Annotated in this window: 49 protein-coding genes, 1 tRNA gene and 1 pseudogene; 29 read left to right on the top strand and 22 right to left on the bottom strand. The window is 69.2% G+C overall.

Annotated features, from left to right (window positions below):
* A pseudogene (locus ACE3QW_RS15895) lies at nucleotides 1-403 on the bottom strand (hypothetical protein); the annotation flags it as partial.
* Nucleotides 404-455: 52 nt separating this feature from the next.
* Complete coding sequence (locus ACE3QW_RS15890; RefSeq protein WP_024276637.1) at nucleotides 456-1,751, bottom strand: adenylosuccinate synthase; 1,296 nt, start codon at nucleotides 1,749-1,751, stop codon at nucleotides 456-458.
* A 244-nt stretch (nucleotides 1,752-1,995) separates the two neighbouring features.
* On the opposite strand from ACE3QW_RS15890, the gene rsmB reads away from it, so the two are divergent.
* Together rsmB and ACE3QW_RS15880 are read left to right on the top strand one after the other, a co-directional pair.
* Nucleotides 1,996-3,366, top strand: coding sequence for a 16S rRNA (cytosine(967)-C(5))-methyltransferase RsmB (gene rsmB, locus ACE3QW_RS15885; protein WP_374252439.1), 1,371 nt, complete (start codon nucleotides 1,996-1,998; stop codon nucleotides 3,364-3,366).
* 48 nt (nucleotides 3,367-3,414) lie between these two features.
* Entirely contained in the window at nucleotides 3,415-5,253 is a 1,839-nt protein-coding gene (locus tag ACE3QW_RS15880; protein ID WP_374252437.1) for a heparinase II/III family protein, read from the top strand.
* A gap of 3 nt (nucleotides 5,254-5,256) precedes the next feature.
* Here ACE3QW_RS15880 and htpX read toward each other — a convergent pair whose 3' ends face one another.
* Together htpX and ACE3QW_RS15870 are read right to left on the bottom strand one after the other, a co-directional pair.
* A complete protein-coding gene (gene htpX, locus ACE3QW_RS15875; protein WP_029556229.1) occupies nucleotides 5,257-6,168 on the bottom strand; it encodes a zinc metalloprotease HtpX in 912 nt (303 codons plus the stop codon).
* A gap of 119 nt (nucleotides 6,169-6,287) precedes the next feature.
* Entirely contained in the window at nucleotides 6,288-6,494 is a 207-nt protein-coding gene (locus ACE3QW_RS15870) for a hypothetical protein (RefSeq protein ID WP_024276641.1), read from the bottom strand.
* 545 nt (nucleotides 6,495-7,039) lie between these two features.
* On the opposite strand from ACE3QW_RS15870, the gene fae reads away from it, so the two are divergent.
* Entirely contained in the window at nucleotides 7,040-7,546 is a 507-nt protein-coding gene (gene fae / locus ACE3QW_RS15865; RefSeq protein ID WP_024276642.1) for a formaldehyde-activating enzyme, read from the top strand.
* A gap of 284 nt (nucleotides 7,547-7,830) precedes the next feature.
* Here fae and ACE3QW_RS15860 read toward each other — a convergent pair whose 3' ends face one another.
* Genes ACE3QW_RS15860 through ACE3QW_RS15850 form a run of 3 tightly spaced genes read right to left on the bottom strand, consistent with a single transcriptional unit; the run spans nucleotide 7,831 to nucleotide 9,953 of the window.
* Nucleotides 7,831-8,811 carry a cytochrome D1 domain-containing protein gene (locus ACE3QW_RS15860; protein WP_374252434.1) on the bottom strand — a complete coding sequence of 327 codons (981 nt, stop codon included), beginning with the start codon at nucleotides 8,809-8,811 and terminating at the stop codon, nucleotides 7,831-7,833.
* The gene (locus ACE3QW_RS15855; RefSeq protein ID WP_024276644.1) at nucleotides 8,811-9,347 is read right to left on the bottom strand and encodes an SRPBCC family protein; all 537 of its coding nucleotides are present in this window, start codon (nucleotides 9,345-9,347) and stop codon (nucleotides 8,811-8,813) included. The genes ACE3QW_RS15860 and ACE3QW_RS15855 overlap by 1 nt, the downstream gene beginning before the upstream one ends.
* Nucleotides 9,348-9,401: 54 nt before the next feature.
* Nucleotides 9,402-9,953, bottom strand: a complete 552-nt coding sequence (locus ACE3QW_RS15850; protein ID WP_374252432.1) for a DUF3280 domain-containing protein — start codon at nucleotides 9,951-9,953, stop codon at nucleotides 9,402-9,404.
* Between the two features lie 172 nt (nucleotides 9,954-10,125).
* Between ACE3QW_RS15850 and ACE3QW_RS15845 the strand changes: the two genes are divergently transcribed.
* The 5 genes from ACE3QW_RS15845 (at nucleotide 10,126) to ACE3QW_RS15825 (ending at nucleotide 14,773) form a co-directional block, all read left to right on the top strand.
* Nucleotides 10,126-11,415, top strand: coding sequence for an ABC transporter substrate-binding protein (locus ACE3QW_RS15845; RefSeq protein ID WP_374252431.1), 1,290 nt, complete (start codon nucleotides 10,126-10,128; stop codon nucleotides 11,413-11,415).
* 64 nt (nucleotides 11,416-11,479) lie between these two features.
* A complete protein-coding gene (locus tag ACE3QW_RS15840) occupies nucleotides 11,480-12,466 on the top strand; it encodes a YVTN family beta-propeller repeat protein (protein ID WP_374252429.1) in 987 nt (328 codons plus the stop codon).
* Nucleotides 12,463-13,254, top strand: a complete 792-nt coding sequence (locus ACE3QW_RS15835; protein ID WP_374252427.1) for an ABC transporter ATP-binding protein — start codon at nucleotides 12,463-12,465, stop codon at nucleotides 13,252-13,254. The genes ACE3QW_RS15840 and ACE3QW_RS15835 overlap by 4 nt, the downstream gene beginning before the upstream one ends.
* Nucleotides 13,251-14,132, top strand: a complete 882-nt coding sequence (locus ACE3QW_RS15830; RefSeq protein WP_374252425.1) for an ABC transporter permease — start codon at nucleotides 13,251-13,253, stop codon at nucleotides 14,130-14,132. Before ACE3QW_RS15835 ends, ACE3QW_RS15830 begins: the two co-directional genes overlap by 4 nt.
* On the top strand, nucleotides 14,129-14,773 hold the full coding sequence (locus ACE3QW_RS15825; RefSeq protein ID WP_374252423.1) for a hypothetical protein: 645 nt from the start codon (nucleotides 14,129-14,131) through the stop codon (nucleotides 14,771-14,773). The genes ACE3QW_RS15830 and ACE3QW_RS15825 overlap by 4 nt, the downstream gene beginning before the upstream one ends.
* Nucleotides 14,774-14,808: 35 nt before the next feature.
* On the opposite strand, the gene hpt is transcribed toward ACE3QW_RS15825, so the two are convergent.
* Nucleotides 14,809-15,345, bottom strand: coding sequence for a hypoxanthine phosphoribosyltransferase (hpt, locus tag ACE3QW_RS15820; protein ID WP_024276651.1), 537 nt, complete (start codon nucleotides 15,343-15,345; stop codon nucleotides 14,809-14,811).
* 213 nt (nucleotides 15,346-15,558) lie between these two features.
* On the opposite strand from hpt, the gene ftsE reads away from it, so the two are divergent.
* From ftsE to ACE3QW_RS15795, 5 genes are all read left to right on the top strand, one after another.
* Nucleotides 15,559-16,218, top strand: a complete 660-nt coding sequence (gene ftsE / locus ACE3QW_RS15815; protein WP_024276652.1) for a cell division ATP-binding protein FtsE — start codon at nucleotides 15,559-15,561, stop codon at nucleotides 16,216-16,218.
* A complete protein-coding gene (locus ACE3QW_RS15810) occupies nucleotides 16,205-17,182 on the top strand; it encodes a cell division protein FtsX (RefSeq protein WP_374252420.1) in 978 nt (325 codons plus the stop codon). The genes ftsE and ACE3QW_RS15810 overlap by 14 nt, the downstream gene beginning before the upstream one ends.
* A 109-nt stretch (nucleotides 17,183-17,291) precedes the next feature.
* Nucleotides 17,292-18,035 (top strand): YdcF family protein, encoded by a 744-nt coding sequence (locus ACE3QW_RS15805; RefSeq protein WP_374252418.1) that lies wholly within the window; start codon nucleotides 17,292-17,294, stop codon nucleotides 18,033-18,035.
* 43 nt (nucleotides 18,036-18,078) lie between these two features.
* Nucleotides 18,079-18,885: a lysophospholipid acyltransferase family protein gene (locus ACE3QW_RS15800; RefSeq protein WP_374252417.1), complete on the top strand. Its 807-nt coding sequence runs from the start codon at nucleotides 18,079-18,081 to the stop codon at nucleotides 18,883-18,885.
* A gap of 33 nt (nucleotides 18,886-18,918) precedes the next feature.
* Entirely contained in the window at nucleotides 18,919-19,350 is a 432-nt protein-coding gene (locus ACE3QW_RS15795; RefSeq protein ID WP_156026268.1) for a hypothetical protein, read from the top strand.
* A 10-nt stretch (nucleotides 19,351-19,360) separates the two neighbouring features.
* Here ACE3QW_RS15795 and ACE3QW_RS15790 read toward each other — a convergent pair whose 3' ends face one another.
* Nucleotides 19,361-20,029 carry a gamma-glutamylcyclotransferase gene (locus ACE3QW_RS15790; protein ID WP_374252415.1) on the bottom strand — a complete coding sequence of 223 codons (669 nt, stop codon included), beginning with the start codon at nucleotides 20,027-20,029 and terminating at the stop codon, nucleotides 19,361-19,363.
* A 108-nt stretch (nucleotides 20,030-20,137) separates the two neighbouring features.
* Here ACE3QW_RS15790 and ACE3QW_RS15785 point away from each other — a divergent pair, with 108 nt between their 5' ends.
* The gene (locus ACE3QW_RS15785) at nucleotides 20,138-21,247 is read left to right on the top strand and encodes a DUF2125 domain-containing protein (RefSeq protein ID WP_374252413.1); all 1,110 of its coding nucleotides are present in this window, start codon (nucleotides 20,138-20,140) and stop codon (nucleotides 21,245-21,247) included.
* A gap of 38 nt (nucleotides 21,248-21,285) precedes the next feature.
* Here the strand turns inward: ACE3QW_RS15785 and ACE3QW_RS15780 are convergent, their stop codons facing one another.
* The gene (locus ACE3QW_RS15780; protein ID WP_374252412.1) at nucleotides 21,286-22,419 is read right to left on the bottom strand and encodes an alpha-D-ribose 1-methylphosphonate 5-triphosphate diphosphatase; all 1,134 of its coding nucleotides are present in this window, start codon (nucleotides 22,417-22,419) and stop codon (nucleotides 21,286-21,288) included.
* 120 nt (nucleotides 22,420-22,539) lie between these two features.
* A complete protein-coding gene (locus tag ACE3QW_RS15775; protein ID WP_374252410.1) occupies nucleotides 22,540-24,186 on the bottom strand; it encodes a hypothetical protein in 1,647 nt (548 codons plus the stop codon).
* Between the two features lie 277 nt (nucleotides 24,187-24,463).
* Between ACE3QW_RS15775 and argB the strand changes: the two genes are divergently transcribed.
* Nucleotides 24,464-25,369 (top strand): acetylglutamate kinase, encoded by a 906-nt coding sequence (argB, locus tag ACE3QW_RS15770; RefSeq protein WP_029876530.1) that lies wholly within the window; start codon nucleotides 24,464-24,466, stop codon nucleotides 25,367-25,369.
* Nucleotides 25,370-25,389: 20 nt separating this feature from the next.
* Here the strand turns inward: argB and ACE3QW_RS15765 are convergent, their stop codons facing one another.
* From ACE3QW_RS15765 to rpsT, 5 genes are all read right to left on the bottom strand, one after another.
* Nucleotides 25,390-25,929, bottom strand: coding sequence for a GNAT family N-acetyltransferase (locus ACE3QW_RS15765; RefSeq protein WP_024276662.1), 540 nt, complete (start codon nucleotides 25,927-25,929; stop codon nucleotides 25,390-25,392).
* A 77-nt stretch (nucleotides 25,930-26,006) separates the two neighbouring features.
* Nucleotides 26,007-27,161 (bottom strand): DNA replication/repair protein RecF, encoded by a 1,155-nt coding sequence (recF, locus tag ACE3QW_RS15760; RefSeq protein ID WP_374252407.1) that lies wholly within the window; start codon nucleotides 27,159-27,161, stop codon nucleotides 26,007-26,009.
* Nucleotides 27,162-27,252: 91 nt separating this feature from the next.
* Complete coding sequence (dnaN, locus tag ACE3QW_RS15755) at nucleotides 27,253-28,371, bottom strand: DNA polymerase III subunit beta (RefSeq protein WP_374252405.1); 1,119 nt, start codon at nucleotides 28,369-28,371, stop codon at nucleotides 27,253-27,255.
* 331 nt (nucleotides 28,372-28,702) lie between these two features.
* On the bottom strand, nucleotides 28,703-30,154 hold the full coding sequence (gene dnaA, locus ACE3QW_RS15750) for a chromosomal replication initiator protein DnaA (RefSeq protein WP_051679397.1): 1,452 nt from the start codon (nucleotides 30,152-30,154) through the stop codon (nucleotides 28,703-28,705).
* A gap of 1,110 nt (nucleotides 30,155-31,264) precedes the next feature.
* Nucleotides 31,265-31,531: a 30S ribosomal protein S20 gene (gene rpsT, locus ACE3QW_RS15745; protein WP_024276666.1), complete on the bottom strand. Its 267-nt coding sequence runs from the start codon at nucleotides 31,529-31,531 to the stop codon at nucleotides 31,265-31,267.
* Nucleotides 31,532-31,836: 305 nt separating this feature from the next.
* Between rpsT and ACE3QW_RS15740 the strand changes: the two genes are divergently transcribed.
* From ACE3QW_RS15740 to ACE3QW_RS15710, 7 genes are all read left to right on the top strand, one after another.
* Nucleotides 31,837-32,823 (top strand): complex I NDUFA9 subunit family protein, encoded by a 987-nt coding sequence (locus ACE3QW_RS15740; protein WP_374252403.1) that lies wholly within the window; start codon nucleotides 31,837-31,839, stop codon nucleotides 32,821-32,823.
* 103 nt (nucleotides 32,824-32,926) lie between these two features.
* On the top strand, nucleotides 32,927-33,631 hold the full coding sequence (locus ACE3QW_RS15735; RefSeq protein ID WP_374252401.1) for a phosphoribosylanthranilate isomerase: 705 nt from the start codon (nucleotides 32,927-32,929) through the stop codon (nucleotides 33,629-33,631).
* The gene (gene trpB, locus ACE3QW_RS15730; protein WP_374252399.1) at nucleotides 33,628-34,845 is read left to right on the top strand and encodes a tryptophan synthase subunit beta; all 1,218 of its coding nucleotides are present in this window, start codon (nucleotides 33,628-33,630) and stop codon (nucleotides 34,843-34,845) included. Before ACE3QW_RS15735 ends, trpB begins: the two co-directional genes overlap by 4 nt.
* Nucleotides 34,846-34,847: 2 nt before the next feature.
* Nucleotides 34,848-35,189: a hypothetical protein gene (locus ACE3QW_RS15725; RefSeq protein WP_374252398.1), complete on the top strand. Its 342-nt coding sequence runs from the start codon at nucleotides 34,848-34,850 to the stop codon at nucleotides 35,187-35,189.
* A 29-nt stretch (nucleotides 35,190-35,218) separates the two neighbouring features.
* Entirely contained in the window at nucleotides 35,219-36,046 is an 828-nt protein-coding gene (gene trpA, locus ACE3QW_RS15720; protein ID WP_374252397.1) for a tryptophan synthase subunit alpha, read from the top strand.
* Between the two features lie 153 nt (nucleotides 36,047-36,199).
* Nucleotides 36,200-37,093 carry an acetyl-CoA carboxylase, carboxyltransferase subunit beta gene (gene accD / locus ACE3QW_RS15715; protein ID WP_024276672.1) on the top strand — a complete coding sequence of 298 codons (894 nt, stop codon included), beginning with the start codon at nucleotides 36,200-36,202 and terminating at the stop codon, nucleotides 37,091-37,093.
* Between the two features lie 51 nt (nucleotides 37,094-37,144).
* Entirely contained in the window at nucleotides 37,145-38,470 is a 1,326-nt protein-coding gene (locus ACE3QW_RS15710) for a folylpolyglutamate synthase/dihydrofolate synthase family protein (RefSeq protein WP_374252394.1), read from the top strand.
* Nucleotides 38,471-38,665: 195 nt separating this feature from the next.
* Here the strand turns inward: ACE3QW_RS15710 and edd are convergent, their stop codons facing one another.
* Entirely contained in the window at nucleotides 38,666-40,501 is a 1,836-nt protein-coding gene (edd, locus tag ACE3QW_RS15705) for a phosphogluconate dehydratase (protein WP_374252392.1), read from the bottom strand.
* Nucleotides 40,502-40,565: 64 nt separating this feature from the next.
* The gene (locus tag ACE3QW_RS15700; protein ID WP_029556203.1) at nucleotides 40,566-41,000 is read right to left on the bottom strand and encodes a pyridoxamine 5'-phosphate oxidase family protein; all 435 of its coding nucleotides are present in this window, start codon (nucleotides 40,998-41,000) and stop codon (nucleotides 40,566-40,568) included.
* Between the two features lie 188 nt (nucleotides 41,001-41,188).
* On the opposite strand from ACE3QW_RS15700, the gene ACE3QW_RS15695 reads away from it, so the two are divergent.
* Both ACE3QW_RS15695 and ACE3QW_RS15690 read left to right on the top strand, forming a co-directional pair.
* Entirely contained in the window at nucleotides 41,189-41,713 is a 525-nt protein-coding gene (locus tag ACE3QW_RS15695) for a heme-binding protein (RefSeq protein WP_374252390.1), read from the top strand.
* Between the two features lie 13 nt (nucleotides 41,714-41,726).
* Nucleotides 41,727-41,906 (top strand): hypothetical protein, encoded by a 180-nt coding sequence (locus tag ACE3QW_RS15690; RefSeq protein WP_374252388.1) that lies wholly within the window; start codon nucleotides 41,727-41,729, stop codon nucleotides 41,904-41,906.
* On the opposite strand, the gene ACE3QW_RS15685 is transcribed toward ACE3QW_RS15690, so the two are convergent.
* From ACE3QW_RS15685 to otsB, 3 genes are all read right to left on the bottom strand, one after another.
* A tRNA-Leu gene (locus ACE3QW_RS15685) sits at nucleotides 41,869-41,955 on the bottom strand. The genes ACE3QW_RS15690 and ACE3QW_RS15685 overlap by 38 nt on opposite strands.
* Nucleotides 41,956-42,034: 79 nt before the next feature.
* Nucleotides 42,035-43,510: an alpha,alpha-trehalose-phosphate synthase (UDP-forming) gene (gene otsA, locus ACE3QW_RS15680; RefSeq protein WP_029556201.1), complete on the bottom strand. Its 1,476-nt coding sequence runs from the start codon at nucleotides 43,508-43,510 to the stop codon at nucleotides 42,035-42,037.
* A gap of 5 nt (nucleotides 43,511-43,515) precedes the next feature.
* Nucleotides 43,516-44,364 (bottom strand): trehalose-phosphatase, encoded by an 849-nt coding sequence (gene otsB, locus ACE3QW_RS15675; RefSeq protein ID WP_374252386.1) that lies wholly within the window; start codon nucleotides 44,362-44,364, stop codon nucleotides 43,516-43,518.
* A gap of 230 nt (nucleotides 44,365-44,594) precedes the next feature.
* On the opposite strand from otsB, the gene ACE3QW_RS15670 reads away from it, so the two are divergent.
* Entirely contained in the window at nucleotides 44,595-44,870 is a 276-nt protein-coding gene (locus ACE3QW_RS15670; protein WP_374252384.1) for a hypothetical protein, read from the top strand.
* 117 nt (nucleotides 44,871-44,987) lie between these two features.
* The gene (locus ACE3QW_RS15665) at nucleotides 44,988-45,257 is read left to right on the top strand and encodes a YMGG-like glycine zipper-containing protein (protein ID WP_024276680.1); all 270 of its coding nucleotides are present in this window, start codon (nucleotides 44,988-44,990) and stop codon (nucleotides 45,255-45,257) included.
* Between the two features lie 198 nt (nucleotides 45,258-45,455).
* Here ACE3QW_RS15665 and ACE3QW_RS15660 read toward each other — a convergent pair whose 3' ends face one another.
* Nucleotides 45,456-45,632 carry a DUF1328 domain-containing protein gene (locus ACE3QW_RS15660; RefSeq protein WP_024276681.1) on the bottom strand — a complete coding sequence of 59 codons (177 nt, stop codon included), beginning with the start codon at nucleotides 45,630-45,632 and terminating at the stop codon, nucleotides 45,456-45,458.
* A 247-nt stretch (nucleotides 45,633-45,879) separates the two neighbouring features.
* Here ACE3QW_RS15660 and ACE3QW_RS15655 point away from each other — a divergent pair, with 247 nt between their 5' ends.
* From ACE3QW_RS15655 to ACE3QW_RS15645, 3 genes are all read left to right on the top strand, one after another.
* Nucleotides 45,880-46,233, top strand: coding sequence for a hypothetical protein (locus ACE3QW_RS15655; RefSeq protein WP_374252382.1), 354 nt, complete (start codon nucleotides 45,880-45,882; stop codon nucleotides 46,231-46,233).
* Between the two features lie 154 nt (nucleotides 46,234-46,387).
* On the top strand, nucleotides 46,388-46,609 hold the full coding sequence (locus tag ACE3QW_RS15650; RefSeq protein WP_374252380.1) for a hypothetical protein: 222 nt from the start codon (nucleotides 46,388-46,390) through the stop codon (nucleotides 46,607-46,609).
* A 240-nt stretch (nucleotides 46,610-46,849) separates the two neighbouring features.
* The coding region (locus ACE3QW_RS15645; RefSeq protein ID WP_374252378.1) for an extensin family protein at nucleotides 46,850-47,688 on the top strand (839 nt) is incomplete at its 3' end.

The raw sequence follows: 47,688 nt of genomic DNA, 5'->3' as shown, positions 1-47,688 counted from the left end.
GGGCGGGAGGCTCGGCGGCGGACGCGCGGCTTTCGGCTTCGCCCGCGGGGGGCTCGGGCTCCTCGTCCGGGGCCGCCGGGGCAGCCGAACTCTTCGGCGGCTTGAACCGGGCGGGGGGCGGCGGGGGCGCGGCCTCTTCCGCCTCGTCCTCGAACACCTCGTCCTCGGGCTGGGGCTCGGGCGTGTTGTCCTGCTGGGCGAACTCCGCCTCCACGCGGCGGATCGCCTCTTCGAGGCCCATCCGCTCGCGGGTGATCTCGCCTTCCGGCAGCGGCGGGTCCACCCCGCGCAGCTGACGCATCAGGGCGGTGCGGGCACGATCGTAGACGGCGCGCCGGCTCTCCCCGGTCTTCTGGGGCAGACTGGAGATCGCGCGGACCAGGAGGGGATAGTAGTCAGCCATCGGAGCGGTGAGGTTCCCCTTGTGCCGTCAGATCGGAGCCGTCAGATCGGCATTATGCCTGAAACGGGTTGTGAACAAGGATCGTGTCGTCGCGTTCCGGGCTGGTCGACAGCACCGCCACCGGGCAGCCGATCAGCTCTTCCACGCGCCGCACGTATTTCACGGCCTCCGCCGGCAGGTCGGCCCACGAGCGGGCGCCGGCGGTGGAATCCTGCCAGCCTTCCATGGTCTCGTAGATGGGCTCGGCCCGGGCCTGCGCGCCGCTTTCCGCCGGCAGATAGTCGATTTCCTTACCGTCAACCTTGTAGCCGACGCAGACTTTCAACTCGTTAAAGCCGTCCAGCACGTCGAGCTTGGTGAGGGCGATGCCGTGGATGCCGCAGGTGCGCACCGTCTGGCGCACCAGCACCGCATCGAACCAGCCGCAGCGGCGGGCGCGGCCGGTGACGACACCGAACTCGTGGCCCTTGGTGCCCAGCGTCTTGCCCACTTCGTCCAGAAGCTCGGTGGGGAAGGGACCTTCGCCCACGCGGGTGGTGTAGGCCTTGGTGATGCCCAGCACGTAATCCAGCGCGCCCGGCCCGATGCCGGTGCCGCTCGCCGCCGATCCCGCCACCGTGTTGGACGAGGTGACGTAAGGATACGTGCCGTGGTCGATGTCGAGCAGCGCGCCCTGCGCGCCCTCGAACAGGATCTTGCGGCCCTCGCGGCGCGCCTTGTCCAAGAGCTCCCACACCCGGTCCATGAAGGGCAGGACCTTGGGGGCGAGCGCCATCAGCTCGGCGACCAGCGCCGCGCCGTCCACTTCCGCCATGCCGAGGCCGCGGCGGATGAGATTGTGATGGGTGAGGAGGCGATCGACCTTGGCCGGCAGGGTTGCCGGGTCGGTCAGGTCCACGAGGCGGATGGCGCGACGGCCCACCTTGTCCTCATAGGCCGGGCCGATGCCGCGCTTGGTGGTGCCGATGCGGGCGCCTTCCGCCGTGGCGCTTTCACGCAGGGCGTCCAGCTCGCGGTGCAGCGGCAGGATCAGCGGCACGGTCTCGGCGATGCGGAGCCGGTCGGGACCGATCTCGATGCCCTGTGCGGCAAGGCGCGCCAGCTCGTCCACCAGCGCCTGCGGGTCGAGCACGACGCCGTTGCCGATCACCGACAGCTTGCCGGGACGCACCACGCCGGACGGCAGGAGGGACAGTTTATAGGTGACGCCGCCGACGACCAGCGTATGGCCGGCATTGTGGCCTCCCTGAAAGCGGACGACGACGTCCGCCTGCTCGGAGAGCCAATCGACGATCTTGCCCTTGCCTTCGTCGCCCCACTGAGAGCCGACCACGACCACATTGGCCACGCGGTGGTGCCTCCTGAACCCAGCGCGGGTGGTTCGGACCTCGACCGCGCGCACAAAGGAAAGCCCCGGCTCTGGTCCGGGGCGTTACCAAAGCGTCTTACGGGATCGGGGCTGGCGAGGCAAGGTTTGCGCGGCGGGCCGGCCGGCGGGCGACGTTCCGTCAGCGGTAGCGGCGGGAGGTGCCGGAGGGGCCGCCCTTTGGGGGCGTTGGCGACCGGCCCCGGTTCGTGCTCTACCTTCCCCGATGAAGACTCCCCGCAGCGCTCCCGCCTCCTCCCGCCGCCCCGGCGGCAGCCCAAAGCCCGTTGCCGCAACCCCCGGATTGTCCGCCCGCGCCGTCGCCGTCGACGCGCTGGAAGCCGTGCTGCGGCAGGGCGCCGCGCTGGAGGAGGCGCTGGATGGCCCGGCGCTGGAGCCGCGCGACCGGGCGCTCGCCTATCGCATCGTCGCCACCGCTTTGCGGCGGCTCGGGACGCTCCGTGCCGTGCTCGGCAAGCTGATGGAGCGCGGCTTTCCCAAGTCGGCGCCGCGGCTGGAATCGGTGCTGCTCGCCGGGGCGACGCAGATCCTGTTCATGGACGTGCCGAGTCATGCGGCGGTGGGTCTCAGCGTGGACCTCGCCCGCGCCGACCGCTCCACCGTGGGTTTCGCCGGCCTCGTCAACGCCGTGCTGCGCCGTCTGGCGCGGGAGGGCGAGGCGCTCATGGCCGGGGTCGATCCCGATTTCGCCGATACGCCCGACTGGCTGCGCCAGCGCTGGACCAAGGCCTATGGGGCCGAAACCGCGCGCGCCATGGCCGCCATGCACCGGGTGGAGCCGCCCCTCGACATCACCGTGAAGGCCGATCCCGCTGAATGGGCGCAGAAACTTTCGGGCGAGGTGCTGCCCACCGGTACGGTGCGCATTCTCCAGGCCGGTCCGGTGCGGGCGCTGCCCGGTTTCGCGGAAGGGGAATGGTGGGTGCAGGACGCCGCCGCCGCCCTTCCTGCCCGGCTGCTCGGGAAAGTGGACGGGCTGAAGGTGGCGGACCTGTGCGCCGCCCCCGGCGGCAAGACGGCGCAGCTCGTCGCCGCGGGGGCGCAGGTGACGGCGGTCGACCGTTCCGGCGCCCGCCTCACCCGCCTCAGGGACAATCTGGCGCGGCTCGGCCTCGCCGCGACCGTGGTGGAGGGCGACGCCGCGACCTTCGCCGGCGGTCCGTTCGACGCGGTGCTGCTCGATGCGCCCTGCTCCGCCACCGGCACCCTGCGCCGGCATCCGGACATCGCGGTGTCCAAGCGGCCGGCGGACATCCCGACCCTCGCCACCTTGCAGGCGCGGCTGCTCGACCACGCCATCGACCTCGTGAAGCCCGGCGGCCTCGTCGTCTATTCCACCTGCTCGCTGGAGCCAGAGGAGGGCGAGGCGCAGGTGGAGCGGCTTCTGGCCGCCCGCACCGACGTGGAACGGGCGCCGCTTGGTGCCGGAGAGGTGGAAGGCCTTGATTTGTTCATAACTCCTCAAGGGGATGTGCGCACTCTTCCAAGTCACTGGATGCGGGGGGAGGCGGAGCGGTCGGGACTCGACGGCTTCTTCGCCGCCCGGCTGCGGCGCAAGGGAAGCCCGGCAGGCTGACCCGCGCCTAGCCTCCCGCAAGGGCTAGAGGCTGGTGAAGACAGGCGCATGGGTATCTGGAATGGATCGGCGGGCCCGCTGCAGGCCGTGGCCAGAAATCTGGTCGGCACGCTGGCCGGGAAGGGCCACGCCCACACGCCGGGAGGCGCCGTGAGCCGAGGCGGGCTGCGAGAGCGCACGCAACTGGCGACCCTCCTGCTGGAGCTTTGGTCGCAGACGGTGCTCGCACGCATCGGCGGCCGCGCCGTGCCGCTCGGCTATGTGCCGGTGCCGGTGCCGGAGCGCCTTCTCATCGCCCCGCAGGATCTGAGGACCGGCGACGCCACCGTCGCCAGTGAAATCTATTCCGGCCGATTCGCTTTCGCCGGAAAGGTGATGGCGCTCGACGGCCGCACCGCGTTCGAACTTGTGCCGCCCTCGGTGGAATGGGCCGAGGCGCTGCACGGCTTCGGCTGGCTGCGGCACCTGAAGGCCGCCAACACCACCATCGCCCGGGCCAATGCCCGCGCCCTCGTCGGCGATTTCATCCGCGATCCCGGCAAGGCGAAGGCGGTGGCGGCGCGCCCCGACGTGGCGGCCCGGCGGATCATCTCCTGGCTCACCCAGGCGACCTTCCTGCTGCAGGACGCCGACCACGATTTCTACCGCCGCTTCATGCGCTCGCTGGCCAAGCAGGTGCGCCAGCTGCGCCGCATGGCGAGCGATGCGCCGGACGGATATCCCCGTCTCATCGCCATCGTGGCGCTGGTGTTTGCCGGGCTGTGCATGTCCGACCAGCCGCGTCTCCTCAAGGCCGCGCAGAAGCGCCTCGCCGAGGAGCTGGATCGGCAGATCCTGCCGGACGGCGGCCCGCTGACCCGCAATCCCGGCATGCTCATCGAGCTGCTGCTGGACCTTCTGCCCTTGCGCCAGGCCTTCACCGCCCGCAACCAGCAGGCCCCGGCCGCGCTGATGAATGCGGTGGACCGGATGATGCCCATGCTGCGCTTCTTCCGGCACGGCGACGGCGCCTTCGCGCATTTCCACGGCATGGGCCACACGGCGGCGGACCAGCTCGCCACCATCCTCGCCTTCGACGACGCGCGGGGCGCGCCGGTGGCGAATGCGCCCTATTCCGGCTACCAGCGGCTCGATGCCCGCTCGCTGATGCTGATCGCCGACACCGGCCCGCCGCCACCCACCGTGGCGAGCTGGGAAGCGCATGCGAGCTGCCTCGCTTTCGAATTTTCCTCGGCCCGCCAGCGCATCGTCATCAATTGCGGCGTGCCGGAGGTGCACCGGGAGATGTGGCGGCAGGTGGCCCGCTCCACCGCGGCGCATTCCACCGCCGTGATCGCCGACACCTCGTCCTGCCGCTTCCTGCAGGGCGGCTCCATGACGCGCATCTTCGGCGCGCCCATCGTCGCCGGGCCGAAGCATGTGGAGGTGCAGCGCGGCACGCGGAACAACGCGCTGCTGCTGCGCGCCAGCCATGACGGCTATGCCGAGGCCTTCAACCTGCTGCACCAGCGCTCGTGGCGGCTGGCGCTGGAGGGCAACCGGCTCGACGGCGAGGACATCTTCCGGCCGGTGGAGGAGGGGGGCGCGCTGCCGGCGGAGACCTTCGCCATCCGCTTCCACCTGCACCCCTCGGTGACGGTGGAACGGCTGGACGATCCGCACACCGCCTTGCTCAGCCTGCCCAACGGCGAGGCCTGGGCCTTCGCCGCGCCCCATCTGCCGCTGGTGGTGGAGGAGAGCGTGGACCTCGCCGCGACCGGCGGGCCGCGCCGCACCTCGCAACTGGTGCTCACGGGCGAGGTCGCGCGCACGCTGCGCGTCATCTGGACCTTCGTGCGCACCCGGGAAGCGCAGAGCGTGCCGCCGGTGCGGCCGGGCCGGGGCTGAACATCACCCCCACGGCCCACGGCGCGGCTGCGCCGGGGCCGAAGCAGGTGCTGTGAAACCTCCGCCGCCCATCCGCTGCGACAGATCGCGCAAGGCCGCGATGCGGTTCTCCACCGCCGGGTGGGTGGAGAAGAGATTGTCCATCCGCGCCCCGGACAGGGGATTGATGATGAACATGTGGGCAGTCGCGGGGTTCGCTTCTGCCTCATAGTTCGGCACCTGATGCGCCTCGCCGGAGATCTTCGCCAGCGCCGAGGCGAGCGCCATGGGCCGCCCCAGTATCTCCGCACCGCCCCGGTCGGCCTCGTATTCGCGTGAGCGGGAGATGGCCATCTGCACCAGCATGGCGGCCATCGGGGCCAGGACCACCATCAATATGGTGCCGATGAAGCCGAAGGGATTGTTGTTCTCCCGATTGCCCCCACCGAACAGCAGGCCGAAGTTCGCCAGCATGGAGATGGCGCCGGCGATGGTCGCGGTAATGGTCATGGTGAGGGTATCGTAGTGCTTGATGTGCGCCAGCTCGTGCGCCATCACGCCCGCCACCTCTTCCGGCGTTAGCGTCTGCAACAGGCCGGTGGTGGCGGCGACCGCGGCGTTCTGTGGATTGCGACCGGTGGCGAAGGCGTTGGGCTGGGGGTTGTCCATGATGAACACCCGCGGCATGGGCAGGTCCGCCCGCCGCGCCAGCTCCCGCACCATGCCCACGAACTCGGGCGCGGTACGATCATCCACCTCCCGCGCGCCGTACATGCGCAGGACCATCTTGTCCGCATTCCAGTAGCTGAACAGGTTCATGCCTGCCGCCACCACGAATGCGATCATCATCCCGCCGCGTCCGCCGAGGGCGAAGCCCACGGCCATGAACAAGGCGGTCATGCCGGCGAGCAGGATCGCCGTCTTCAGGTGATTCATCCATCCCTCCCGGTGCCGCGCACAGGACGCGGACCTTGGACTAGAGGATGGGAAGGCACCGCGCCCCGTTCAAGGGCGAGATTGCCGTTGCGGCAGTGTGGTGCTGTCCGCCGCGCGGTTCAGATGTCGCGCATGAGGCGGTCGGCGGCCACGCACTTCCAGCGGCCGATCTGCCACTGGGGATGACTCTCGCTCCACTGCGCGATGGCCTGCTGGGAGGACATCATGCAGGTCATGGGCGCGCTCGCTTCCATGGAGAAGCTGAGCTTCTCCTCCCGGCAGGTGGCCGGAGCGCTGATGAGGCAGGCGTATAGAACAATGAACATGACCAGGGTTCCTGAGACCGGCGCTGCGTGTGCCACTCCCCTGCTTCCGTCCCTCTGCGACAAACCTTCGCTAGCCATTCAAGCTGTACTGACCGGCAGGCTGCCTTCTCACGGGCAATCTGTGCAAAAATTAAGAAGCAAGCTGAGTGCCAACAGGAATGTTCGGCAAGATGTCTCGGGAAGATTGGTATTGAACAACCGCAATACTTCCCGCCACGTTCTGCCCATCGATCCAGGCATCCGGCCGCCGCTGCCGCCGCAGGGGCAGGTCGCGGCCCGGTCCTGCGAGCCTCTCGCAGGACCGTTCGCAAGGTCGCTACCAGGCGTTTTGCCGGCCAATTTTTCACGCTGCGCCGCGGCATGGATTCGCTGTCGCGGCGGCTTGCAGGCGAGCCTCGGCGCGGCTAGGCTCCGCGCGCTATCTGGTGAACCGGTTCGGCATTCCGCGCCGAGCGCTGACAACAAGGGTAGGCGGCATAGGACCGCCGTCCGGAACTGTCTTCGGGGGCGGTCATCCCTAGTCGATCTACGAGGGAGGACAGAAGGTGGCTAAGATCAGCAAGGTTCTGGTTGGTGAGGCGCTCGTCGGTGACGGCAACGAGGTCGCCCACATCGACCTCATCATCGGCCCGCGCGGCAGCGCGGCCGAGACGGCGTTCGTCACCAGCCTGACGAACAACAAGGATGGCTTCACGTCCCTCCTCGCGGTGCTCGCGCCGAACCTGCCCTGCAAGCCCAACACCGTGATGTTCAACAAGGTGACCATCAAGGACGCCCGGCAGGCCGTGCAGATGTTCGGCCCCGCGCAGTACGGCGTCGCCAAGGCGGTGCAGGACTCCGTGGCCGAAGGCGTGATCCCGGTCGAGGAAGCCGACGACCTCTTCATCTGCGTGGGTGTGTTCATCCACTGGGAAGCGGCCGACGACGCCAAGATCCAGCAGTTCAACTACGAGGCGACCAAGCTCTCGATCGCTCGCGCCGTGGCCGGTACCCCCACCGCCAAGGAAGCGACCGACAAGCGCAACGAGGCCAAGCACCCCTTCGCGGCCTAGAGCGGAAACCACCCTGGACAGAGCGGAAACCCTCCGCCAATGCCGAAGGGTCTGCTCCAGCGGTTGGCCGCCATCTTTCTGCGATAGAGGCCAAAAGAACGACGACCGGCGGGTTTCCCGCCGGTCGTTTTCGTTTCGGGGATTTTGCGGCGGGTTCCCCGCCGGTCGTTTTCGTTTCGGGGATTTTGCGGCGAGTTCCCCGCCGGTCGTTTTCGTTTTCAGGGATTTTGCGACGGGCCCCCCGCCGGTCGTTTTCGTTTGAGGGACAGAGCCGAGCGGTGCCGTCAGGGCGTCCGGCGCAGGAAGACGCCGAAGGCGCGGGGGCCGTCGCCCACCTCGAGGGTCGAGACCACCTTCAGCGTCTGCGTGTCGATCACGCTCATGGAATTGTCGAACCAGTTCACCACATAGACCGCGCGCCCGTCGTCCGAGGCGGCGATGCCTTCGGGATACTCGCCCACGGAAATGGTGGTGCGGGACGCGAGGGTCGTGGTGTCGAACACGCTCACCGTCCCCGCATACTGGTTGGTGACGAAGGCGAGCGTGCCGGCGAGCGCCACCGCATAGGGCCTGTTGCCCACCTTCACCGTGCCGACCACCTTGCGCGCGGCGACGTCGATGACGCTCACGTCGTTCGAGCCCACATTGGCGGTGTAGGCGGTGCGCCCATCCTCGGACAACGTGATTCCGAAGGGGCGCGTGCCGACCTTGACCACGGCGAGACGCTCCAGCGTCGCGGCATCGATGATGGAGACCTGATCGTCGTCGCGATCGGCGCTGAGCACGAGGGCGCCGTCGGGCGTCACCGCCACGCCGGAGGGGGAGGCGCCGGTGTGGGCGACGCGCTGTGCGTCGGGCGTGTCGGGATCGACCACCAGGAGCCGCGCCGCATACCAGTCCGCCACATAGACCGGCTTGCCGGAGGGCGCGACCGCCACGCCCAGCGGGCCGCCGTCCACATGGATGCGCTTCTCGACCGAGCGGGTCGCCGTGTCGATCACCGACAGGGCCTTGCCCTCGGGGCTGGTGACGAAGGCGCGGCGTCCGTCCCGGCTCACGGCGATGCCGGCCGGCTCGCCGGGCACAGGGATGCGCCCGACGAGTTTCGGCGGGGCGGCGGCGCCATCGAGCGCCACCACCGCCACCTCATTGCCGGGCTGGTTGGTGATGAAGGCCTCCGCCGCGACCGAAGGCCGGGGCGCGACGAGGAGCGCGGCCGCCGCGGCGAGGATCGCCGGAGCCGCCGCGCGCCGCACAAGGGCCATCAGGAGCCCTTTTCGACCTTGGCCTTCAGGGCATCGAGCCCGCCGCGATAGACCGCGGTCACGGCGGCGACGGCGGCCTCGTCGCTCAGTTCCGGCGGCGGGTCGTTGTTGGGATAGCCGCGATAAAAGGCGCCGCGCCACTCCACCTTGGTGTGGGTGGCATCGACGGGAATGACCGCGATGGTGGAGGAATAGTTCGTCACCGGCAGCACTTTCACGTCCACCGCATTGATGCGGTAGGAATAGGTCTTCTGCTCCGGCTCGTACTTCACCAGCACCTCGTCGAGGGTGCCGCCGCCCTTGAGGGTGAGCAGGCGCGTGGCATCCACGGCGTTGCCGCCCTTGCCTTCCTGCTTGTCGACGGCGGGATGCCAGCTCATGTCCTGGAAATTGGAGATCACGGCCCAGACCTTGTCGGCCGGCGCGTTGATCTCGACGCTCTCCGTCACCTTCTTGCGGGTGGGGCCGTGCGCGTCAGCGGCGAGCGGGATCATCGCGACCGCAAGCGCCGCCGCGGCGGCAATCATCTGCCTCATGGAAACGTTCCTCCAACAGTGTTTGGTCGATGGTGAACGGGCCGGACGGCCGCGTCATTGGGAAAGCTCGGGCAGACCCGGGGCGAAAATGCGGTTCTTCATCAAATAGCGCACGCCGCGCATCCAGGAATCGTCGGTGTTGCCACGGATATCGACCTGCCCCGCGCGCAAGACCTTCGCGCTGCCTTCGACGCCCTTCAGGTCGACTTCGCGCACCTGCAGCTCGATGGACAGGATGAGATTGGACACCTTGCGCACCACGCCCACCGCCTCGAACCGCGCTCCGGCATCGGCGGCGATCTCGTTCTCGCAGGCATTGCACTTGAAGAAGGGGGAGGCCTCCTCGATGCGCGCGGCGAAGGGCTTGAGATCGACGGGTGTCACCTGCCCGGTTTCCACGAGCAGGCGCACGAGTTCGGCATTGATGAGCTTGAGCCGCGCATCCTGTTCCGCACGGATGCTGTTGCGCTGGTCTGCCGTATCGTCAAATAACTCGAAGCCGAAGATGGCCATAGGGACGGGCGCGGCAAAGCTGCGGCCTGTCACGCTGAAAAATGTTGCGCCTGCGAAAAGAAGGGCAAAGACGAAACGAGCGCCGGACATCATCGGGAACCTTTGGCAGTCGGGAGCGTGTCACAGCCGGCCCGCCGCTGGCAAGGAGAGATCATCTTATTGTTTTCTTATGTCTATTCGGTTGCCGTTTTTGGCTGATGATGGCTACATCTTCCCCTCCCGACGACCCGGATCGACTGAGCCCCGATTGCCCATGAGCCTTCCCATGAGCCTTTCTTGGCGCCTCGACTGGCCGGGTCCTGGCTGGCCCCGCCTGCTTCTCGCCGCGGCCTGCGCCCTGCTGCTGGGCGCCGCGGGCGGTGTCGGGACGGCGCTGGCGCAGCAACCCGCAGGTGGTGCGCCCCAGTCTGCCGAAGCCGTCCAAACGACCGTCCAAACGCCCGCTCCCGTGGAGCTGCGGCTCGGCCTTCTCACCCGCGAGGTTCCTCCGCCGCCGCTCTATGATCTCCTGGCCGTGCCGGCGGATGATGCGGTGGCCGGTGCCGAACTCGCCATCAAGGACAACAACACGACCGGCCAGTTCACTGGCCAGAGCTATGCGCTGGAGCCGGTCACGCTGGCCGAGGACGAGGATGCGGGCGAGGCGGCGCGCAAGCTGGCGGACGGTGGCATCAAGCTTCTGGTCGTCAATTTGCCGGCGGCGGACCTTCTCAAGGTGGACGACGCGGTGAAGGGCAAGGGTGTCACCCTGTTCAACATCGGCGCCACCGACGATGCGCTGCGCGCCGAGCAGTGCCGGGCCGACATCTTCCACGTCGCGCCCAGCCGGGCGATGCTGGCGGACGCGCTGATGCAGTTCCTCGCCATGAAGCGCTGGACCAAGCTGTTCCTCATCGTCGGGCCGAATCCGGCGGATCAGCTCTATGCCGACGCGCTGCGCAAATCGGCGAAGAAGTTCGGGCTCAAGATCGTCGCCGACAAGCCGTGGACCTTCGGCCCGCTGGGGCGCGACCGCTCGGACAGCATCACCCGCTCCGACGCGCTGGTGTTCAGCCGGGGCGTGGATGCGGACGTGCTGGTGGTGGCGGACGAGGCCAACGATTTCGGCAATTACATCCCCTTCCGCACCTTCGAGCCCCGCCTCGTAGTGGGCACGCAGGGCCTGACCGCGGGCACCTGGCATCCGGCGCAGGATGCGTGGGGCTCGGCCCAATTGCAGAACCGCTTCCTGCGCGCGACGGGCCGCCCCATGCGCGCGACCGACTATCAGGCGTGGCTCGCCGTGCGCATGGTCGGCGAGGCCGCGACCCGCGCCAAGACGGCGGACCCGGTGGCGCTGGCGAAGTTCATGCGTTCGCCCGACTTCAGCCTCGCCGCCTTCAAGGGCGTGCCGGTGAGCGTGCGGCCGTGGGACCAGCAGGTGCGCCAACCCCTCCTCATCGCCCAGCCCCTCGGCATCGTCTCGGTGGCGCCGGAGGAGGGCTTTCTGCACCAGCGCACCCCGCTCGATACCCTCGGCGTGGACGAGCGCGAATCCAAATGCCGGCTGAACTGAAATGCCGGGACAAAGCGCGCGACGCGAATCGCGCCACACACGCCCGAATTCTGGAGGAAACCCGATGACCCCGACCGCCCTGCGCCGGCTCGTTGCCCTTCTCGCCGGAGCCGCCGCGCTGACGGCGGCGGATGCGGCTTCGGCCTATACGGTCTACGTCTCCAACGAGCGCGGCAATTCCATCACCGTCATCGATTCGACCACGCTGGAAGCCAAGCAGACGGTGAAAATCGGCCGCCGGCCGCGCGGCATCACCATGAGCCCGGACGGCAAGGTGCTGTTCCTGTGCGCCAGCGACGACCATGCGGTGCTGGCCATCGATCCCACCACCCTCAAGGTCATGCGCAAGCTGAAGTCCGGCCCCGACCCGGAACTGTTCGCGCTGCACCCCTCGGGTAATCCGCTCTACATCGCCAACGAGGACGACAACCAGGTCACGGTCCTCGACGTGGAGCAGAACAAGGTGGTGGCGCAGGTGCCGGTGGGCACCGAGCCGGAAGGCATGGCGGTGAGCCCGGACGGGGCGACGCTGGTGGCCACCTCCGAAACCACCAGTATGGCCCACTTCATCGACACCAAGACCAACAAGATTTTCGCCAACGTGCTGGTGGATGCGCGCCCGCGCTTCGCCGAATTCTCCAAGGACGGCAAGCGCCTGTGGGTCTCCGCCGAGGTCGGCGGCACGGTGTCCGTCATCGATCCCGAGACGCGCAAGATCATCCACAAGGTCACGTTCCAGATCCCCGGCGTGTCCAAGGAGGCGATCCAGCCCGTGGGCGTGCGCCTGACGAAGGACGGCAAGACCGCCTTCGTCGCGCTGGGCCCGGCGAACCGGGTGGCGGTGGTGAATGCCGAGACCTTCGAGGTGCAGAAATATCTCCTCGTCGGCCAGCGGGTCTGGCAGCTCGCCTTCACGCCGGACGAAAAGCTGCTCTTCACCACCAACGGCAATTCCAACGACGTGTCGGTGATCGACGTGCAGGACCTCAAGGTGGTGAAGTCCATCAAGGTCGGCGGCGCGCCGTGGGGCGTGGTGGTCTCGCCGCAATGAACGATGCTGCGCAGGTTCCGGCGCTCGCGATCGAGGCGGTGAGCCACGCCTTCGGCGCGCGCCGCGCGCTGGATGGCGTCTCGCTCACCGTGCCGGCTGGCTGCTTCGTCGCGCTGCTGGGGCCGAACGGCGCGGGCAAGACCACGTTGTTCTCGCTGGCGACGCGGCTCTATGCGACGCGCGAGGGGCGGGTGCGCATCTTCGGCCACGACCTCTCCCGCGCGCCCTCCGCCGCGCTGGCGGAGCTGGGCGTGGTGTTCCAGAGCCGCACGCTCGACCTCGATCTGTCGGTGCGGCAGAACCTGGCCTATCACGGCGCCCTGCACGGCATGGCGGGACGCGAGGTGAAGGCCCGCATCGCCGAATTGCTGGCGCTGGTGGGCCTCGCCGACCGCATCGACGACAAGGTGCGCACCCTCTCGGGCGGCCAGTCGCGGCGGGTGGAGATCGCCCGCGCGCTCATCCACCGCCCCCGCTTGCTGCTGCTGGACGAGGCGACGGTGGGGCTCGATCTGCCGTCGCGCTCCGCCATCGTCGAGATCGTGCGGCGCCTCGTGGCGGAAGAGGGGCTCGCGGTGCTGTGGGCCACCCACATCTTCGACGAGGTGCGGGCCGACGATCTCATCTACGTGCTCGACAAGGGCCGCATCATCGCCCACGGCACCGCGCGCGAGGTGACCGGCGCGCATCTGCGTCCGGCGGAAGAGCGTGCGCCCGATGGCCCCACGGCGGCTTTGGAGGCCGCGTTTCGGGCCATGACGGCGGCGCGGGCGGAGGACGCGGCATGAGCGAGGGGAATCTTCGCGAGGCCAGCGTCGGCAAGACCCCCGCCGCGCCCGTGCGACACCTCGGCCCCGCCGGCTATCTGGTGTGCATGTCCGGTATCGTCGGCCGCGAATTGCTGCGCTTCGTGCAGCAGAAGGAGCGCTTCCTCTCGGCGCTGGTGCGGCCGCTGGTGTGGCTCTTCATCTTCGCCGCCGGCTTCCGCTCGACCCTCGGGGTCTCGATCATCCCGCCCTACGAGACCTATGTGCTCTACGAGGTCTACGTGACGCCGGGCCTCGCGGTGATGATCCAGCTGTTCAACGGCATGCAGTCCTCCCTCTCCATGGTCTACGACCGGGAGGTGGGCTCCATGCGGGTGCTGCTGACGAGCCCGTTCCCGCGCTGGTACCTGCTGTTCTCCAAGCTGGTGGCGGGGGTCAGCGTGTCGCTGGCGCAGGTCTATGTCTTCCTCGCCATCGCCCGGCTGTGGGAGGTGGACATCCCGCCCATGGGCTATCTCACCGCGCTGCCCGCCTTCATCCTCACCGGGCTGATGCTGGGGGCCATCGGGCTCGTCATCTCCTCGCTGATCCGGCAGTTGGAGAATTTCGCCAGCGTGATGAACTTCGTGATCTTCCCGATGTTCTTCGCCTCCTCGGCGCTCTACCCGCTGTGGCGCATCCGCGATGCCAGCGAAACGCTGTACATCGTCTGCCTTCTCAACCCCTTCACCCATGCCGTGGAACTGGTGCGCAACGCGCTCTACGGCGCGTTCGAGCCACAGGCCTTCGCCGTCGTGCTCGGCACCACCATCGTCTTCTTCGCCCTCGCCGTCGTCGCCTACGATCCGGGCCGCGGCATCATGGGGCGGCGGGGCGGGCCAAAAGGAGAAGCCGCGTGATCCGTTCGCTTGCCGCCGCCTCGGCCCAGGTATCGCTCTTTTGGGTCGCCGCTGTCCTGAGCGCGGGGCCGCTGGCCGCCCAGCCGAAGGCCGATCCCGACTGGCCCTGCCCGCAGCGCAGGACGCCGGAGATCGACCTCGCGCAGGTGTGGAGCGGCCCGGACCCGGCCTCCGCAGGCAAATGGACCGACGACCAGGATGCCGCCTCCCTCGCGGTGAAGCTCGCTTCCCGTCGCACGCCGGCCAAGGAGTTCGGCCCGTTGCTCGATGGCTTCGTGAAGGAGGCCGGCGCCGAGGCGGACAAGGGCCTGCTCCGGGTGATGGCCGGGGTCTACGAGATCATCAACGACCAGCGCAGCAAGATCATCCACGGCATCGTGCGCTACGCCCACGGCCAGCAGCGCCTCGCCGACCGCATCCGCGAGGAGGCCGACGAGCTGAGCAAGGCGCAGACCTCCATCACCGCGCCCGAGACAGCCGAGAGCCGTAAGCTCGACGAGCAGCTCAACTGGGACACCCGCATCTTCGACGAGCGCGCCAAGTCCCTCATCTATGTCTGCGAGACGCCGGTGCTGCTGGAGCAGCGGGCCTTCGACATCGGCCAGCAGATCCAGTCCCGGCTGAAGGCCAAGGGCGGCTGAGACTTATGGGGTGCTGAAGGGGAGGGGGCTGAGGGCTACTCCAGCCCCTCCACATGCCCGATGAAGGGCAGCTGACGGAAGGCGTGGGCGACGTCCATGCCGTAGCCGACCACGAACACGTCCGGGCAGGTGAAGCCGACGAAATCGGCCTCGATCTGCACCGCCCTCTTGCCCGGCTTCTCCAGAAGCACGCACACCAGCACCCGCCGCGCGCCGCGCGCCATCAGCAGGTCCTTGGCGAAGGCGAGGGTGCGGCCGGATTCCAGGATGTCGTCGATGAGCAGCACGTCGCGGTCGCGCACGTCGCTCTCCACGTCCTTCAGGATCTCCACCTGGCCGGAGGAGATGGTCGCCTCGCGATAGGAGGAGAGGTGCATGAACTCCACCTCTGGCGCGAGGCCGGACGTGTGCATGGCGCGCAGGAGGTCGGCGGCGAAGATGAAGGAGCCCTTCAGCACCGCCACGGCGAGCAGCCGCTCGGGCGCATGCGCGGCGATCTCCACCGCCAGGGCGTGGTTGCGCGCGGCGATGCGGTTCTCGTCATAAAGGACGCTGACGTTCGGCAGGTTCATGGTCCCTCTTCGCCAGAGCGCGAGCGTGGCCGTCGGGGCCGCGGGCGCCCTCCCGAGATAGCCGCCGGACCCGGCGGGCGCAATGCGGGACAGCCCTTCCCCACCCCTCGGCACTCGCGCGGGGCAGGCCTTCCGCGCCCCCGTGGCGACGCCTTCCGCTTCGTTTATGGTGGGGCGGGGCGCCGTGGCGCGATTCGAGCGAAGGGTTGGGGCGTGGTCCGGTTCGAGAACGTCGGCCTCAGGTACGGCATGGGCCCGGAGGTGCTGAAGGATGTGTCCTTCGGCATCGAGCCCAATTCGTTCCAGTTCCTGACCGGCCCGTCGGGGGCCGGCAAGACGACGCTCATGCGCCTCCTCTTCCTCCAGCTGAAGCCGACGCGCGGGCTCATCACCTTGTTCGGGCGGGATGTCTCGTCCCTCGATCCCGACGAGGTGGCGGTGCTGCGCCGGCGCATCGGCATCGTCTTCCAGGATTTCCGCCTGCTCGACCACCTCACCACCTATGAGAATGTCTCCCTGCCGCTGCGCGTGCTCGGCAAGGAGGAGGCGAGCTATCGCGGCGAGGTGACGGAGCTTCTGAGCTGGGTCGGCCTCGGCGACCGGATGCATGTTCTGCCGCCGGTGCTCTCGGGCGGCGAGAAGCAGCGCGCGGCCATTGCCCGCGCCCTCATCGGGCGGCCGGAATTCCTGCTGGCGGACGAGCCCACGGGCAATGTGGACCCCACCCTCGCCCGCCGCCTGCTCCGCCTGTTCATCGAACTCAACAAGTCCGGCACGTCGGTGCTGCTGGCCACCCATGACATCGCGCTCATGGACCAGTACGACGCCCGCCGCCTCGTGATCGCCGACGGCCGCCTCTATGTCTACGACTGACGCCGCCACCCAGCCCCAGAACCCGCAGCCCAAGAAGCCGCCGGCCGAGGGCGAGGCGCCGCGCGCCAAGGCGCGGGCGCTGGCTTCCATCGTGCCGTCCTCCACCATCGCCGGGCGGGCGCTGGTGGCGGTGGTCGCCATCATGACCTTCCTTGCCGGCCTCACCATCGGCACGGCGGTGGCGGTGCGGGCGACCGCCAGCCAGTGGCGCTCCGACGTGACGCAGGAAGTCACCATCCAGATCCGTGCCGGCGAGAAGCAGGCCACCGACTCCCAGGTGCAAGCCGCCGCCGACATCGCCCGCAAGACGCCCGGCATCGCCGACGTGCATGTCCTGACGCCGGAGGAGACCTCCCGGCTGCTGGAGCCGTGGCTCGGCTCGGGGCTGGATTTCGGCGACCTGCCGGTGCCGCGGGTGATCGTGGTGCGGCTCGACGGGGCGAGCCCGCCCGATCTCGCCAAGCTCAAGCGCACGCTGACCGACCGCATCCCCACCGCCACGCTGGACGATCATCGCGGCTGGTCGCGCCGCCTCGTGGCGGTGACGGACGGGGTGATGCTGGTGGCGGTGGTCCTGCTGGTGTTGGTGGGGCTCGCCACCGTGCTCTCGGTGGTGTTCGCCACCCGCGCGGCGGTGGCCACCAACCGCTCGGTGGTGGAGGTGCTGCACTTCGTCGGCGCGCGGGACGGCTTCATCGCGGCCCAGTTCCAGCGTCACTTCCTCAAGATCGGCGCAGAGGGCGGGCTGATCGGCGGGCTCTCGGCGGCGGCCGTGTTCGGGGCGCTGGCCGCGCTCCCGCGCCTCGGCCTCGGCGGCGATCCGGAATTGCCGACCGTGCTCGGCTGGCTCAATCCCGGCTATCTCGGCTTCTTCGGCATCGCGGTGTCGGTGGCGATCGTGGCGCTGGCGACGGCGCTCACCTCCCGCGTCACCGTTTACCGCACGTTGAGGACGATCACATGATTCGCGTCGCGGCGGTGGGGGCGGCGGTGGCCGGGGGTGCGTCACCTCGCCTCTGCCGCATTCCGGCGCCATCGTTGGCTCCATGACCATGTCGAGCACCGAGCGCAGGATGAGGGCGCAAATCGGTCCCGGGCAGTCCGATACCGGCACGGCCAGAAGCGGGGCGACCACGAACACGCGGCCATCGCCGGCACCGCGTCGCAGCCTGCTGCGCCGCCTCGCCGTCGCCGCTCTGACGCTCGGCACGCTCGGGGCCGTCGTCGCCGGCGTCGGCTTCGTTGCCTTCACCACCCAGATCGCTGGCCGCGAGCCCGCGGGCGTGAAGCCGGCCGATGCCATCGTCGTGCTCACCGGCGGGCCGTCGCGCATCATCGATGCCGTCTCCCTGCTCAATGAGGGGCTCGGCCAGCGCCTGCTCATCACCGGCGTCAATCCCGCCACCTCGTCCGACGAGATGCGGCGCGCCCTGCCGGACGGCGAGCGGCTGATGGACTGCTGCATCGATCTCGGCCACAAGGCGCTGAACACGCGCGGCAATGCGCTGGAAGCCGCGGAGTGGACGCGGGAGCGGCGGTTCCGCTCGCTGGTGGTGGTGACATCCTCCTGGCACATGCCCCGCGCCATGATGGAATTGTCGCGCGCCCTTCCCGATGTGGAGCTGGTGGCCTATCCCGTCGTCACCAGCCGCACCGAGCCGGAGAACTGGTGGACCGATACCGGGACGCTGAAGCTGCTGGTGAAGGAATATCTGAAGTACATCATGGCCACGGTGAAGATCCGTCCCGCCCAGGCGGTGGCGGGCTCCGGGGCCGCTGCCGCGCCGACGGCCGGGGCGGCCGCCGCGTCGCACTGAACACGCGCTCCCGGCCGCCCGGCCGCGGGGCAGGGAGACCGCCTTGACCTTCCTGCGTTCGCTCGTCTTCCAGATCGCCTTCTATCTGGTGACGACCCTCTATCTGCTGGCTTTCCTTCCCGCGCTGCCGCTCCTGTCGCGCCAGGGGCTGTGGCGCACCGGCGTCCTGTGGTGGGTGGCCACCACCATGTTCCTGCTGAGGGTGATCGTCGGGACGCGCGCGGAGTTCCGCGGCATCGAGAACATCCCGGAGGGTCCCCTCCTGATCGCCTCCAAGCATCAGTCGGCCTGGGAGACGCTGGCGCTGCTGCCGCTGTTCTCCGACCCGGCCTTCATCCTGAAGCGCGAGCTGATGTCGATCCCCGTGTTCGGCTGGTTCGCGGCCCGGGCGCGGATGATCCCGGTGGACCGCAAGGGTGGCTCGGCGGCGCTCAAGGCCATGACGCGGCGGGCGCAGGCCGACATGGCCGAGGGCCGGCAGATCCTGATCTTCCCGGAAGGCACCCGCCGCCCGGCCGGCGCGCCGCCGGACTACAAGTTCGGCGTGGCGCATCTCTATTCCAGCCTTGGCGTGCCCTGCCTGCCCATCGCGCTCAATTCGGGCCTCTACTGGCCGCGCCGGAGCATCCTGAAGCGGCCCGGAACCATCCTCGTCGAGATCCTCCCGCCCATCCCGCCGGGGCTGCCGCGGCAGAAGATCATGGCCCGGCTCGAGGCCGACATCGAGGCCGCCAGCGACCGCCTGCTTGCCGAGGGACTGGCGGAACTCGGCCCCCGCGCACCGGCCGATCTCAGGGCGCGCGCGAGCGCCGAGTCGTCCCCGTTGTCCACCCCTGTGGAAAACTCTTGATCGATCGCGGGGGATCGTTCTAGTTTCGTTCTCATGAACGCAACTGATTCGCTCCTTGTCCCCCTTGTGGACGCCGGTGGCCTCAACGGCCTCAAGCACGCCGCCCTCGGTGCGCGCTACCGTTTCTGGCGCGACGAAGACGGCCTGCGCCACGTGTTCTCGGTCTATCGGCCCGACGCCGCTCCGGATTATCCGGACGCCCTCGCGGTGGTGTCGCGGCGCACGCCTGCGGGCTCCATCGCCATGTGGGCTGGGCCGGCGAGCCATGCCCGCACGGCTGCGCTCAGGATGCGCGGCGACGAAATCCACATCCATGTGTTCGGCGAGGAGAATGCGCCTGCCTTGCGCCGCCTGATGGATCGCAGCCTCATGGGCCGCAATCCGATGGAACGCGGCGAGGTCCCGGCGCTGCCCCGCCCGGCAGTCCAGGCGCTCTGCCTGCCCGCCCGCCGCCACGCGGCGTAAGCGGGCGGTCTCAGGGCGACCCGTCGCCCTCCGCATCGTCCGGCAGCACGGGGGGCAGAGCGTGGCTCGCCGTCAGGTGCTGGGTGATGTAGGCGAGGCCCGGGTCGCGGATGCCGAGGCTCTCCAGCGCCTTCACCGTCGCCACCACATAATCCGTGTTCGGCCCCGACTTGCCGTGGGAGCGGCGCACCAGCGCCAGCTGGTCATCGAGGGTCAGGCCCGGCGCATATTGGGGATGGGCGCGGTTGACCAGATAGGCCACCGCCGGTGCGTCGCGTCCCGATCCGTCCAGCAGGCGCACGCGCCGCATGACCTCGCGATAGACGCCGGAAATCTGCTCGCGCTCGGTGAGATAGGCATGGGTCTGCGGCCACTGTGCCGCCGCCACCCGGTAGGCGATGCCCCGGCAGGAGCCGCCGAGATCCAGGCCGAGCACCAGCCCCGGCTTCTCCGGCGTGCCGCGATGGTGGAAGGAATAGACGCACAGGGTGCGGTGGGCGCCCACGAGCCGGGCCTCGCAGCGCTCGACGAAGGCGAAGCCTGGATTCCACATCAGCGAGCCGTAGGCGAACACCCAGACATCGCCGTGCTGACCTGACGCCGCGGCGGAAGGCGTGACCGATTGCCCCGCCGCCTCCGGCGCGTTGCCGCCTCCGCTCGCCGACCGCTCGTCCGCCATGGGCCCGACACACCTTCCCGGCGTTGACAGAAACGCCGGACCGTCGCCTAACAGCCGGCAAGGACCATCGCAAGCCACGGGCGACCGTGGCCAGCCGCAAGGATGTCCATGACCGCCCCTGTCCCATCCGCCCCCGTTTCGCCCGCTCCCGTTTCACCACCCCCCGAAGCGTCCGGGCGCCGGCCGAAGCCTTGGCTCGTCATCGTTCCCGTGGCCCTAGTGGTGGTCGCCGCCATCGTCTGGAGCGGCCTGTGGTTCTATGCCGCCGGGCGCGCCGAGCGCGAGATCGATGCCTGGATCGGCCGCGAGGCGAAGCTCGGCCGCATCTGGACCTGCACCGACCGCCACCTCGCCGGCTTCCCCTTCCGCTTCGAGCTGCGCTGCCTGATGCCGAAGCTGGAGACCGTGGGCGGCGACGCCATGCGCTTCACTGCGGCTTCGGTCGAGGCGGTGGCGCAGGTGTGGGCACCCAACCACCTCGTCGCGGACTTCGTCGGGCCGGCGCGGGTCGATGACCTCACCACCGGGCAGTCCTATGTGGCAGCGTGGTCGCTGCTGCAGATGAGCGGCGTCGGCGATCTCTCCGGCCGGCCGGAGCGCTTCTCGCTTCAGGCGCACGATCTGAAGCTCGAGCAGCCCGCCGCCACGGGCGCGCAGCCGGTTTCCATCCTCTCCGCCCATCTGTTCGAGTTCCACGCCCGCCGCTCGCCGGGGCAGGACGGCAAGCCCGACGGCGTCGACTATGCGTCCGGCTTCACCGGTGGCCAAAGCGCGCTCCTCAATACCCTTGGCGCGGAAGGGCCGGTGGAGATGGCGCTTCAGGGCACGGTGACGGCTTCGGCGGACCTGCGGCCCATGTCGGTGGCGCAGCGCATGCGCGCCTGGGCCAATGCGGGCGGCGTCGCCAAGCTTGACCGCTTCCACATCACCTCGCCCAAGATCGCCGTGACGGCGACCGGGGCGGTGGCGCTCGATAGCCAGGGCCGGCTCAACGGCAAGCTCGACCTCGGCTTCGCCGGCATCAACGATCTGGTGCAGGGTCTCGACAAGGCCGGCGCCATCCCGCGGGAGATCGCGCCCATCGTCGGCGCCCTCGCCATGGTGGGCAAGCCGGGGCAGGTGGAGGGCCGCAAGGGCGCGATCTTCGCGCTTTCGTTCGATGCCGGAACGCTCAAGCTCGCCGGCTTCCCGGTGGGCATCGTGCCGCCGCTGTTCTGAGGCGCTGTCCTACGGCGTTGTTAAAAAAGGCCGGCGCGTCAGAACACGCGCTCGCCTTCCGCCAGCACCTGCCGCACCACCGGCGTGCCTTCCACGATGCGGAAGCGCACCACGTCGGCCCGGAGCCCGGCTTCGAGCCGGCCGCGGTCGGCGAGGCCCGCCATCTGCGCCGGGTTGCGGGTGACGAGGGCGATGGCCTGCGGCAGCGCCATGCCGTCCACGGTGTGGAGGCGCGTCGCCGCCTGAAGCAGGCTCGCCGGCACGTAGTCGGACGCGAGGGCGTCCACGAGGCCCTCCTGCGCCAGCGCACCCATGGCGACGCCGCCGGAATGGGAGCCGCCGCGCACCACGTTCGGCGCCCCGCCGATGGTGGCGAGATCGGCCGCGCGGGCCGCCAGCGCCGCCTCCCGGGTGGTGGGGAACTCGCTGATGGTGCAGCCGGCGGCCTGCGCCTCGGCCACATGGGCCTCGGTGGTGTCGTCGTGGCTGGCCAATACGAGGCCGGTTGAGGCCAGCATCTCCACCAGCGGCGGCATGTTGCGCGCCACGTTGGCGCGACCGCGGGCCGTGCGCTCGCCGATCTCGCGCTCGGCCTCGCGGGCGTCCTTGCCGATGCCCAGCAGGAAATTGCGCAGCGTTTCCACATTGCGCCACTGCCGGGCGCCCGGCGTGTGGTCCATCAGCGAGGCGAAGGCGAGGCTTGGCCGGGCCAGCGTCGGCTCCACCAGATCGAGCACGTTCGGGTCGGTCATCTCGCAGCGCAGGTGCACCTTGTGGTCGGCGCGGAACAGGGGCGCCCCTTGCTCCACCGCATCCAGCATGGTGCCGAACAGCTCGCGCCGCTCCGCCTTCGCCTGGTCGAAGCCGCCGGCGCAGATGGCGTCGAACACGGTGGTGATGCCGCTCGCTACCGTCTGCCCGTCATGGGCGAGGGCGGCGGCCCGCGCATCCGGCCAGAACACCTTGGGACGGGGGACGAAATGGCCCTCCAGCGCGTCCGTGTGCAGGTCGATGAGGCCGGGGGCGATGAAGTCGCCGTCGCAGTCGATGGCGGCCGGCGTGGTGGCGCGGCCCGCGTCGATGGCGAGGATGCGCCCGTCCCGGAGGGTGATGGTTCCCGCGACGACGGCATCGTCGAGGACGAGGCGGGCGTTGGTGAGAACGGTGTCCATCGGGGCTCCGGATCGAGGCAGGGCAAAAGGATACGGGCCCGGCTACCGGCCGGGCCCGCGGGAGGTTCTGCGTTGCACCCTATCGTGACACCGCGGTGACGTCGCCTGTGTCAGCCGGCGTCAGGAGTGCGGGGCGGGTGAGGCCGGCAGGGCGGGCAGGGCCGGCGGGCGAGGTACCACCTCGTAGAGCTGGAAGCGCTCGCCCTCGGCGATGAGCTTGAGGTGGTCGCTGTCCGGGTTGGGCGCGCCGCGCTCGGTGAACAGGAGGTAGACGTAGTCGAACTTCGACGGCCACAGGTCCCAGTAGCGCGGGCCGTCGGGCGTCGGGTCTTCCTCGGTGACGAGCAATTGCTCGATCTGGGGCGGGGTTCCGTCCTCGGTATCCACCTGCTCGTTGAAGGGCTTGCGGGCGCGCAGGATCTGCTTGCCCTCCACCGTGAAGGCGGTGGTGACGAGGGACGACTTCTCGATCATGGCGAGGCAGGCGGCGTGCATCAGGCCGAGGTCGGTTGGATCGTTGCCGCCCTGGATGTCGGCATAGGCGACGAGCACGCGCGAGCCGGGGCGGATGCGGGTGACCGATTCGCGGAACGCCACCGTCCATTGCGACAGCCGGTCCCACACCACCTGAACCTCGCCGACCCGGACCGCCAGCATCAGGATCAGCACCACCGCGAACCCGCGCCGGGCGAAGCGGTGGCGCAGGTCCGCGCGCATGGCGGCGAGCACCATGAACACGATGGCCGCCGGCAGGCGCTGGTCCGCCATGTAGGTGGCGAACACCACCCGCGGCATGGCGAGATAGACGAGCCCCGCCACCAGCAGCAGAGGCAGCATGAAGGAGTGGACGTTGAGCAGCCGGTGCCGCGCCGCCCAGACGCCGGCCACGATGAAGATCGCCGCCACGGCGACCGCCACATGGTCGATATAGACGTTGAAGATCAGCTCGATGCCGGCGATCTTGCCCTGCGGCTCCCAGTAGTTCTGCCCGCTGAGGCCCCAGGTGGGGCTCGCCAGCAGCAGCGGCAGGATGGGCAGGAAGGGCAGGCCGCCGCTGACGAACACGCCGATGCGCGGCCAGATCGGCCCGCGGCCGAGGCGCAGGCGGTCCAGCTCGTAGGCGAGGATGCCGATGCCGTAGATGCCCGCGGTGAACAGGTGGCAGAAGAACAGCGCCACCACGAACGCCGCCGAGACCAGATAGCGCCAGGGCCACCACTTGTCGCGCAGCGCCACCCAGGCGCTGAGCGCGAACAGCGCCAGCCCGATGCCGAAATAATAATTCATCACGCCGATGAGGAAGACGCCGCTGTAGAGCAGCGGGAACGCCAGCAGCGGTAGCGCCGACCACACGCCGAACAGCGTGCGGTTGAGCGTCATGGTGCCCCCGGCGATCAGCGCGAAGCACATCAGGGTGTAGATCTCGCCGGCGGTGTAGATGCCCACCACCTTGTCGATGAGCGGGACGATGAGGTCCATCATCAGGTTCGGCAGGATCGACCATTTCAGCGTGTAGAAGCGCGCGAGGTCCTGATCCCCGGGGATCGAGGCGATCACGTGCATGCGCGCGAGATGGTTCACGTAATCCGACAGGGGCGGGATCGGATGGGTGAGGATCGGGATCGACACGAGGCCGAGGCAGGCCACGAACAGCAGCAGGATCTGCCAGGGGCGGAGATCGTGCGGCCGGCGCTCCGGCGGGTGGCCATGATGGGCGTGCGCGGCGGCGCTCGTGGAATGCTTGGCAGGCAGAATCGGAGGCGTCATGAAGGCCGGGTCTCTCTGGCGGCGGCTGGAGCTACGGCGGGGCGAGGGCTGTGGCGGGCGAACCGGTGACGGTAGTTGACGCCGCCATTGTGTCGGCCGGGACTGCTTCTCATCACCTTTTCGCGAGGGAAGGAAGCCCGGCCGACGAGATTTCCGCACCGGCCTGTCCCGGCCGCGCCGCGAGCGGACCTTTCACCGCACGAGGGAAACCGCTAGAAGGGCGCCGCCCGGCGGCCCCACCGCCGTGCCCCCGCGAGCATCCATCTGCGAGCCCCCCATGACCGAGCCCCATTCCCAGTCCGTGTCGGAAGCCCAGCACGAGGCCGAAGTGCTGGCGCGGGCGCTGCCGCACATGCAGCGCTATGACGATGCGATCGTCGTGGTGAAATACGGCGGCCACGCCATGGGCAGCGAGGACGTGGCGCGCACCTTCGCCTCCGACATCGTGCTCATGGAGCAGTCGGGCATCAATCCGGTGGTGGTGCACGGCGGCGGGCCGCAGATCGGCGCCATGCTCAGCAAGCTCGGCATCAAGTCGGAATTCGCGGCGGGCCTGCGCATCACCGACAAGGCCACGGTCGAGATCGTCGAGATGGTGCTGGCCGGCTCCATCAACAAGCAGATCGTCGGCTTCATCAACGAGGCGGGCGGCAAGGCCATCGGCCTGTGCGGCAAGGACGGCAACATGGTGCGCGCCCGCAAGGCGAACCGTGTGGTGGTCTCTTCCGGCGGCGATGACGCGCAGGAGGTGGACCTCGGCTTCGTCGGCGAGCCCGACACCGTGGACACCACCGTGCTCGACCAGATCCTCGGCCGTGAGCTGATTCCCGTGCTGGCCCCGGTGGCGGCGGCGGTGGACGGTGGCACCTACAACGTGAACGCCGACACCTTCGCCGGCGCCATCGCCGGCGCGCTCGGCGCCAAGCGCTTCCTGCTGCTCACCGACGTGCCGGGCGTGCTGGACAAGAACAAGCAGCTGATCCCGCGGCTCACCATCGCCGAGGCCCATGCGCTGATCGCCGACGGCACCATCTCCGGGGGCATGATCCCCAAGGTGGAGACCTGCATCTACGCTCTGGAGAAGGGGGTGGAGGGCGTCGTGATTCTCGACGGCAAGGTGCCCCACGCGGTGCTGCTGGAGCTCCTCACCGACCACGGCGCCGGCACGCTCATCACCCGCTGACGTTCATCCCTTGAGGACGTTCACCCCTTGAGGAGGTCTGCGTCCGCCGGAATGGTGGTCGCGCCCTCCCCGAGGGCGCGCTGCATCAGGACCGTATCGATCCACCGGCCGAACTTGAGGCCGGTGGCCGGCAGGGTGCCGATGGAGCCGAAGCCGCAGGCGCGGTGCAGGGCGATGGAGCCGGCATTGCCGCTGTCGCCGATCACCGCCACCATCTGGCGGAAGCCCAGCGCCTCGCACTCGGTGATGAGCGCTTCCAGCAGCCGGCGGCCGACCTTTCGGCCCCGGGCCGCCTCGTCCACATAGATGGAATTCTCCACCGTGTAGCGATAGGCGACGCGCGGACGGAAGGCGCTGGCATAGGCATAGCCCAGCACTTTCCCGTCCTCTTCCAGCACGAGATAGGGATAGCCGCCGTCCATGAGGGCGGCCTGGCGGCGGGCCATCTCCTCCGGTCCCGGCGGTTCCAGCTCGAAGGAGGCGGTGCCGTTGCGGACCGCCTCGTCATAGATGGCGGTGATGGCGGGAATATCGGAAGGGGTCGCGGGACGGATCGGCATACCCTCTTTTAAGCCGCCGCAGCGCATCCGCCAAGCTTGTCGTCCGTTCAAGCTTGTCGTCCGTTCTTGCTGTCCGTTCAGGCCCGCGTGATCGTGCCCGGTGCGACGGTGAAGCGCGTCGCCGTCTCCAGCGCCGCGAAGGCGGAGGGGTCGGCCCCGGTCATCCAGACCTGCGCCCCGAGACGGGCCAGCGCCTCGAACAGGCCGGCGCGGCGCTCGGCATCGAGATAGGCCACCACGTCATCCAGCAGCAGCAGGGGGGACAGGCCCTGCATGCTCCCCACCAGCCGGGCGTGGGACAGAGTGAGGCCGATCAGCAGGGATTTCTGCTCGCCGGTGGAGCAGCGCGCGGCGGGCAGGCGCTTCTCGCCGTGGCTCACCGACAAATCGGTGAGATGGGGGCCCTCCAGCGTGCGCCCGGCCGCGCGATCCCGCGGGCGATTGTCGCGCAGCAGCGCCCGATAGCGGTCCTCCACCTCCAGCGCCGGATGCTGGGCGATGAGGCGCTCCACCGCGCCGTCGAGGGCGAGTTCGGCGAAGGGGAAGGGGAAGGGCGAGGCCTCGTCGCGATGGGCGGCGATTTCGGCCGAGAGCCGCGCCACCGTCTCCAGCCGCGCGGCGGCCACCGCCACCGCCAGCTCGGCCACCTCGTGCTCCACCGCATCGAGGAAGCGGGCGGAGCCGTTCTCCTCCAGCAGCCGGTTGCGCGAGCGCAGGGCGCGTTCGAGGCCGTTGACCCTCGTGCCGTGGGAGGCGTCCACCGCCAGCACCAGCCGGTCGAGATAGCGGCGGCGGTCGCCGGGTGGGCCGAGGAACAGGCCGTCCATCTCCGGCGTCAGCCAGAGCACCTTGAGATGATCGAGGAAGGCATTGGCCGAGGGCACGGCCTCGCCGTCGATGCGGCAGCGCCGCTGCCCGCCTTCCTGCGCCGGGTCGTAGCCGGTGCCGAGGCGAACTTCGCCCAGCGCACCCTCGATGAAGGCGGAGACCGCCCAGGGCGCACCGTCCGCGTCCGGCGCGTGGCTTCCGGGCGGGCGGTGGCCCACGTCGGCGAGCTGCGCCCGGCGCAGGCCGCGGCCGGGGGAAAGGAAGGAGAGGGCTTCGAGGAGGTTGGTCTTGCCGGCGCCGTTCGGCCCGGTGAGCACGATGGCGCGCGCCTCCACCGCCACCTGCGCCGCCGGATAGGAGCGGAAAGCGGTGAGCGACAGCTTCAGGATGGCGGCGTGGAGCATGATGTCACGATCGCCGCGGCGTCAGGACCGCCGGGCCGGCTGCCGGACAGGCCCTTATGCGCCTCACACCCGCAGTCTCAAACGCGCGATCTCAAACGCGCATGGGCATGAGGACGTAGAGCGCATCCGTCTTGGTGGAATCGCGCACCAGCGTGGGCGAGCCGGGATCGGCGAGCTTCAGCTCGGCCGTGTCGCCTTCGAGCTGGGAGGTGATGTCCAGCAGGTAGCGGGAGTTGAAGCCGATATCGAGGGGCTCTGCGGTGTAGTCCACCTCCAGCTCCTCGGTGGCGCTGCCCGAATCAGGGTTGGTGACGGACAGGGTCAACTTGCCGTCGCCCAGCGACAGCTTCACCGCGCGGCCGCGCTCGCTCGACACGGTGGACACGCGGTCCACGGCGGCGGCGAACTCGTCCTTGTCGACGATGAGGGTCTTGTCGTTGCCCTGGGGAATCACCCGGCCATAGTCCGGGAAGGTGCCGTCGATCAGCTTGGAGGTGAGCACGATGGCGCCCACCTTCACGCGGATCTTGGTGGCGGACAGGGAGATGGTGACTTCCGCCTCCTTGTCCTCCAGCAGCTTCTGGATCTCGGCGACGGTCTTGCGCGGCACGATCACGCCCGGCAGGCCCTGCGAGCCGGCGGGAGCCTCAAGCTCTGCCTGGGCGAGGCGGTGGCCGTCGGTGGCGACGGCGCGCAGCATCGGCTTGCCGCCCGCGTCGGTCACATGCAGGTAGATGCCGTTGAGATAATAGCGCGTCTCCTCGGTGGAGATGGCGAACTGCGTCTTGTCCACGAGGCGGCGGAACTCCGCGCCCTTGACCTTGAAGGTGTGGGAGAATTCGCCCGCCGCGAGATCCGGGAAATCGGCTTCGGGCAGGGTCTGGAGCGAGAAACGGGCGCGGGAGGCGCGCACCGTGAGGGTGCCACGCTCGCCGCCGGCTTCCAGCTGCACCTGCGCGCCATCGGGCAATTTGCGCACGATGTCGTAGAGCACGTGAGCCGGCACGGTGGTGGCGCCCGGCTGCCCGGTCTCGGCCGGCACGCTCTCGACCACTTCCAGGTCGAGGTCGGTGGCCTTCAGCTCCAGCGTGCCCTTGGCCGCCTTGATGAGCACGTTGGCGAGGATCGGGATGGTGTTGCGCCGCTCGACGACACGGTGCACGTGGCTGAGCGATTTCAGAAGCTCGGCGCGCTCGACGGTGACCTTCATCGTCCTGGCCCGTTCACTCTTCGCTTCCGAGCCGGCCTGCCGCGGGATCCGATGTCCCGCCGGTGGGTCCGCCTCGACATTCTAAGGATGACGCCCGCAGATCCCCTCATCCGTCATGCGGGCGAGGGGCGCGTGCGCCGGTGTGGCGTGGCGCGACGGCGCAAGCCGCCGTCTGGCACCCGATGGAACGGGCGCCGGGCCGCCGACATTGCCGCCCCGGGGGGCGCAAGGCAAGGGTTGGCGGGGAGATTTTCTGAAGCGGGGGTTTTTCGCGGGGCAGACCGGCGGCACCGGTGCGGCGCCGCCCCTTCGTCCTGCCCCTGAGGCAGACTCAGCTTTCGAGGGCGAGCCGCTTCAACACCTCGATCTCGTCGGCCAGCGCGCGGTCGGTGGCGACGAGCCCGTCGATCTTGCGCACCGCATGCAGCACGGTGGTGTGGTCGCGCCCGCCGAAGCGGCGGCCGATCTCGGGCAGGGAGCGCAGGGTGAGCGTCTTGGCGAGATACATGGCGATCTGCCGCGGCTTCACCACCGTCGCGGTGCGGCGCTGGGACAGCAGGTCGGCGCGCGAGACGTTGTAGTGCTTGGCGACCACCCGCAGGATGTCGTCCACCCGCACGCGCTTGGGATCGGTCGGGCGGATGAGGTCCTTGACCGCATTTTCCGCCATGTCGAGCGTCACCGGCTCGCCGGTAAGCTGGTTGAAGGCCAGCAGCTTGTTGAGCGCGCCGTCGAGGTCGCGGCCGGACTGGCCGACGCTGCGGGCGAGGAATTCCAGCACCGGCGCCGGCACGGCGAATCCCTGGTGCTGCTCGGCGAGGGTCTGGTAGCGCGACTTCAGGATCTGCAGGCGCAGGTCCTCCTCCAGCGGCGCAAGATCCACCACGAGACCGCCGGCAAGGCGGGAGCGCACGCGCTCGTCGAGGTGCTCAAGCTCGCCGGGAAGGCAGTCGGCCGCCAGCACCACCTGCCGCCCGCCATCCAGCAGGGCATTGAGGGTGTGGCAGAATTCCTGCTGGAGATTGTTGCCCTTCAGGAACTGGAGATCATCGATCACCAGCGTGTCGATGGTCCGCAGCGTATCCTTGAAGGCGATGGCCGAATGGGACTTCAGCGCCGACACGAAGCCGTACATGAAGCGCTCGGCGGTCAGGTACGTGGTGCGCCGGCCATGGGCGGCGCCGGCGCGGGCCACTGCCTGCAACAGGTGGGTCTTGCCGAGGCCGACGGCCGCGTGGAGATAGAGCGGATTGTAGACGGGCGCGGCGCCGGCGGGGGTCTCGGCCACCTTGCGCGCGGCGGCGAACGCCAGCGAATTGGACTTGCCGACCACGAACGATTCAAACGTCAGGCGCGGGTCGAGCGGCGATCCGGACGCGACGTCGCCGCCCGTCTCCCGGACCTCGCCGCGCGCCTCGGAGGCACGGGGGGCCGGCTTCGTCTCGACGGGACGCTCGGTGCGCTCGCTCACCACCTCGCGCGGGGCCGAGGCCTTCAGCGCCACGGGGCGCGCGAAGGCGTTGCGCACGGCGAGATCCACGCGGCGGCGCGCGCCGCTCTCTTCCGCCCAGATGTCGGCGATGCGCGGCAGATAATTCTCCTGAATCCACGACTTCAGGAATCGCGTGGGCACCGACAGGCGCACCACGTCCGACGTCAGCGCGTCGAGATCCATGCGCGCGAACCAGCTGGTGAACTTCTCTTCGCCGATCTCCTCGCGCAGCCGCTGGAGCACCCGATCCCACGGGGCCGAGGGAGCGCTGGGGTTCGACGCGCAATCCATCTCGACGGCCTCCGCAAGGGCTGACTGAAAAGGAACGGTGCGCGCGGCAACCGGCGCATGAGGCTTGAGCATAAGGATCGCGACCGCGCGAAAGGCGGTTCCCTGGTTGGAGACGCAAAAGCCGTCCGCGCCCTGGGGCGGGCAGCGCGGCCTTTGTCTCGTGGGGAGTTTCGGAAACGGGTGCTAAGGCACCCACGGCATCAGCGCAACGGGTTCAACGCACCGTCATGCGCGGTCCTTGCCGTAGCTGGGCGGCGGGGCGCAACTGGAATGGAGCACAGCGCTCCGGCAGGCTCGAACGCAACGCGTAGCCGAAGAGATCGAGGGACCTGTTCCTGTGTCCGCTGCCGCGCATGTGCCCGAAGTCATAGCCGCCCCATCTCCGACGATGCCAACCATCGACGGGTGTTGGAATGAACCAGTTTTTTGTTTGGTCTCGTAGATGCCTTTAGGCGGATCAGATGTCCGCCCTTAGCATAGCTCCAACGAATGAAGGTAACGCAGATTACGAATACGGCCGAAGACGAGGGGTACGTGAACGAATTCAGACACGATACATCCCCTCCTCATCCACGAAGAGCCGTGAAAACTTCATTCTATCGGTGAACCCCAGGGTCGCTCCCGGAGTGAGGTTGAACATACACAGCCGGTTTGGGGGGTGCAACGCCTTTGACCCCGGCGGGGGGATAGCGGGTAAAAGCCGGTGCGCCCGCGCCACACCCCCGACCTTGCGTTCAGCCGGCAAACCTCTGTCGCGACAATGAGATTCGCGAAGCCGGCGCAGGAAGTGCGGCGCCCCGCCACGTAGGGAAATACGGTTATCCAATACTCCTCCAAAGGGGCCGCTTTGGCGTGTTCCAGCCTTTGGCCTCTAAGCCGTTCTCGCGGATCGGGTTTTTCTGATCGGTCCGGATTGCCCCCGCAGCGGCCGGCCGGGCTGGAAAAAACCGCGCCCTTTGCCGAGTTTCCGGCCGCCGCGCCCTTGACGGGGTCAGAGAATCGGGGTCCGCGCGCAACAGTCTGGCTGAAGATCTCTGCGGCCGGTCCAAAGCAAAAAGGCCCGGCAGAGCCGGGCCTTCAAGATAAGTCAGTCTGCTTGATTGATCTAAATCAAGCGCTGAGCTTCTTCACGCGGGCGGCAAGGCGGGACACCTTGCGGGACGCGGTGTTCTTGTGAATGACGCCCTTGGTCACGGCGCGCATGATTTCCGGCTCGGCCGCCTTGAAGGCAGCGGAAGCGGCCGTGGCGTCGCCGGTGGCGAGCGCGTCTTCGAGCTTGCGCAGATAGGTGCGCACGCGAGACCGGCGAGACCGGTTGACCTCGGTGCGACGCTCGATCTTGCGGACCGCCTTTTTGGCGGAAGGCGTATTGGCCATCGGCCGTCCTTGCTGGTTCGCGCCCGGCGGCACGGCCATCTGGCCACTTCGCGTCGCGCATGAATGAGTGAACAAGCCGGCAGCCCATGCCGCCAGCTAGGTGGCGGGCTTATACGGTCGCGCGGCTCCCGCGTCAACACGTTGGACGGAAAAGTCGTACACGACGTGGCACCTTGGCGGCTTTACGGAACCCGCCGGCATCGCGTATGTGCTGCGCGCACTCTATATATGGCATGCCGGCACGAAGGCATGCCGGCGGCGCGCAAGGCCGAGGCCGGCGCGGCGCATCAAGGCGGGGGTTCGGCATGAGCGATGTGACGGTGACCGATCGTCCGGTGAACGACAGCCTGGTGACGGTCTTCGGCGGCTCCGGCTTTCTCGGCCGGCATGTGGTGCGAGCGCTGGCCATGCGCGGCTATCGCGTGCGCGTCGCCGTGCGCCGGCCGGAACTGGCCGGCTTTCTCCAGCCGCTGGGCTTCGTCGGCCAGATCCAGATTTCCCAGGCCAACGTGCGCTATCCCGAGAGCGTCGCCCGCGCCGTCGACGGCGCCGAGGCGGTGGTGAACCTCGTGGGCGTGCTGGCTGAGGGCGGCCGGCAGAGCTTCGATGCCGTGCACGCCTTCGGTGCCCGCGCCGTTGCCGCCGCGACCGCCGCGCAGGGCGTGCCGCTTGTGCATCTCTCGGCCATCGGCGCCGATGCCAATTCCCCCTCCGGCTACGGCCGCAGCAAGGCGGCCGGCGAGGCCGTCGTGCGCGCCATGGTGCCGGACGCGGTGATCTTCCGCCCCTCCGTGGTGTTCGGGCAGGAGGACGAGTTCTTCAACCGCTTCGCCGCCATGGCCCGCCTCTCCCCGGCGCTGCCGCTGATCGGCGGCGGCGTCACCAAGTTCCAGCCGGTGTTCGCCGGCGACGTGGCCGCCGCCGTGCTCGCCGCGGTGGACGGCAAGGCCAAGGCCGGCACCACCTACGAGCTGGGCGGTCCCGAGGTGCGCACCTTCCGCGAGCTGATGGAGCTGATGCTCGCCGAGATCGGCGCCAAGCGGGTTCTGGTGGACCTGCCGTTCGGCCTTGCGACCCTTATGGCCAAGCTCACCCAGTGGGCTCCCGGCGCGCCGCTCACCGTCGATCAGGTGGACATGCTGCGCTCGGACAATGTGGTGTCGCAGACTGCGATCGCCGAGGGCCGGACGCTGGCTGGCCTCGGTCTCACCCCCACCTCCCTCGCGGTGGTGCTGCCGACCTATCTCTGGCGGTTCCGCAAGGCGGGGCAGTTCACCCGCGTCGAGACCTGACCGGCCCGCCGGTCCCTTCCCGACGCATCGCGAGGGCCGTTGAATTGGCGGCCCTCACCTCTACGGTGTGAAGGTTCACGACCGGCACCCTCAGGTTCACCCCATGGCTCGCGACGACAGGCGCTTCGAGATCAAGATCTGCGGCATCCGCACGGCGGAGGCCCTCGACGCCGCCCTCGATGCGGGCGCCGATCTCGTCGGCTTCGTCCATTTCCCCAAGAGCCCGCGCCACCTCGCGCTCGCCGATGCGCCGACCCTCGTCGCCCGCGTCGCCGGCCGCGCCGGCAAGGTGGCCCTGTTGGTGGACCCGGATGACGCGCTCCTTCGGGACGTGATCGCCGCCTTTTCGCCGGACATCCTCCAGCTGCACGGCCATGAGACGCCCGACCGCGTCGCCGACATCCGCGCACGCTTCGGCCTGCCGGTGATGAAGGCGCTGCCGGTCGCCCGCCGGGAGGACCTTACCGTCCTGCCGGCCTATGCGGCGGTGGCCGACCGCATCCTGTTCGACGCCAAGCCCGATCCGGGGGCGCTTCTGCCCGGCGGCAACGGCCGGCCGTTCGACTGGGCGCTGGTCGCCGGCCTTGACGTCAACCGGCCTCTCATGCTTTCCGGGGGTCTTACCGCCGACAACGTGCCGCAGGCCCTCGGATTGGTCCGGATGGACGGCGTGGACGTATCGTCTGGCGTGGAGGACGCGCCCGGCGTGAAAAGTCCCGACAAGATCCGTGCCTTCGTCGCCGCCGCGAGGCGCGCCGCATCCACCTCATCCTTGCAAGACCCCCTATCGAAGGCCCGCGCGTCGTGACCGTTCTCAATTCCTATCGCTCCGGCCCCGATCACCGCGGCCATTTCGGCATCCATGGCGGCCGCTTCGTCGCCGAGACGCTGATGCCGCTCATCCTGGAGCTGGAAAAGGCCTATGAGGCGGCCAAGGTCGATCCCGCCTACCACGCGGAGATGGCCGGCTACCTCACCCATTATGTGGGCCGCCCCTCGCCGCTCTATTTCGCCGAGCGCCTCACCAGCCATCTGGGCGGCGCCAAGGTCTATCTGAAGCGCGAGGAGCTGAACCACACCGGCTCCCACAAGGTGAACAACGTGCTCGGCCAGATCCTGCTCGCCCGCCGCATGGGCAAGGAGCGGGTGATCGCCGAGACCGGCGCCGGCCAGCACGGCGTCGCCACCGCGACCATGTGCGCCCGCTTCGGCCTGAAGTGCGTGGTCTACATGGGCGCGGTGGACGTGGAGCGTCAGGCCCCCAACGTGTTCCGCATGAAGATGCTGGGTGCCGAGGTGGTGCCGGTGCAGTCCGGCTCGCGCACCCTCAAGGACGCCATGAACGAGGCGCTCCGCGACTGGGTGACCAACGTCCACGACACCTTCTACTGCATCGGCACGGTGGCCGGCCCGCACCCCTATCCGGCCATGGTGCGCGATTTCCAGTCCATCATCGGCCGCGAGACCCGCGAGCAGATGCAGGAGATGGAGGGCCGCCTGCCGGACAGCCTCATCGCCTGCGTCGGCGGCGGCTCCAATGCCATGGGCCTGTTCCACCCCTTCCTCGACGATCCCGAGGTGAAGATCTACGGCGTGGAGGCGGCGGGCCGGGGCATCGACACCCACGAGCACGCGGCGTCCATCGCCGGCGGCCGGCCGGGCGTGCTGCACGGCAACCGCACCTATCTGCTCATGGACGGCGACGGCCAGATCACCGAGGCCCATTCCATCTCGGCCGGCCTCGACTATCCCGGCATCGGGCCGGAGCATTCCTGGCTGAACGACGTGGGCCGCGTCACCTATCTCAACTGCACCGACCAGGAGGCGCTGGACGCCTTCCAGCTGCTGACGCGGCTCGAGGGCATCATTCCGGCGCTGGAATCGGCCCATGCCATCGCCAAGGTGATCGAGCTGGCACCCAAGCTGCCGGCGGACCACCTGATGGTCGTCAACCTTTCCGGCCGTGGGGACAAGGACGTCCCCCAGGTGGCGGAGATACTCGGGACTCGTCTGGGGGCGTGACCATGAAGAGCATCTGCGGGAAAGTCGTGTCGTCCTCGATCGCCACGGCGGCGGTCGTGCTCACCCTTGGCGGCGCGCAGGCGGCCGACCTCGAACTGACGCCGGGCAAAATCTACACCGACGCCGCCGGCGCCTATGTCTCGGTGGCGGTGAAGAACTCGGGCACCGCCACGGTGGCCGAGGTGAAGGTGACCTGCGAGTTCTTCGCCGGCAAGCGTGCCCTCGGCAAGTCCTCCACCACGCTGTTCTCCATCGTCGGCGGCGTCACCGGAACCGATCAGGTGCGCTTCCTCGGCGGCACCAGCGCCACCAGCGCCACCTGCACACTGGCCGGACAGAAATAGTCCGCGTCCCCTCTCATCCAGGCAAGCCCATGACCACCCGCATCTCCGACCGCTTCGCCGCCCTCAAGGAAGAGGGGCGGCCGGGCCTCGTCACCTTCGTCACCGCCGGCGACCCGGACGGCGAGACCTCGCTCGCCATCCTCAGGGCGCTGCCGGGCGCGGGGGCCGACGTGATCGAGCTGGGCGTGCCCTTCACCGATCCCATGGCCGACGGCCCGGCCATCCAGGCGGCGGGGCTGCGCGCGCTCAAGGGCGGGCAGACGCTGGCCAAGACGCTGGAAATGGTTGCCGCCTTCCGCGGCGAGGACCAGACCACGCCGGTGGTGCTGATGGGCTATTTCAACCCCATCTACGTCTTTGGCGTGGAGCGCTTCCTCATCGACGCCAAGGTCGCCGGGGTGGACGGTCTGATCGTGGTGGACCTGCCGCCGGAGGAGGACGACGAACTGTGCATCCCGGCGCTGAATGCCGGGCTGGACTTCATCCGCCTCGCCACCCCCACCACCGACGACAAGCGCCTGCCCACCGTCCTCGCGAACACCGCGGGCTTCGTCTACTACGTCTCCATCACCGGCATCACCGGCGCGGCGACGCCGGATGCGAACGCGGTGGCCACCGCCGTGGCGCGCATCAAGAGCCATACCGCGCTGCCCGTGGCGGTCGGCTTCGGCGTGAAGACCCCGGAACAGGCGGCCGCCATCGCGCAGAGTGCCGATGCGGTGGTCGTCGGCTCGGCGCTGGTGGAAGTGGTGCGCCGCACCCTCGACGAGGAGGGCAAGGCCACGTCCAACACCGTGATCGGCGTGGAAGCCCTCGTCAGCGAGCTGGCCGAGGCGGTGCGCGGCGTGCGGCGCTGAGCCGGCTTCGCCGCAACGGCAGCAAGGTGGTATGATCGACGGCAACAGCGGTGATCGCCGTACTTTCGCCGTGTCAGACTTGCCATTAGGGCGGAGGGGGGACTATGTGCGCCGCAGCGCGGCGCCGCGCCCCTCCGTACCGGAGATGATCCCGTGAACTGGATTTCCAACGTCGTCCGCCCGAAGATCCGCGACTTCCTGGCGCGGCGCGAGGTGCCCGAAAACCTCTGGGTCAAGTGCCCGGAGACCGGGCAGATGGTGTTTCACAAGGATCTGGAGGCGAACCTCTACGTCATCCCGGCGTCCGGCTACCACATGCGCATGGACGCGGTGACGCGGCTGAAGAACACCTTCGACGACGGCGCCTATGAGGAAGTCACCCTTCCCGAGGTGGCGATCGACCCGCTCAAGTTCCGCGACGAGCGCCGCTACGTGGACCGCCTGAAGGACGCCCGCACCAAGACCGGCTACCAGGATGCGGTGAAGGTGGCGACCGGCCTGCTCACCGAGCTGCCCGTCACCATCGCCGTGCAGGATTTCGGCTTCATGGGCGGCTCGCTCGGCATGGCCGCCGGCGAGGCGGTGGTGAAGGGGCTGGAGACGGCCGCCGAGCGCGGCACGCCCTTCATCATGTTCGCGGCCTCCGGCGGCGCGCGCATGCAGGAGGGCATCCTCTCCCTCATGCAGATGCCGCGCACCACGGCGGCCATCCAGGAGCTGCGCGAGGCGAAGAAGCCCTACATCGTCGTCCTCACCAACCCGACCACGGGCGGCGTCACCGCCTCCTACGCCATGCTGGGCGACATCCAGATCGCCGAGCCCGGCGCGCTGATCGGCTTCGCCGGCCCGCGCGTGATCGAGCAGACCATCCGCGAGAAGCTGCCCGACGGCTTCCAGCGCGCCGAATATCTGCGCGAACACGGCATGCTCGACATGGTGGTGCACCGCCACGAGATGCGCGACACGCTGGGCCGCCTGTGCCGGATGCTGACCAAGGCGCCGGCTTTGCCGCCCAAGGGCCGGCTGCCGCGCCCGCAGGCGGCGTGAGGGAGGCCTGATCGCGGGCCCCTCCCGTGGGGGCTCCCGGCTCGACGCACCATGGCACTGCCCCTGCCCGCCCGCGCCACGGACGAGATTCTCTCCCGCCTCGCAGCGCTTCACCCGAAGAAGATCGACCTGTCCCTCTCGCGGATGGAGCGTCTGCTGGAGGCGCTCGGCCATCCCGAGCGGCGCCTGCCGAAGGTGATCCACGTCGCCGGCACCAACGGCAAGGGCTCCACCATCGCCTTCATGCGCGGGATGCTGGAGGCGGCCGGCCAGAGCGTGCACGTCTACACCTCGCCGCATCTGGTGCGCTTCAACGAGCGCATCCGCCTCGGCGCGCCGGGTGGCGGGCGGCTCGTCTCCGACGCGGCGCTGGCCGATGCCCTCGACCGGGCGGAGGTGGCCAATGCCGGCGCCCCAATCACCTTGTTCGAGATCACCACGGCGGCGGGCTTCCTGCTGTTCGCCGAGCATCCGGCGGACGTGCTGCTGCTGGAGGTGGGCCTCGGCGGCCGGCTCGACGCCACCAACGTGGTGGAAAAGCCGCTGGCCAGCGTCATCACGCCGGTTTCCATCGACCATGTGGACTTCCTCGGCTCCTCGGTGGAGGCCATCGCGGGGGAGAAGGCCGGCATCATCAAGCCGCGCTGCCCCATCGTGACCGGCGCCCAGTCGCCGGAGGCGCTCGCCGTGATCGAGCGGGCGGCGGCGAAGAAGCTCGCGCCCTTGTTCGTGCGCGGCCAGCAGTGGAACGTGCAGGAGGAGGGGGGCCGGCTCGTCTATGCGGACGAGGACGGCCTGCTCGACCTGCCACGCCCGCGCCTCGTCGGGCCGCACCAGATCGACAATGCGGGCCTCGCCGTCGCTGCCCTGCGCGCGGTGAAGCTGCCCGCCGCCCATGATGCGGGCATCCTGCGCGCCGACTGGCCGGCGCGCCTCCAGCGGCTCGCGCCCGGCCCGCTCTCCGCCCGCGCACCGGCCGGCGTGGAATTGTGGCTCGACGGCGGGCACAATGCCGCCGGTGGCGCAGCCCTCGCCCATGCCCTGTGCGAGCTGGAGGAGCGTTATTCGCGCCCCCTCGTGCTCATCCTCGGCATGCTCGGCACCAAGGATGTCACCGGCTTCCTCCAGCCCTTCGCCGGCCTCGTGCGCGAGGCCATCGCGGTGCCGGTGCCCGGCGAGCATGCAGGCTTGAAGCCGGAGGATGTGGCGGCCGCCGCCGTCAGCCTCGGCATGAAGGCGAGCGTGGCGCGGGACGTGGGCAGCGCCCTCGACGGCATCGCCCGCGAGGCGGTGGTGCCGCCGCCGCGCGTGCTCATTGCCGGTTCGCTCTATCTGGCCGGCGCCGTGCTCGCCGCCAACGGCACGGCGCTGGGCTGAGAGCTGGTTTGACCTGCGAACTCCATGCCGCTGGGAAAAACGCAACTTTCCGGGCGCATTTCCCGCGCCGTCATTGCCCGCCTTGTGCGGGCAATCCACCGCGGGGCCAGAGGGACGCTGCGTGTTTTCCGCGGTCGATCTTCGCGGCGGAGGGGATCCCCCCGACAAGCCGGGGGATGGCGGCGCGCTATCTTCTCACACCGCCGCGAAGATCGTCGCCCCGTTCTCCGCCTCGCCCACGGCGGCGCGGAAGGGGGCGAACAATTCGCGCCCGACGCCCACATGGTTGGCGGAGAGATCGGCCGTGGCGCTTGGCCGGGCCGCCCACTCGCCGGGCGGCACCAGCACCTCCAGCCGGCCCGTCACCGCATCGACCCGGATCATGTCGCCGTCGCGGATGCGGGCGATGGCGCCGCCGTCCAGCGCCTCCGGCGTGACATGGATGGCCGCCGGCACCTTGCCGGACGCGCCGGAGAGGCGGCCGTCGGTGACGAGGGCCACCCTCTGCCCGCGATCCTGCAGCACGCCGAGGGGCGGCATGAGCTTGTGCAGCTCCGGCATGCCGTTGGCCTTCGGCCCCTGGAAGCGCACGACGGCGACGAGATCGCCGGTCAGTTCGCCCGCCTTGAAGGCCGCCTGAAGCTCCTCCTGCGAATGGAAGACCTTGGCCGGCGCCTCGATCACATGGCGCTCCGGCGCCACCGCCGAGGTCTTGATGACGGCCCGGCCGAGGCTGCCGTCCAGCACCTTGAGCCCGCCCGTGCTCTGGAACGGGGCCGCGACGCCGCGCAGCACCTTGTCGTCGCCGCTTGTCGTCGCCCCGTCCCGCCAGTCGAGGGTGCCGTCGGGCGCGAGCACCGGTTCGCGGGTATAGGCCTCGAGCCCCCGGCCGAGGATGGTCTCGGCATCGGCGTGCAGCAGGCCGGCGGACAGCAGTTCGCGCACCACGAAGGGCATGCCGCCCGCCGCATGGAAATGGTTCACGTCCGCCGAGCCGTTGGGATAGACGCGGGCGAGCAGCGGCGTCACCTCGGCGAGCGCGGAGAAATCATCCCAGCTCAGGGCGATGCCTGCCGCCGCCGCCATGGCGACGAGGTGCAGCGTGTGGTTGGTGGAGCCGCCGGTGGCGTGGAGGCCGACGATGCCGTTCACGAACGCCTTCTCGTCCAGCATCCGCCCGGCGGGGATGTGATCGTTGCCGAGCGCCGTGATGGCCAGCGCCCGCTGGGCGGCGGCCTTGGTGAGGGCATCGCGCAGCGGCGTGTCCGGCGTTACGAAGGAGGCGCCGGGCAGATGCAGGCCCATGATTTCCATGAGCATCTGGTTGGTGTTTGCGGTGCCGTAGAAGGTGCAGGTGCCGGGGCCGTGGTAGGACTGGCTCTCCGCCTCCAGAAGCGCGTCCCGGCCCACCTTGCCCTCCGCATAGAGCTGGCGGATGCGGGACTTCTCGTTGTTCGGCAGCCCGCTGGTCATGGGGCCGGAGGGGATGAACACCGCCGGCAGATGGCCGAACGAGAGCGCGCCGATGACGAGGCCGGGCACGATCTTGTCGCAGATGCCGAGGAAGACCGCGGCATCGAACGTCTGGTGGGAGAGGGCCACGGCGGTGGAGAGGGCGATCACCTCGCGGGAGAAGAGGGACAGCTCCATCCCCGCCTCGCCCTGGGTGATGCCGTCGCACATGGCCGGCACGCCGCCCGCCACCAGCGCCGCGCCGCCGGCCGCGCGGGCCGCCTCGCGCAGCAGCTCGGGATAACGCTCATAGGGCCGGTGGGCCGAAAGCATGTCGTTATAGGCGGTGACGATGCCCAGCGAAGGGCCTTCCCCCGCCCGCAGCATGGCCTTGTCGGAGGGGCCGCAGGCGGCGAAGCCGTGGGCCTGGTTGGCGCAGCCCAGGGCCTGGCGCTGGGGCCGGCGCTGGGCTGCCGCCTCGATGCGGTCGAGATAGCGGCGCCGCGCGTCGTGGCTGCGCCTGACGATGCGCTCCGTGATCTCGCCGACGCGGGCGTCGAGCATGTGCTGTGCGGCCATGGGGGCTCCTCCTTGCCGCGAGTCTTCACCCTGAGCGACGCCCGGCGCAAGGGTTGGACGTCCTCTAAAGGACGAGTTCCCCGTCGTCCTCGCCGTTCCACCAGTGGAGGCGCTGCGCCTCGACCTTGATGAGCACGAGGCCCGGCGTGTCGATGCCGGCCGGGAACCAGCGGTCGAGATCGGCGGTCCAGCGCGCCTCGAAGGCGGTCTTGTCGCGGATGATCTGCGCCTTGCCTTCCACGGTGGCGAAGAAGGGGCGCTGGCCGAGGATGCCGCTCGTGCCCTGAAGGGCGAGGCCCACGTTGGGATCGCGGGCGATCTCGCTCACCGCGCGGGCATCCTCCTTGGCGAAGAAGAAGCTGCTGCCGTCATAGTCCACGTCGCCGTTGTTGCTCATGGGCCGCCCGGCCAGCGCGCCGCCCTCGCTCTTGGTGAAGAGGGTGGTGAAATCGATGTCGCGCATCTTCTCCACCACTTCGTCCAGCGTCATCTCGGCCATGGCGTCGTCGCTCCCGATTGTGTCCTGCAGTCAATGCCGGCGGGGCGTTTTGGTTCAGGCGGGCGTGCGCTGGGGCGGCTGAAACCGCATTCGGCGACGTTGACAAGTTACGATTGCCATGTAACCATAAAAATGTCAATATAAAGGTTACAGAGCGGCGCCGCGCGCACGCCACGAAAGGACACATCATGAAATCAAGGACGATGGCCGCCGCCCTTCTGCTCGCGGCTACCGGCTGGGCCGTGCCCGCCGCGGCGCAGGTGGGCTACAGCGGCTATGCGCTGCCGCTTGGTCTCGCGGTCGAGGCGGCGACGGCGGCGGTGAAGGCGTGCGAGGCCAAGGGCTGGCCGGTGACCGCGACGGTGGTCGATGCGTCGGGCCTCGTGAAGGCCACGCTGAAGGCCGACCACGCGACGGTCCACACGCCGGACACGGCCTTCCGCAAGGCCTACACGGTGGCCACCCTCGGCCCGATCTTCAAGTTCGACCGGTCGAGCGCGTTCGCGGAGATCGTCGCCAAATATCCCGGCGGCGCGGGCTCCTCGCTCACCACCATCCCCAACGTGATCGCGCTGGCGGGGGGCGTGGCGGTCATGCACGGCAACGAGATCGTCGCCGCCATCGGCGTCGGCGGGGCGCCGGGCGGCGACAAGGACGAGGCCTGCGCCAGCGCCGGCCTCGCGGCCATCGCGGATCGCGCCAACACGCACTAACGGGATGAAAGGATTGGTGCGCCAGAGCGGAGCGGAGGCGAACCCGCGCGATGGGTTGGCGGGCGGCATCGCGCCAGTAAAACGCGATGGGTTGGCGGGCGGCATCGCGCAAGCAAAGCGCGATGGGTTGGCGGGCGGCATCGCGCGAGGAAAGATGGTGCGGGCGGTCGGACTCGAACCGACATATCCGTGAGGACGGCGGATTTTGAGTCCGCTGCGTCTACCAGTTCCGCCACGCCCGCAGCCGAAGCCTCTTTATAGGCTTGCCGGCCGGGCGCCAACAGGAAAGCGGCGGGGATATCCCCGCCGTTCGCTTACACCTCATGCACCGCGCGGCAGCGCGCTCGATCCCCAGCCCACCGGGAGGCGCACCACGCTGCGCATCGCCGCACGGGGCAGGGCGATGTCGCGGCGTTCCGGCTGCGGGTCGGGTTCCAGCGCCGCCAGATAGTCCTCGGCCCAGCGGTTGATGTCGTGCTCTTCGAGCACCCGCATCATCCGGCGGTGGCGCTCGCGCCGTTCCGCCAGCGGCATCTCCAGCGCCCGGCGCAGGGTGACGGCGACGCCCTCGGTGTCGTGCGGGTTGACGATCAGCGCCCCGTTCCCGAGTTCGCTCGCGGCCCCGGCGAACTGGGACAGGAGCAGCACGCCGGGATCGGCCGGGTCTTGCGCCGCCACGAATTCCTTGGCGACGAGGTTCATGCCGTCACGCAGCGGCGTCACCAGCGCCACGTCGGCACGGCGGTAGAAGCCGGCGAGGGCGGAGCGCGAATAGGTGCGGTTCACATAGCGCAGCGGCGTCCAGGAGACGTCCGAGTAGGCGCCGTTGATCTGCCCGGCCCGGTGGGACACGCTCCGGTCCATGTCCTGATATTCGGGCACGTCGGTGCGGCTCTTGGGCGTGATCTGCACGAAGGTCACGCGGTCGTGCCAGTCCGGCTGGGTGCGCAGGAACTGGTCGTAGGCGTCCAGCCGGTTGGGGATGCCCTTGGAATAGTCCAGCCGGTCCACGCCGATGATGAGCTTGCGGCCGGAGAGGCTCTCGTCGAACGCCTTCACGAAGCGGGTGCGGCTCGCGTGCCGCGCCCGCCGCGCAAAGGCGCCGGTCTCGATGCCCACGGGAAAGGTGCCGAGGCGCACGCGCCGGCCGCCGATGTCGCAGCCGTTGCCGTCGGGCGTCGTCTGGCCGCCGCGGGTCTCGAGATAGCGGGCGAAATTCTCCCGGTCGCCCTCGGTCTGGAAGCCCACCAGATCGTAATGGGCCAGCGCCCCCACGGTGTCGGCGTGCTGCGGCAGGGCCTGGATGATGTCCGCCGGCGGCATGGGGATGTGCAGGAAGAAGCCGATGCGGTTGTTGTGGCCGCGCTCCCGCAGATATTTGGCCAGCGGCATCATGTGGTAGTCGTGGATCCACAAGATGTCGTCCGGGCGGATGATCTTCTCCAGGTGGTCCGCGAACATCCGGTTGACGCGGATGTAGCCGGAGAGATCCGAGCGGTAGAATTCCGACAGGTCCACCCGGTAGTGCAGCACCGGCCACAGCACCCGGTTGGCGAAGCCGTTGTAATATTCCTGGTAGTCCTCGTTGGTGAGGTCGACCACGGCGTAGGTGACGCCCGCGTGTTTCGTCGCCTGGGGCGTATCGGAAGGGTCCGGTGCGATGCGCCCGCTCCAGCCGAACCAGATGCCGCCGCGATCCTTGAGGGCGGCGTTGACGGCGACGGCGAGTCCCCCGGCCGGCGCACCGGACTTCTGGGGGAGGGCCACTCGGTTCGATACGACCACGATGCGGGACACTGAGGTCACCTCCTTCGTTGTCGCGGCTCGGCCGCGAGGTGGGTGATGAGGGCACGGACCGCGCGCGGGTCCGGTAAAATGGTGTGAGCGCCGTCGCGCGGCGCGCCGACCGCGACGGCAATGCCGCCCGCCCGGTTCACGGCCCGGAACCCGGCCTCGTCGGTGACGTCGTCGCCGATGAAGACCGGGCGGCGGCCGGCGAAGGCCGGAGCGGCCATGAAGCGCTCGACGGCGGCGCCCTTGTCGATGCCTTTCCGGCGCACTTCGAACACGCAATGGCCGGGCATGATCTCGATGCCGCTGATCTGGCCGACCACCTCGGTCAGCGCGCGCTGCAGCACCGGCGCGACTTCCGGGTGTGCCCGGTAGTGGATGGCGACCGCGTATTCCTTGTCCTCGGCGAACACGCCCTCGAACTCGGCTGCCGTCTCGCGCAACGCGTGCCTGAGGTCCCCCTCAAGGGCGGGCGCGCGATCGGAGGGCCCGCCGGCGGAGAGGCGAATTTCGGCGCCATGGACGCCCGCGGCGGCGAACCTGTCGGCGCCGAACAGCGCGTCGAGCGAGGCGAGCGAGCGTCCGCTGACGAGCGCCAGCGCGCCATTGGCTCCTTCCGCGAGGGCCATCAGGGTGTCGGGAAGGCCGGGGGGGACCACCACGGCCTCGGGTCGCTCGGCAATGTCGATCAGCGTTCCGTCCACATCGAGAAAGAAGGCGTGAGTCGCAGGATCGAGGACCACGAAGGCCCCCGGAAGTTCTGAATCCACCGCGAAAAACGGTCCCTTGAGCATTCCAAACACGGACGTGGCCTTTTCAAATTCCGGTAACGTAACGCCGCCGGGACGCCACGGTTCCACCTCCGCTTCGACCCAATACCGCCACAGGGAGCGGCGAACAGCTTGGCTCCGGCTTCGCCTGCGGAACCGGAGCGGTTCGGCAGCGTTCGTCTCGGCGTCACGGGAGACAGCATATGCTCGGCTTGCACAGGACTTCGACCGACGGGTTTTCCCGCCGCCTTTCGGCTTTGCGGGATGAACTCGACCATCTCCAGTCGTCGTTCCACAAGCGGGAGCGCGAGTGGGGCCGGATGGCCTCAGACGTCGCGTCCGATGCGCAGGACTGGGTGGCCGAGCGGGCGGAATCCCTGCCGAGCCTGTCTCTGGACAGCCTTCGCCGTCACCTGCCCGCACTGCCGCATCGCCCCTTCCGCTCCGAAACGTCGGCGGTGCCGGTGATCGTCGCGGCGGTGGCTGTGGGCGTCGGGGTAGGGTGCGTGCTATATGCCGTTACGTCGCGGGGACGTCGGTCCGCCCGCGGTCCGGCCCGCGAGGACGAGCGCAAGGCTCAGCCCGTGGTCGATTAATGCGGCGGGCCTGACGCCACGGGCGGTCAGGCGCGCTGTTTCGCCCTCGTGCCCCGATGCGGGGCGGGGCGCAGGATGGATGTCCGGCATGCTGCCGGCAGGGCAAGGGAGAACGAGATGAAAGCGGCTCTCATGATTGGCGTGATGGCACTCGCCCTCGGCGGTTGCAGCGAATATTCGCGGCAGGATCGCGCGGTGGGTGGTGCTGCGATCGGCGCCGGCACCGGTGCGCTGATCGGTGCCGCCGCCACGGGCACCGGTACGGGCGCCCTCGTCGGCGGCCTCATCGGCGCGGGCACGGGTGCCATCATCGGCGCCGAGACCACCCCCCGCGCCTGCTGGGCGCGCGACGCCTACGGCAACCGCTATCGCGTGCAGTGCCCCTGAGCGGCACGAAACGGTACTGCTGAACAACCGAAAGGCGCCCAACCGGGCGCCTTTTTGTTTGGGGGTCCCGGTGGTCCGGGCGGGGGTCGTTAGCGGTGCCTTTACCTTAGCAAAGTATCACTGGAGCCATCTCCAAGTGACTTCAGGGCGGCCCGGGACCCCTCCGGACCGCCCTGTTCTTTTTGCGCCTCGGCTGGATCAGACCGGGCCTCGACCCCGGCGCATCAGTCCCATCACCGCGGAAATGAGGAACAGGACGATCGCGACGAAGAAGATGATCTTCGCGATTTCGATGGCCGTACCCGCGATGCCGCCGAAGCCCAGGACCGCGGCGATCAGCGCGACGATGAGAAAGGTAATCGCCCAGCTCAGCATGGCCGTGTCTCCTTGCCTTTGTTTGATCGAATGACGTGCGCCGCCCGCTGAAGACACTTTTGATATCGCTCAGCTTTTGGCGTTGAAGTGTGACGCGCATCGTCAACTGCCCAATGGCCCCGCTTGTTCCCGCACGGCGCTGATTCCCGCGCACGTCGAGGGGCGGGATGTTTCCAGTCGCGGGCGTGGAACAAATCCCCACCCCTCGCGTTTTCTCGGCGATCTGGAGACGCAGGAGGAGGCGCGGATGAGCGGATTGCGAAACGAACCCCTGCCGGGCGGCTCTGCCATGCGGAACGCGGGCGCCCAGGGTAACGTACCGGAAGACGACGCGCGGGACGGCGGGGTTTTGCCCCCGGGCCTCGATGCCGCGCCGCACGGCTATGACCCGGTGGAATTCGGCCCCGGCGAGAGCCGACGCGATTTTCCCCCGCGCCGCGCGCGGGTGGTGGACCAGGAGCGGCGCCTGCTCAAGGAAATCCAGGCGGCGTTCGACGGCTCCGACAAGCGGCACGACGTGGATGATGGACCGGACGTGGACGCGGCCGGCCCGCATACCGACCCTGATACCGGACACCTGTCGCGACTCTATCGTGATTGAGGCCCGCGTTCAGAACCTTATTGCAACGCACGTGGACGTGTCCCATCTTGAGGCCGCCCGCGTCTGTCAGAAGACCCTCGCCATGCGATCGGCACGCTTCCAAGGCCCCCTCGACACCCCCATGACGACGCAGCATCAGAAAGAGGCAGGCGGCATGCGAACGCCTCACCGCCGCGACATCTCCGCCCGTCAGGATCTGCTGGGCCGCGAGCTGCGCCAACTGTTCGACGATTACACCCAGGAAGACATGCCGGACGAGCTGCAGAGCCTCGCCGCCCGTCTTCAGGCGGCCTTCGAGGGACGCGAGCCGGATGGCGCCGCCGATGGCGCCGCGCCCCCGGACGCCGACGCCAACGCCGAGCCCAAGAAGGACTGAGGCGAGGACTGAGGCGGGGGAGGTCTCTCCCCTTCAGGCCGCGCCAGGTTCAAGGGTCCCGACCGGCCGCTCGGCCGGTCCGCGTCCATTTTCGCCTCCTCGTGAACCCCATCCCTCCGCCGCGATATCGCGTAGCGGAAGGGCGTGGGGTTCTGTCTTTTCAAGGGGCTGCGGCTCCTTTTGCGGTATTTGGCGGCGTGCTTTAACCCCTTTGCAAGGCGGCCTCCGCAAGGTGGGGCCATGTCGCGCGACACGCCCCGCATCTTCCTCGCCCTCCTCCTTCTGGCCGGCGCCCTCTCGGGCTGTCGCTTCGGCCTGGAGGAGCGCGATTCGTGGCGCTCCCAGGCCGAGGAGCAATGCCTTGCGGCCAAGGGAGTGGTCCCGTCCGTCTTCATGGAGCCGCTTCCCGCCGTCCAGGGCCCCGGCGCCTGCGGCATGGACCACCCGTTCCGCGTGAGCGCGCTGGCGCAGGGGAATGTGGTGCTGGAGCCGGCCGGCAAGCTCGCCTGCCCGGTGATCTACCAGGTGGACATGTGGGTGCAGGACGTGGTGCAGCCGGCGGCGCTGGCGTGGCTCGGCCAGCCCATCGTCGCCATCAGCCAGATGTCGGCCTATTCCTGCCGCGGCATGAACGGCGACCCCAACGCCAAGATTTCCGAGCATGCATTCGGCAACGCCCTCGACATCGGCGGCTTCCGCACGGCGGACGGCCGCTGGATCAGCGTGAAGAACGGCTGGAAGGGCACGCCGGAGGAGCGCGGATTCCTGCTCCAGGTGCAGGCCGGTGCCTGCGAGCGCTTCACCACGGTGCTCGCGCCGGGCTCCAACATCTTCCACTACGATCACATCCATGTGGACCTGATGCGCCACGCCAAGGGGCGGACCATCTGCAAGCCGGCGCCGCGCCCGATGCCGGCCCCGCCCATGCCGACCAAGGCGCCGCCGATGGTGTCGGCCGCGCCCAGCGCGCCGGTGGCGGAAGCCGCTCCCGTCTATGCCCCGGCCCCGCAGCAGGTCTCGGCCCCTGCGGAGCAGCCCTCCTTCTTCTCCACCTTGTTCGGCGGGCCGCGGGCCGCGCC

It is taken from the genome of Xanthobacter sp. (genome assembly GCF_041911315.1).
Classification (GTDB): Bacteria; Pseudomonadota; Alphaproteobacteria; order Rhizobiales; family Xanthobacteraceae; genus Xanthobacter; species Xanthobacter aminoxidans.
The sequence above is the reverse complement of the archived record's forward strand: the minus strand, read 5'-3'. Positions and strand labels throughout refer to the sequence as shown.

What these genes read in the sequence shown, in the direction of transcription:
- rsmB (WP_374252439.1), top strand. Translation starts at nt 1,996, where the DNA reads ATGAAGACTCCCCGCAGCGCTCCCGCCTCCTCCCGCCGCCCCGGCGGC.
- ACE3QW_RS15880 (WP_374252437.1), top strand. Translation starts at nt 3,415, where the DNA reads ATGGGTATCTGGAATGGATCGGCGGGCCCGCTGCAGGCCGTGGCCAGA.
- htpX (WP_029556229.1), bottom strand. Translation starts at nt 6,168, where the DNA reads ATGAATCACCTGAAGACGGCGATCCTGCTCGCCGGCATGACCGCCTTG.
- ACE3QW_RS15870 (WP_024276641.1), bottom strand. Translation starts at nt 6,494, where the DNA reads ATGTTCATTGTTCTATACGCCTGCCTCATCAGCGCTCCGGCCACCTGC.
- ACE3QW_RS15860 (WP_374252434.1), bottom strand. Translation starts at nt 8,811, where the DNA reads ATGGCCCTTGTGCGGCGCGCGGCGGCTCCGGCGATCCTCGCCGCGGCG.
- ACE3QW_RS15855 (WP_024276644.1), bottom strand. Translation starts at nt 9,347, where the DNA reads ATGAGGCAGATGATTGCCGCCGCGGCGGCGCTTGCGGTCGCGATGATC.
- ACE3QW_RS15850 (WP_374252432.1), bottom strand. Translation starts at nt 9,953, where the DNA reads ATGATGTCCGGCGCTCGTTTCGTCTTTGCCCTTCTTTTCGCAGGCGCA.
- ACE3QW_RS15845 (WP_374252431.1), top strand. Translation starts at nt 10,126, where the DNA reads ATGAGCCTTTCTTGGCGCCTCGACTGGCCGGGTCCTGGCTGGCCCCGC.
- ACE3QW_RS15840 (WP_374252429.1), top strand. Translation starts at nt 11,480, where the DNA reads ATGACCCCGACCGCCCTGCGCCGGCTCGTTGCCCTTCTCGCCGGAGCC.
- ACE3QW_RS15835 (WP_374252427.1), top strand. Translation starts at nt 12,463, where the DNA reads ATGAACGATGCTGCGCAGGTTCCGGCGCTCGCGATCGAGGCGGTGAGC.
- ACE3QW_RS15830 (WP_374252425.1), top strand. Translation starts at nt 13,251, where the DNA reads ATGAGCGAGGGGAATCTTCGCGAGGCCAGCGTCGGCAAGACCCCCGCC.
- hpt (WP_024276651.1), bottom strand. Translation starts at nt 15,345, where the DNA reads ATGAACCTGCCGAACGTCAGCGTCCTTTATGACGAGAACCGCATCGCC.
- ACE3QW_RS15810 (WP_374252420.1), top strand. Translation starts at nt 16,205, where the DNA reads ATGTCTACGACTGACGCCGCCACCCAGCCCCAGAACCCGCAGCCCAAG.
- ACE3QW_RS15805 (WP_374252418.1), top strand. Translation starts at nt 17,292, where the DNA reads ATGAGGGCGCAAATCGGTCCCGGGCAGTCCGATACCGGCACGGCCAGA.
- ACE3QW_RS15795 (WP_156026268.1), top strand. Translation starts at nt 18,919, where the DNA reads ATGAACGCAACTGATTCGCTCCTTGTCCCCCTTGTGGACGCCGGTGGC.
- ACE3QW_RS15790 (WP_374252415.1), bottom strand. Translation starts at nt 20,029, where the DNA reads ATGGCGGACGAGCGGTCGGCGAGCGGAGGCGGCAACGCGCCGGAGGCG.
- ACE3QW_RS15785 (WP_374252413.1), top strand. Translation starts at nt 20,138, where the DNA reads ATGACCGCCCCTGTCCCATCCGCCCCCGTTTCGCCCGCTCCCGTTTCA.
- ACE3QW_RS15780 (WP_374252412.1), bottom strand. Translation starts at nt 22,419, where the DNA reads ATGGACACCGTTCTCACCAACGCCCGCCTCGTCCTCGACGATGCCGTC.
- ACE3QW_RS15775 (WP_374252410.1), bottom strand. Translation starts at nt 24,186, where the DNA reads ATGACGCCTCCGATTCTGCCTGCCAAGCATTCCACGAGCGCCGCCGCG.
- argB (WP_029876530.1), top strand. Translation starts at nt 24,464, where the DNA reads ATGACCGAGCCCCATTCCCAGTCCGTGTCGGAAGCCCAGCACGAGGCC.
- ACE3QW_RS15765 (WP_024276662.1), bottom strand. Translation starts at nt 25,929, where the DNA reads ATGCCGATCCGTCCCGCGACCCCTTCCGATATTCCCGCCATCACCGCC.
- recF (WP_374252407.1), bottom strand. Translation starts at nt 27,161, where the DNA reads ATGCTCCACGCCGCCATCCTGAAGCTGTCGCTCACCGCTTTCCGCTCC.
- dnaN (WP_374252405.1), bottom strand. Translation starts at nt 28,371, where the DNA reads ATGAAGGTCACCGTCGAGCGCGCCGAGCTTCTGAAATCGCTCAGCCAC.
- dnaA (WP_051679397.1), bottom strand. Translation starts at nt 30,154, where the DNA reads ATGGATTGCGCGTCGAACCCCAGCGCTCCCTCGGCCCCGTGGGATCGG.
- rpsT (WP_024276666.1), bottom strand. Translation starts at nt 31,531, where the DNA reads ATGGCCAATACGCCTTCCGCCAAAAAGGCGGTCCGCAAGATCGAGCGT.
- ACE3QW_RS15740 (WP_374252403.1), top strand. Translation starts at nt 31,837, where the DNA reads ATGAGCGATGTGACGGTGACCGATCGTCCGGTGAACGACAGCCTGGTG.
- ACE3QW_RS15735 (WP_374252401.1), top strand. Translation starts at nt 32,927, where the DNA reads ATGGCTCGCGACGACAGGCGCTTCGAGATCAAGATCTGCGGCATCCGC.
- ACE3QW_RS15725 (WP_374252398.1), top strand. Translation starts at nt 34,848, where the DNA reads ATGAAGAGCATCTGCGGGAAAGTCGTGTCGTCCTCGATCGCCACGGCG.
- trpA (WP_374252397.1), top strand. Translation starts at nt 35,219, where the DNA reads ATGACCACCCGCATCTCCGACCGCTTCGCCGCCCTCAAGGAAGAGGGG.
- ACE3QW_RS15710 (WP_374252394.1), top strand. Translation starts at nt 37,145, where the DNA reads ATGGCACTGCCCCTGCCCGCCCGCGCCACGGACGAGATTCTCTCCCGC.
- edd (WP_374252392.1), bottom strand. Translation starts at nt 40,501, where the DNA reads ATGGCCGCACAGCACATGCTCGACGCCCGCGTCGGCGAGATCACGGAG.
- ACE3QW_RS15700 (WP_029556203.1), bottom strand. Translation starts at nt 41,000, where the DNA reads ATGGCCGAGATGACGCTGGACGAAGTGGTGGAGAAGATGCGCGACATC.
- ACE3QW_RS15695 (WP_374252390.1), top strand. Translation starts at nt 41,189, where the DNA reads ATGAAATCAAGGACGATGGCCGCCGCCCTTCTGCTCGCGGCTACCGGC.
- ACE3QW_RS15670 (WP_374252384.1), top strand. Translation starts at nt 44,595, where the DNA reads ATGGCCTCAGACGTCGCGTCCGATGCGCAGGACTGGGTGGCCGAGCGG.
- ACE3QW_RS15665 (WP_024276680.1), top strand. Translation starts at nt 44,988, where the DNA reads ATGAAAGCGGCTCTCATGATTGGCGTGATGGCACTCGCCCTCGGCGGT.
- ACE3QW_RS15660 (WP_024276681.1), bottom strand. Translation starts at nt 45,632, where the DNA reads ATGCTGAGCTGGGCGATTACCTTTCTCATCGTCGCGCTGATCGCCGCG.
- ACE3QW_RS15655 (WP_374252382.1), top strand. Translation starts at nt 45,880, where the DNA reads ATGAGCGGATTGCGAAACGAACCCCTGCCGGGCGGCTCTGCCATGCGG.
- ACE3QW_RS15650 (WP_374252380.1), top strand. Translation starts at nt 46,388, where the DNA reads ATGCGAACGCCTCACCGCCGCGACATCTCCGCCCGTCAGGATCTGCTG.